At 72.1% G+C, this 57,671-nt stretch carries 52 protein-coding genes (2 of these 52 only partly in view); 14 read left to right on the top strand and 38 right to left on the bottom strand.

The window, feature by feature from the left end:
• The 6 genes from BMY89_RS16060 to BMY89_RS30395 form a co-directional block, all read right to left on the bottom strand.
• Positions 1-551: the 5' portion of a cation diffusion facilitator family transporter gene (locus BMY89_RS16060; protein WP_092380773.1), read on the bottom strand. Its footprint begins 403 nt before the window's first position; only the first 551 of its 954 coding nucleotides appear in the window; it begins with the start codon at positions 549-551; the stop codon falls past the left edge of the window.
• A gap of 13 nt (positions 552-564) precedes the next feature.
• Positions 565-1,761, bottom strand: coding sequence for an SIS domain-containing protein (locus BMY89_RS16055; RefSeq protein ID WP_092380772.1), 1,197 nt, complete (start codon positions 1,759-1,761; stop codon positions 565-567).
• Positions 1,758-1,940, bottom strand: a complete 183-nt coding sequence (locus BMY89_RS16050; protein ID WP_092380771.1) for a Trm112 family protein — start codon at positions 1,938-1,940, stop codon at positions 1,758-1,760. The genes BMY89_RS16055 and BMY89_RS16050 overlap by 4 nt, the downstream gene beginning before the upstream one ends.
• Positions 1,941-2,002: 62 nt before the next feature.
• Entirely contained in the window at positions 2,003-3,382 is a 1,380-nt protein-coding gene (locus BMY89_RS16045; RefSeq protein WP_092380851.1) for a phosphomannomutase/phosphoglucomutase, read from the bottom strand.
• Positions 3,383-3,452: 70 nt separating this feature from the next.
• Entirely contained in the window at positions 3,453-4,526 is a 1,074-nt protein-coding gene (locus BMY89_RS16040) for a hypothetical protein (RefSeq protein ID WP_092380770.1), read from the bottom strand.
• A gap of 184 nt (positions 4,527-4,710) precedes the next feature.
• Positions 4,711-4,938 carry a hypothetical protein gene (locus tag BMY89_RS30395; RefSeq protein ID WP_092380769.1) on the bottom strand — a complete coding sequence of 76 codons (228 nt, stop codon included), beginning with the start codon at positions 4,936-4,938 and terminating at the stop codon, positions 4,711-4,713.
• Between the two features lie 85 nt (positions 4,939-5,023).
• Between BMY89_RS30395 and BMY89_RS16030 the strand changes: the two genes are divergently transcribed.
• Positions 5,024-6,256 carry an SUKH-3 domain-containing protein gene (locus BMY89_RS16030; RefSeq protein WP_092380768.1) on the top strand — a complete coding sequence of 411 codons (1,233 nt, stop codon included), beginning with the start codon at positions 5,024-5,026 and terminating at the stop codon, positions 6,254-6,256.
• A gap of 63 nt (positions 6,257-6,319) precedes the next feature.
• On the opposite strand, the gene BMY89_RS16025 is transcribed toward BMY89_RS16030, so the two are convergent.
• Complete coding sequence (locus BMY89_RS16025) at positions 6,320-7,759, bottom strand: aldehyde dehydrogenase family protein (protein ID WP_092380767.1); 1,440 nt, start codon at positions 7,757-7,759, stop codon at positions 6,320-6,322.
• 142 nt (positions 7,760-7,901) lie between these two features.
• On the opposite strand from BMY89_RS16025, the gene BMY89_RS16020 reads away from it, so the two are divergent.
• On the top strand, positions 7,902-9,338 hold the full coding sequence (locus BMY89_RS16020; protein ID WP_092380766.1) for a gamma-aminobutyraldehyde dehydrogenase: 1,437 nt from the start codon (positions 7,902-7,904) through the stop codon (positions 9,336-9,338).
• Positions 9,339-9,366: 28 nt separating this feature from the next.
• Positions 9,367-10,671, top strand: a complete 1,305-nt coding sequence (gene gabT, locus BMY89_RS16015; protein WP_092380850.1) for a 4-aminobutyrate--2-oxoglutarate transaminase — start codon at positions 9,367-9,369, stop codon at positions 10,669-10,671.
• A gap of 80 nt (positions 10,672-10,751) precedes the next feature.
• Here gabT and BMY89_RS16010 read toward each other — a convergent pair whose 3' ends face one another.
• The 15 genes from BMY89_RS16010 to BMY89_RS15945 all read right to left on the bottom strand — a co-directional run bounded on the left by BMY89_RS16010 (position 10,752) and on the right by BMY89_RS15945 (position 26,642).
• Positions 10,752-11,447 (bottom strand): RlpA-like double-psi beta-barrel domain-containing protein, encoded by a 696-nt coding sequence (locus tag BMY89_RS16010; protein ID WP_092380765.1) that lies wholly within the window; start codon positions 11,445-11,447, stop codon positions 10,752-10,754.
• Positions 11,448-11,566: 119 nt separating this feature from the next.
• Positions 11,567-12,202, bottom strand: a complete 636-nt coding sequence (locus BMY89_RS16005) for a M15 family metallopeptidase (RefSeq protein ID WP_092380764.1) — start codon at positions 12,200-12,202, stop codon at positions 11,567-11,569.
• Positions 12,199-13,350: a D-alanine--D-alanine ligase family protein gene (locus BMY89_RS16000; protein ID WP_092380763.1), complete on the bottom strand. Its 1,152-nt coding sequence runs from the start codon at positions 13,348-13,350 to the stop codon at positions 12,199-12,201. The genes BMY89_RS16005 and BMY89_RS16000 overlap by 4 nt, the downstream gene beginning before the upstream one ends.
• 76 nt (positions 13,351-13,426) lie before the next feature.
• On the bottom strand, positions 13,427-14,491 hold the full coding sequence (locus BMY89_RS30945; protein ID WP_232521369.1) for a threonine ammonia-lyase: 1,065 nt from the start codon (positions 14,489-14,491) through the stop codon (positions 13,427-13,429).
• Complete coding sequence (locus BMY89_RS30940) at positions 14,443-15,633, bottom strand: acyltransferase family protein (RefSeq protein ID WP_232521367.1); 1,191 nt, start codon at positions 15,631-15,633, stop codon at positions 14,443-14,445. The genes BMY89_RS30945 and BMY89_RS30940 overlap by 49 nt, the downstream gene beginning before the upstream one ends.
• A 141-nt stretch (positions 15,634-15,774) precedes the next feature.
• Positions 15,775-16,836 carry a sensor histidine kinase gene (locus BMY89_RS15990; protein ID WP_092380762.1) on the bottom strand — a complete coding sequence of 354 codons (1,062 nt, stop codon included), beginning with the start codon at positions 16,834-16,836 and terminating at the stop codon, positions 15,775-15,777.
• Entirely contained in the window at positions 16,833-17,498 is a 666-nt protein-coding gene (locus tag BMY89_RS15985) for a response regulator transcription factor (protein ID WP_092380761.1), read from the bottom strand. The genes BMY89_RS15990 and BMY89_RS15985 overlap by 4 nt, the downstream gene beginning before the upstream one ends.
• 306 nt (positions 17,499-17,804) lie before the next feature.
• Positions 17,805-18,512: an endonuclease domain-containing protein gene (locus BMY89_RS15980; RefSeq protein ID WP_232521361.1), complete on the bottom strand. Its 708-nt coding sequence runs from the start codon at positions 18,510-18,512 to the stop codon at positions 17,805-17,807.
• A gap of 411 nt (positions 18,513-18,923) precedes the next feature.
• On the bottom strand, positions 18,924-19,937 hold the full coding sequence (speB, locus tag BMY89_RS15975; RefSeq protein ID WP_092380759.1) for an agmatinase: 1,014 nt from the start codon (positions 19,935-19,937) through the stop codon (positions 18,924-18,926).
• A 14-nt stretch (positions 19,938-19,951) separates the two neighbouring features.
• Positions 19,952-21,154: a saccharopine dehydrogenase family protein gene (locus BMY89_RS15970; protein WP_092380758.1), complete on the bottom strand. Its 1,203-nt coding sequence runs from the start codon at positions 21,152-21,154 to the stop codon at positions 19,952-19,954.
• Positions 21,154-22,566 (bottom strand): NAD(P)/FAD-dependent oxidoreductase, encoded by a 1,413-nt coding sequence (locus BMY89_RS15965; RefSeq protein WP_092380757.1) that lies wholly within the window; start codon positions 22,564-22,566, stop codon positions 21,154-21,156. Before BMY89_RS15965 ends, BMY89_RS15970 begins: the two co-directional genes overlap by 1 nt.
• Positions 22,563-23,396 (bottom strand): ABC transporter permease, encoded by an 834-nt coding sequence (locus BMY89_RS15960; protein ID WP_092380756.1) that lies wholly within the window; start codon positions 23,394-23,396, stop codon positions 22,563-22,565. The genes BMY89_RS15965 and BMY89_RS15960 overlap by 4 nt, the downstream gene beginning before the upstream one ends.
• A complete protein-coding gene (locus tag BMY89_RS15955; protein WP_092380755.1) occupies positions 23,393-24,307 on the bottom strand; it encodes an ABC transporter permease in 915 nt (304 codons plus the stop codon). Before BMY89_RS15955 ends, BMY89_RS15960 begins: the two co-directional genes overlap by 4 nt.
• Positions 24,304-25,455, bottom strand: coding sequence for an ABC transporter ATP-binding protein (locus tag BMY89_RS15950; RefSeq protein ID WP_092380754.1), 1,152 nt, complete (start codon positions 25,453-25,455; stop codon positions 24,304-24,306). Before BMY89_RS15950 ends, BMY89_RS15955 begins: the two co-directional genes overlap by 4 nt.
• Before the next feature lie 2 nt (positions 25,456-25,457).
• Positions 25,458-26,642, bottom strand: a complete 1,185-nt coding sequence (locus BMY89_RS15945; RefSeq protein ID WP_092380753.1) for a polyamine ABC transporter substrate-binding protein — start codon at positions 26,640-26,642, stop codon at positions 25,458-25,460.
• Between the two features lie 203 nt (positions 26,643-26,845).
• Between BMY89_RS15945 and BMY89_RS15940 the strand changes: the two genes are divergently transcribed.
• Positions 26,846-27,358 (top strand): Lrp/AsnC family transcriptional regulator, encoded by a 513-nt coding sequence (locus BMY89_RS15940; protein WP_092380752.1) that lies wholly within the window; start codon positions 26,846-26,848, stop codon positions 27,356-27,358.
• Between the two features lie 204 nt (positions 27,359-27,562).
• On the opposite strand, the gene BMY89_RS15935 is transcribed toward BMY89_RS15940, so the two are convergent.
• Genes BMY89_RS15935 through BMY89_RS15925 form a run of 3 tightly spaced genes read right to left on the bottom strand, consistent with a single transcriptional unit; the run spans position 27,563 to position 28,735 of the window.
• Positions 27,563-27,760, bottom strand: coding sequence for a DUF397 domain-containing protein (locus tag BMY89_RS15935; protein WP_092380751.1), 198 nt, complete (start codon positions 27,758-27,760; stop codon positions 27,563-27,565).
• 19 nt (positions 27,761-27,779) lie between these two features.
• The gene (locus BMY89_RS15930) at positions 27,780-27,971 is read right to left on the bottom strand and encodes a DUF397 domain-containing protein (protein ID WP_092380750.1); all 192 of its coding nucleotides are present in this window, start codon (positions 27,969-27,971) and stop codon (positions 27,780-27,782) included.
• On the bottom strand, positions 27,962-28,735 hold the full coding sequence (locus BMY89_RS15925; RefSeq protein WP_092380749.1) for a helix-turn-helix domain-containing protein: 774 nt from the start codon (positions 28,733-28,735) through the stop codon (positions 27,962-27,964). Before BMY89_RS15925 ends, BMY89_RS15930 begins: the two co-directional genes overlap by 10 nt.
• A gap of 447 nt (positions 28,736-29,182) precedes the next feature.
• Here BMY89_RS15925 and BMY89_RS15915 point away from each other — a divergent pair, with 447 nt between their 5' ends.
• Together BMY89_RS15915 and BMY89_RS15910 are read left to right on the top strand one after the other, a co-directional pair.
• Positions 29,183-30,529, top strand: coding sequence for an aspartate aminotransferase family protein (locus tag BMY89_RS15915; RefSeq protein WP_092380747.1), 1,347 nt, complete (start codon positions 29,183-29,185; stop codon positions 30,527-30,529).
• Between the two features lie 67 nt (positions 30,530-30,596).
• Positions 30,597-31,973 (top strand): NAD(P)/FAD-dependent oxidoreductase, encoded by a 1,377-nt coding sequence (locus tag BMY89_RS15910; protein WP_092380746.1) that lies wholly within the window; start codon positions 30,597-30,599, stop codon positions 31,971-31,973.
• A 121-nt stretch (positions 31,974-32,094) separates the two neighbouring features.
• Here BMY89_RS15910 and BMY89_RS15905 read toward each other — a convergent pair whose 3' ends face one another.
• Positions 32,095-32,460, bottom strand: coding sequence for a DUF3499 domain-containing protein (locus BMY89_RS15905; RefSeq protein ID WP_092380745.1), 366 nt, complete (start codon positions 32,458-32,460; stop codon positions 32,095-32,097).
• Positions 32,461-32,611: 151 nt separating this feature from the next.
• Here BMY89_RS15905 and BMY89_RS15900 point away from each other — a divergent pair, with 151 nt between their 5' ends.
• Positions 32,612-33,061 carry a metallopeptidase family protein gene (locus BMY89_RS15900; RefSeq protein ID WP_092380744.1) on the top strand — a complete coding sequence of 150 codons (450 nt, stop codon included), beginning with the start codon at positions 32,612-32,614 and terminating at the stop codon, positions 33,059-33,061.
• A gap of 53 nt (positions 33,062-33,114) precedes the next feature.
• On the opposite strand, the gene BMY89_RS15895 is transcribed toward BMY89_RS15900, so the two are convergent.
• The 6 genes from BMY89_RS15895 to BMY89_RS15870 all read right to left on the bottom strand — a co-directional run bounded on the left by BMY89_RS15895 (position 33,115) and on the right by BMY89_RS15870 (position 40,005).
• Entirely contained in the window at positions 33,115-33,372 is a 258-nt protein-coding gene (locus BMY89_RS15895) for a WhiB family transcriptional regulator (RefSeq protein ID WP_092380743.1), read from the bottom strand.
• Between the two features lie 470 nt (positions 33,373-33,842).
• Positions 33,843-34,193 (bottom strand): phospholipase, encoded by a 351-nt coding sequence (locus BMY89_RS15890; protein ID WP_092380742.1) that lies wholly within the window; start codon positions 34,191-34,193, stop codon positions 33,843-33,845.
• Between the two features lie 15 nt (positions 34,194-34,208).
• Positions 34,209-35,603 (bottom strand): DUF4331 domain-containing protein, encoded by a 1,395-nt coding sequence (locus tag BMY89_RS15885; RefSeq protein ID WP_092380741.1) that lies wholly within the window; start codon positions 35,601-35,603, stop codon positions 34,209-34,211.
• A gap of 198 nt (positions 35,604-35,801) precedes the next feature.
• Positions 35,802-36,086 carry a hypothetical protein gene (locus BMY89_RS15880; RefSeq protein WP_092380740.1) on the bottom strand — a complete coding sequence of 95 codons (285 nt, stop codon included), beginning with the start codon at positions 36,084-36,086 and terminating at the stop codon, positions 35,802-35,804.
• A gap of 155 nt (positions 36,087-36,241) precedes the next feature.
• Positions 36,242-38,752, bottom strand: coding sequence for a bifunctional FO biosynthesis protein CofGH (locus BMY89_RS15875; protein WP_092380739.1), 2,511 nt, complete (start codon positions 38,750-38,752; stop codon positions 36,242-36,244).
• Between the two features lie 140 nt (positions 38,753-38,892).
• On the bottom strand, positions 38,893-40,005 hold the full coding sequence (locus tag BMY89_RS15870; protein ID WP_092380738.1) for a hypothetical protein: 1,113 nt from the start codon (positions 40,003-40,005) through the stop codon (positions 38,893-38,895).
• Positions 40,006-40,102: 97 nt separating this feature from the next.
• On the opposite strand from BMY89_RS15870, the gene cofD reads away from it, so the two are divergent.
• Complete coding sequence (gene cofD, locus BMY89_RS15865) at positions 40,103-41,047, top strand: 2-phospho-L-lactate transferase (RefSeq protein WP_092380737.1); 945 nt, start codon at positions 40,103-40,105, stop codon at positions 41,045-41,047.
• Positions 41,044-42,132 (top strand): coenzyme F420-0:L-glutamate ligase, encoded by a 1,089-nt coding sequence (locus tag BMY89_RS15860; RefSeq protein ID WP_092380736.1) that lies wholly within the window; start codon positions 41,044-41,046, stop codon positions 42,130-42,132. Before cofD ends, BMY89_RS15860 begins: the two co-directional genes overlap by 4 nt.
• Positions 42,133-42,140: 8 nt before the next feature.
• On the opposite strand, the gene BMY89_RS15855 is transcribed toward BMY89_RS15860, so the two are convergent.
• A complete protein-coding gene (locus tag BMY89_RS15855) occupies positions 42,141-43,133 on the bottom strand; it encodes an ArsR/SmtB family transcription factor (protein ID WP_092380735.1) in 993 nt (330 codons plus the stop codon).
• Between the two features lie 369 nt (positions 43,134-43,502).
• On the opposite strand from BMY89_RS15855, the gene BMY89_RS15850 reads away from it, so the two are divergent.
• Entirely contained in the window at positions 43,503-44,117 is a 615-nt protein-coding gene (locus BMY89_RS15850; protein ID WP_092380734.1) for an NUDIX hydrolase, read from the top strand.
• Here BMY89_RS15850 and BMY89_RS15845 read toward each other — a convergent pair.
• Both BMY89_RS15845 and BMY89_RS15840 read right to left on the bottom strand, forming a co-directional pair.
• Entirely contained in the window at positions 44,086-45,177 is a 1,092-nt protein-coding gene (locus tag BMY89_RS15845; protein ID WP_092380733.1) for a mannose-1-phosphate guanylyltransferase, read from the bottom strand. The genes BMY89_RS15850 and BMY89_RS15845 overlap by 32 nt on opposite strands.
• Positions 45,178-45,226: 49 nt before the next feature.
• Entirely contained in the window at positions 45,227-46,372 is a 1,146-nt protein-coding gene (locus BMY89_RS15840; protein WP_092380732.1) for a glycosyltransferase family 4 protein, read from the bottom strand.
• Between the two features lie 151 nt (positions 46,373-46,523).
• On the opposite strand from BMY89_RS15840, the gene BMY89_RS15835 reads away from it, so the two are divergent.
• Positions 46,524-47,213: a TIGR03089 family protein gene (locus BMY89_RS15835; RefSeq protein ID WP_092380731.1), complete on the top strand. Its 690-nt coding sequence runs from the start codon at positions 46,524-46,526 to the stop codon at positions 47,211-47,213.
• A gap of 73 nt (positions 47,214-47,286) precedes the next feature.
• On the opposite strand, the gene BMY89_RS15830 is transcribed toward BMY89_RS15835, so the two are convergent.
• Positions 47,287-49,272 (bottom strand): acetoacetate--CoA ligase, encoded by a 1,986-nt coding sequence (locus BMY89_RS15830; protein WP_092380730.1) that lies wholly within the window; start codon positions 49,270-49,272, stop codon positions 47,287-47,289.
• A gap of 171 nt (positions 49,273-49,443) precedes the next feature.
• On the bottom strand, positions 49,444-49,968 hold the full coding sequence (locus tag BMY89_RS15825; protein WP_092380729.1) for an acyl-CoA thioesterase: 525 nt from the start codon (positions 49,966-49,968) through the stop codon (positions 49,444-49,446).
• Positions 49,969-49,991: 23 nt separating this feature from the next.
• On the opposite strand from BMY89_RS15825, the gene BMY89_RS15820 reads away from it, so the two are divergent.
• Positions 49,992-50,642 (top strand): hypothetical protein, encoded by a 651-nt coding sequence (locus BMY89_RS15820; RefSeq protein WP_092380728.1) that lies wholly within the window; start codon positions 49,992-49,994, stop codon positions 50,640-50,642.
• A gap of 83 nt (positions 50,643-50,725) precedes the next feature.
• Here the strand turns inward: BMY89_RS15820 and BMY89_RS15815 are convergent, their stop codons facing one another.
• Positions 50,726-51,889 carry an acyl-CoA dehydrogenase family protein gene (locus BMY89_RS15815; RefSeq protein ID WP_092380727.1) on the bottom strand — a complete coding sequence of 388 codons (1,164 nt, stop codon included), beginning with the start codon at positions 51,887-51,889 and terminating at the stop codon, positions 50,726-50,728.
• A 251-nt stretch (positions 51,890-52,140) separates the two neighbouring features.
• Here BMY89_RS15815 and BMY89_RS15810 point away from each other — a divergent pair, with 251 nt between their 5' ends.
• Positions 52,141-53,568, top strand: coding sequence for a UDP-glucose dehydrogenase family protein (locus BMY89_RS15810; RefSeq protein ID WP_092380726.1), 1,428 nt, complete (start codon positions 52,141-52,143; stop codon positions 53,566-53,568).
• Positions 53,569-53,663: 95 nt separating this feature from the next.
• A protein-coding gene (locus BMY89_RS15805) for an SCO7613 C-terminal domain-containing membrane protein (RefSeq protein WP_092380725.1) crosses the window boundary here: on the top strand, positions 53,664-57,671 show its 5' portion. The gene runs 927 nt beyond the window's last position; only the first 4,008 of its 4,935 coding nucleotides appear in the window; its start codon is at positions 53,664-53,666; the stop codon falls past the right edge of the window.

Here is a 57,671-nt window from a genome sequence, read left to right as displayed (position 1 = left end):
AGGGTCATTCCCACCCCGAACAGGGCGAATACCAGACCGACCAGCGCACCGAAGTCCTCAAGCAGCACCACCGGCAACTCCGGCGCCTTGGACCGGCGGATGAACCTGGTCCAGGACTCGCGGCCGCGCACCAGGTTCGACTCCCGGATGGCGGTGCGGAGGGAGAACGACTCCATCACGATCGCGGCCAACAGCACGGTCACCGGCACCCACTGCCAACTGGTGATGCCGTGCGGGTCGGACCACTTGTGCCACGCCTCGTAGAGAGCGAAGAGCCCACCGAGGCTGAACAGCACGATGGAGACGATGAAGGCGTAGACGTAGCGCTCCCGGCCGTAGCCGAAGGGATGCTGCGGGGTGGCCGCCCGCCGGGCCCGCTTGCCGCCGAGCAGCAGCAGCGCCTGATTGCCCGAATCGGCGACCGAGTGGACCGACTCGGCCAGCATCGACGACGAACTCGTCAACAGGTACGCGACGAACTTCGTCACCGCGATGCCCACGTTGGCGAGCAACGCGGCGATGATCGCCTTCGTGCCGCCCTGGGCACTCACGCCGCCGCTCCGCTCACTGGTTGGACAGCTCCTTCATCTCCGTGATCGCCGGCACCGCCATCGGGTCCAGGCCGTGCGCCAGCGCCAGGTAGATCGACGCAAAGTCCGGCACCGCCACCAGGGAGGCGAGCCGTTCCAACGCCGAACCACCCTCGGCGGTGACCACGTCGCACCGTACGCCCCGACGTTCGGCGAGGGTCTGCACCGCCTCCGCCCGCCGCTCCTCGACGGCGAGGGGCTCGTCGGCATCGTCCTCGGCGTTGAGGCCGCCGTCACGCAGCAGCACCAACCGCAGTCGGGTGCTCTCCCCGACCGGCTCCTCCGGATCGGCGAAGATGTCCCGCTCGCCCTCGACCAGGCCGCCGAAGACGCCGTCGAGCAGGCCGACCCGGCCCCGACCGGCCTCACCGAGCGCTCCGGTGACCACCGGGTACCGGGCGTTCGCCGAGAGGGTGTCGCCGAAACGGCGGGCGGCCACCGACGCCAGCGGCGACGACCCCCACACGATCGGGATCGATCCGGCCAGGCCGAGCGCGAGGGACTTCGCCGGGTTGACGAAGGACTCGGCGGTGGGGCGGCAGCGATCGGCCTCGGCGTCCAGCCGGGCCGCCGTCTCCGCCAGGTCCGCCTCGTTGACCTTCACCAGGCCGAGCGCCCGGGCGGCCAGCAGCACCGGCACGGTCAGCCCCCAGAGGCTGGCCCGGGCCGGGGCCCGCCGGGGCACCGGGATGAACGGGGCTCGGGCCCGCTCGGCCACCGACTGCAACTGCGAGTCCGGTGGGCCGACCGCGACCAGCCGCGCACCACGGCGGTGGGCGGCCTCCGCGGCACCCAACGCCTCGGGACTGCGACCGGAGGCGCTGATGGCGATCACCACGTCGGCGGCACCGACCCAGCCGGGCACCCCGGCGCTGCGGTGCGCGATGACCGGCACCGGGCATCGCGGCCCGGCGACCGTCGCCAGCACGTCACCGGTACGCCCGGCCGTGCCGATGCCGGCGATCACGACCGCCCGGGGACGCCCGTCGTCGGCGAGTACGGCGAGGTTCGCCTCGGCGGCCAGCGCTGCCGACTCGCGTACCTGCGCTCCCGCCGAGGCGGTGTGCCGCAACATGCCGCCCGGATCACGCTCGGCCAACGCCTGCGGGTCGTCGAGCAGCCGCTCGTCGGCGTGACGATGGCCGCTGACGCCGGCCGTCCCGTCGATCACGACCGCTCCACGGGGCCACGGGCCTCGTCGAGCAGCAGCACCGGTACGTCGTCGCGGACCTCGAAGATCCGGCCGCACTCGGTGCAGGTCAACGTCTGCGCCTGGGCGTCGTAGTCCAGCGGGGCATGGTGTGTGTCCGGGCAGGCGAGGATTTCCAGCAACTGCGGGTCGAGGGCCACTGCGCGGCTCCTTCCACGTATGCGGCTTCACCGATCGGCGGTGCCGGCCGGCGCGAGCGATCTTATCGGCGAACCCGGTCGAGCACCTCGTCGCGCAGCCCGATCATCCGCTCGGCGGTGGGTGCCTCGACGTTGAGCCGCAGCAGCGGCTCGGTGTTCGAGGCGCGCAGGTTGAACCACGCCCCGTCGGGGAAACGCAGGGTGAGCCCGTCCATCTCGTCGGCCTCGGCGTCCGGGTACGCGGCCCGAACCTCGGCCACCTTGGCCGCCTGGTCCGCGACCGTGGAGTTGATCTCGCCGGAGGCGACGTACCGTTCGTACTCCGCCGCCAGCGTGGACAGCGGCAGCGGCTGCTCGCCGAGCGCCGCCAGGGTGTGCATGGCCGCCAGCATGCCGGTGTCGGCGAACCAGAAGTCCCGGAAGTAGTAGTGCGCGGAGTGCTCGCCGCCGAAGACGGCGTTGGTGCGGGCCATCTCTGCCTTGATGAACGAGTGCCCCACCCGGGCCACCACCGGTTCACCACCGTGCTCCCGGATGATCTCCGGCACGGCGCTGGAGGTGATCAGGTTGTGGATCACCGTCGAGCCGGGGTGCTTGGCCAGTTCCCGGGCCGCGACCAACGCGGTGATCGCCGACGGCGAGACCGGTTCGCCCCGCTCGTCGATGACGAAACAGCGGTCGGCGTCGCCGTCGAACGCCAGCCCGATGTCCGCGCCCTGCGCCACCACGGCGCGTTGCAGGTCGACCAGGTTGGCCGGGTCCAGCGGGTTGGCCTCGTGATTGGGGAACGTGCCGTCCAGCTCGAAGTACAGCGGGACGATGCGCAGCGGCAGGGCCGGCCACGCGGCATCGCCGAGCACACTGGGCACCGTGTGCCCACCCATGCCGTTGCCCGCGTCCACCACGACGGTCAACGGCCGGATGCCGGACAGGTCCACCAGCGTGCGCAGGTGTGCCGCATAGTCGGCCAGCAGGTCACGCCGCTCGATCGGCGCGGTCGGCGTACCGAGCGCTTCGTCCTTGTCGAGCAGGGCCTGCGCCCGGTCGCGTACCTCGGTCAGCCCGCTGTCCTGCCCGACGGGGCGCGCTCCGGCGTGACACATCTTGATGCCGTTGTACTGCGCCGGGTTGTGGCTGGCGGTGAACATCGCCCCGGGCAGCCCGAGCGCACCGGAGGCGTAGTAGACCATGTCCGTCGAGGCGAGCCCGATCTCGATGACCGGGCGTCCCTCGGCGCGTACGCCGGTGGCGAAGGCAGCGGCCAGTCCTGGCCCGGACGCGCGCATGTCGTGCCCGATCAGCACGGCCTGGCCCGGGTCACCAGCGGCGTCGAGCACCTGGGCGAAGGCAGCTCCCAGGGCACCAGCGACACGCTCGTCCCACTGGTCCGGCACCGTCCCACGGACGTCGTACGCCTTCACGATCTGGGACAGATCAGACACCGATTCCACTCCTCGGACAGCAGGTCGTCAACGAACCTGAGCGTATCGGAGCGGCGGGCCCCACCCCGGCTCAGCCGGGGAGCCCGCGCCCGTACCCCGATTCCTCGGCCTCTCCGGTGGCCGGCGGCGCGTCCGGATGGGTGGCGGCGCGGGCCGGATCGTCGGAGTCGGCTGGCCGCACGCCGTACAGACCGCCGGACGGGCGGGCCGCCGGTGGGCCGCCGTAGACCCGGGGCGTCCCGGTCCGGTTCGTCCCGTAGACCTGACCGGGCGGCACCGCAGTCGCAACACCCGGCCCCGGTGGGACGGGCGCGCCTCCCTGACCACCACCGGCGCGGTAGGTGGTACCGCCCGGACTGCGCGGCGGCGGAACCTCGAATGTGTCGCCGTGCCGTTTCCGCTCCCTCCGCTCCTTGCCGGAGCGGTGGATCAGCAGCCCGATGAGCAGGATCCCGGCGGCGACCATGGCGATGCCGAAGTACATCACCGGCGACCGGCCGGAGGACTCGCCGGCGGTCTGGGCAAGATCGCCCGAACCGTCCGCGGCCAACGCCAAGGTCGGCGTGGCGTCGACGACGGGCTCCTCGACCGCCTCCTCACTCGCGGTCGGGGACGGAGATGCCGACGGCGACGGCGTGGCCGGGGCCCGTCCGCCGACCACCCGGGACGACACCGCGGCCCGGCCCAGCACCGCGCCCCGCGCCGTGGTTGCCTCGCCCGTCACCACCAGCCGGCCGCCGGGCGCCTCGGCGGTGAAGGCGACGCGGTACCGCATCGCCACTCCCTTGCCCTTGCAGAGCTCGTCCCTGGCCGGGGCGACCGCTGCGGTGGTCACCAGTCCGGCGTCGCCGGAGGTCGCCACCGGCACCCAGCGGCCACCCACGTTGGCCTGCACCACCACCTGGTCGGCCCGCGCACCGGGCAGGCTCAGACCCAGCGCGCCGCGTACCCGCACGCAGCCGTCGGTGCGCTTGCGTATCTCCACGGTCACCCCGGCGGCGGAACGGCCCGCGGTGAAGCTGCTCGCCGAGCGAACCCGTACCCGGTCCTCGTCTGCGTGCGCGGGGGCGCCACCGAGCACCACCAGGCCGCCGAGGAGCACGCAGACCGTCGCGAGACGCGCCAGCTGGCGACGTAACGACATCACTACCCACCGTTCCTCCCCCGGCGGGGGACCGCCGGTCAGGCTACTACCGGTGCCGGACATCGGCTGGTCATCGAACCCCGTAGGTGCTCCTCGCCACCCCCGCAGCGGCCTCGTCGCGAGGGATCACCCACCGGTGGCCGCCCCGCCGCGCCCGCGAAGTGCTCCGATCGCGGATCGCCGGTCAGGACGTGTGGTCGGGGCCCTTTCCCGGGCCGGGATCGGTGTCGTCCGCGTCATCCTCGCGATCCGCCATGTTGAGCGCCAACCCGAGCGCGACGCCGATGGCGATACCGACCCCGATGCCGGCGGCCCCGCCCACCGCCACCACACCGATCACGACGCCCAGCAGGATCGCCGAAGGCCAGTACCAGACCCGGTGGTCGCCGTCCCTCTTCCGCGGATCCGTCACTGCGCCAGCCTATTGCGACACCGCGAACTCTCGCCCGCAGCGACACTTCCTGCCAACGCTGAACGTGATCCGGTAGTTTCGCGTTGTGATCGACCGCGTACAGGCCGAGCAGATCGCCGCGGCGTGGGCCCGCCGCGACTCGCTGCGCCTGGGGCACGAGTGCCGGCCCGCCGTCACGGAGTTCGATCTGGGGTATGTCATCACCTCCACGGTGTCCACACTGGGCAGAGCGCTCCCAGGCGACCTGCCCACGACCGTGGTGGACAAGCAGACCGGGGAGGTGACCACCTGGCCACACGTTGCGCCCGACGTGGTCGCACGGCTCTATCGCCGCAGCCGACCCAGCGGGCCACCGGTCCCCCGCGCCGTCGATCCGGCCGGCCAGTTGCTGCGGGACATCCGCCGGCTGCCCAACCCGACCACGGCCGCCCGTCTCACCATCAACGGACGCATCTTCACGGCCCGTGGCGCCAAGGGTGACGTACAGGTCAACCACCACCCACTGGTCCGGGCGTACCTCGACGGGCTGCCCGCCGGCCACCTGGTACGCGGCGGTGACCGGCATGCCGAACTCGTCGTCGTCTCCGACGTCCTGTACCGGCACGACCACCGGCGCGCCGCCGAAGGCATCGCCCCGATGAGCCTGGGCGACGCGAAGGACCTGCTGGTCTCGGCTCGCGTCGAGGTGTCCCGGGTACGCGAGCCGGGCGACCCGCACGGCGGCCCGGCCGACCTTCCCTGCGATTCCTGCCTTGACATGTTGGTGTACTTCCACGCCCTGCCGCCGTCCGAGCGGAACCACACCGTGCCGTGGTTCCCCGAGCCCGCGGCCGACCCGGAACCCGACCGTTTTCGGCCGGAGGTCGCCCAGGCCCTGGTCGCCGCTGGTTGGCGGCCACGCTTCGACGACGAGGCGGTGGCGAGGTCGGCCATCCGCGACGTCAGCGCGGTGCACGGCAGGACCCACCAGCACCCGAGCTTTCCCGCCGCGACGTCGACCCTCACCGCCTTTCCGAGACTCGCCGCCAAGCGTCGCGGCCCGGGGAAGGAGGTGTGGATCTCCCGTTTCGACATCCAACCGCGCCAGGTGGCCAACACGGCGGACACGCTCGCCGACTTCGCGGCGGTGATCGGGGCTCGCCTGTTCCCGATCGGCACGGAGCACCAGCACAGCATCATCGCCGTGGACGAGCACGGGCGGATCTTCGCGCTGGATCAGGCCGGCGAGTGGTTTCTCGGTGCCGACATCGACGCCGCCCTCAGCACTCTCCTGCTCGGCCGCGCCCCGGCCCGGGTACGCGACGACGGCACCTGGTGAACGCCACCTGGGAGTTAACAGGGGGCCCTTCACCTACCGGAGGCGTTAACCGGGGGCCCCTCCTTACAGATCGATGCCGGTGAGGACCGTGACGCGGGGGACGGTGTAGTCGTCCATCGCGCTCCGCAGCCCCTCCCGGCCGACGCCGCTGCCCTTCATTCCGCCGTAGGGCATCTGGTCGGCCCGGTAGGACGGCACGTCACCGACGATCACGCCGCCCACCTCCAGGGCCCGCGCCGCCGCGAAGGCGACGTCGAGGCGCCGGGTGAAGACACCGGCCTGGAGCCCGTACGCCGAGTCGTTGACGGCGGCGAAGCCGGCGGCGTCGTCCGCCACCCGGTCCACCACGAGCACCGGGCCGAAGACCTCCTCGACGCAGACCTTGGCGTCCCGTGGCACTTCACTGAGCACGGTCGGTGGATAGGTCGCGCCGTCGCGCCGACCGCCGGTCTCGACGGTGGCACCGGCCGTCACCGCCTCGTCCACCCACGCCGCGACCCGGTCGGCGGCGGCCTCGGAGACCAGCGGGCCGACGTCGGTCAGCGGGTCGGCCGGGTCGCCGGTACGCAGTTCGCGTACGGCCGCGACCAGCCGGGACAGGAAGCCCTCGTAGAGCATCTCGTGCACGTAGACCCGCTGCACGGCGATGCAGGACTGCCCGGCCTGGTAGTTGGCGAAGGTGGCGATCCGGTGCGCCGCGAAGCTCAGGTCCTCGTCGTCGGCCCAGTCCTGGCAGATCAGCGCCGCCGCGTTGCCACCCAACTCCAGGGTCACGTGTTTCTCCGGCGCCGATCGGCGGATGGCCGCGCCGACCGGCCCGGAGCCGGTGAACGAGACGACCGGTAGCCGGGGGTCGGTGACCAGCTCGGCGGCGCGCTCGTTGGGCAGCGGCAGCACCGAGAACATCCCGGCCGGCAGGTCGGTCTCGGCCAGGATCTCGCCGAGCAGCAGCGCCGACAGCGGGGTGGCGGGCGCCGGCTTCACCACGATGGGCGCGCCGACCGCGATCGCCGGGGCGACCTTGTGCGCCACCAGGTTGAGCGGAAAGTTGAACGGGGTGATGCCGAGCACCGGGCCCTTCGGCACCCGGCGCACCAGGGCGATGCGCCCGGTGGCGGCGGGATCGGTGTCGAGCCGTTGCAGCTCCCCGGAGAAGCGCCGGGCCTCCTCGGCCGCCCACCGGAAGGTGGAGACCGCCCGACCCACCTCGGCGCGGGCCCACTTGATCGGCTTGCCGTTCTCGGCGGTGATGACGGTGGCGACCTCCTCGGCCCGCTCGGCGAGCCGACGCGAGACGTGGTCCAGTGCTGCCGCCCGCGCGTACGCGGGCAGCGCGGCGGCCGTCGCGGCCACTCCGGCCGCCGCCGCCACGGCCGCCTCGACCTGCTCGGCGGTGGCGAGGGTGGTACGCCCGGCCGGGCGGCCGTCGTACGGGTGGTGGACGGTCACCTCGCCGGCGCCGTGGCTGGGACGACCGGCGACGAAGAACGGGGTGGGCTCCACGTGCCGAAGCCTAGACCACCGAGCAGTCGACGGAAACAGTCGCCCTAGCCCTTGTCTGCCGCGAATTCAGTAGCCAAGATGGCATGCAGATTGCGATAACCGCCGCAGCGCGCCCCCGGACCCCCTTCGGAGTGATCCAGCCATGAGTGACCAGCAGAAGCTGCGCAACTTCGTCAACGGCGAGTACGTCGAGCCGGTCGACGGCGGCTACGCCGACCTGATCGACCCCTGCACCGGTGCGGTCTTCGCCCAGGCTCCGGTCTCCGGCGCGGCCGACGTCGACGTGGCGATGAGGGCCGCCGCCGCAGCGTTCGACAGCTGGCGGGACAGCACGCCGGCGCAACGGCAGCGGGCGCTGCTCAAGTTCGCCGACACGGTCGAGGCCCGGGCCGCCGAGCTGGTCGACGCCGAGGTACGCAACACGGGCAAACCCCGTCAGCTCACCACCGAGGAGGAGCTGCCGCCCGCCGTCGACGAGCTCCGGTTCTTCGCCGGCGCCGCCCGTCTGCTGGAGGGCCGCTCGGCCGGCGAGTACCTGGCCGGGCACACCTCGTACGTGCGGCGCGAGCCGATCGGCGTCTGCGCCCAGGTCACCCCCTGGAACTACCCGCTGATGATGGCGATCTGGAAGATCGCTCCCGCGCTCGCCGCCGGCAACACCGTCGTGCTCAAGCCCTCGGACACCACGCCGGTGTCGACCTTGCTGTTGGCCGAGATCGCCGCCGAACACCTGCCACCTGGCGTGTTCAACGTGGTCTGCGGCGACCGGGACACCGGGCGGGCTCTGGTCGCCCACCCAACCCCGCAGCTGGTGTCGATCACCGGCTCGACCCGGGCCGGCATGGAGGTCGCCGCGGCTGCCGCGCCCGATCTCAAGCGCACCCACCTGGAGCTGGGCGGCAAGGCACCGGTGGTGATCTTCGACGACGCGGACATCGCGGCGGCGGCCGAGGCCATCGCGGTCGGCGGCTACTTCAACGCCGGCCAGGACTGCACGGCGGCGACCCGGGTGCTCACCGCGCCCGGCGTTCACGAGGACTTCGTCGCCGCCCTCACCGAGCAGGCCCGCAACACGAGGACCGGCGCACCGGACGACACCGACGTGCTCTACGGCCCGCTCAACAACGCCAACCAGCTGGCCCGGGTACGCGGCTTCCTGGACCGGCTGCCCGACCACGCCTCGGTGCAGACCGGCGGCGCGCAGGTGGGCGAGCGCGGCTACTTCTACGCTCCCACCGTCGTCTCGGGCGTCCGGCAGGACGACGAGATCGTCCAGGACGAGGTGTTCGGGCCGGTCATCACCGTGCAGCGGTTCTCCGCCGAGGACGAGGCGGTGCGCTGGGCCAACGGCGTCGACTACGGCCTGTCCGCCTCGGTCTGGACGCGGGACCACGGTCGGGCGATGCGGATGACCCGCCGGCTCGACTTCGGCTGCGTCTGGGTGAACACCCACATCCCGTTCATCTCCGAGATGCCGCACGGCGGCTTCAAGCACTCCGGGCACGGCAAGGACCTCTCCGTCTACAGCCTGGAGGACTACACCCGGATCAAGCACGTCATGCACAACATCGAGGGCTGAGCCGGTGAACGCGAGGAGTGAGCCGGGTCTGCGAGCCCCGCAGCAGCGAGCGGAGGGGCCCACGGCATCCTCCGCGGAGCTGCACAGGCGGCGCGGTACCGCCGTCGCCCGCGGCGTCGGCAGTGTCGTGGCGTCCTACGTGGACCACGCGTCGGGCGGGACGCTCACCGACGTCGACGGCCGCCAGTGGATCGACTTCGCCGCCGGGATCGCGGTCACCAGCGTCGGCAACTCCGCCCCGAGGGTGGTCGAGGCGGTTCGGGCGCAGGTCGAACGCTTCACCCACACCTGCTTCATGGTCGCGCCGTACGAGTCGTACGTAGCGGTCTGTGAGCAGCTCAACGCGCTCACGCCGGGTGGCTTCGAGAAGCGCTCGGCGTTGTTCAACTCCGGCGCCGAGGCGGTGGAGAACGCGGTGAAGATCGCCCGGCACGCCACCGGACGGCCGGCCGTGGTGGTCTTCGACCACGCGTACCACGGCCGGACCAACCTCACCATGGCGCTGACCGCGAAGAACATGCCGTACAAACACCGGTTCGGGCCGTTCGCCGGAGAGATCTACCGCGTGCCGATGTCGTACCCGCTGCGCGACGGTGGCCTCGACGGCGCCACCGCCGCGGACCGGGCCATCGAGCTGGTGGAGAAGCAGGTCGGCGCGGAGAACGTGGCCGCGCTGCTGATCGAGCCGATCCAGGGCGAGGGCGGTTTCGTCGTACCGGCGCAGGGGTTCCTGCCGGCCTTGCGCAGGTGGGCGACGGCGGCCGGGGTGGTCTTCATCGCCGACGAGATCCAGACCGGGTTCTGCCGCACCGGTGACTGGTTTGCCTGTCAGCACGAGGGCATCGAACCGGATCTGATCACCCTGGCCAAGGGCATCGCCGGCGGGCTGCCCCTGGCGGCGGTGACCGGCCGGGCGGAGCTGATGGACGCGGTGCACGTCGGCGGGCTCGGCGGCACCTACGGCGGCAACCCGATCGCCTGCGCCGCCGCCCTGGCCACCATCGAGACCATGCACGAGCTGGACCTGGTCGCCGCCGCCCGGCGGATCGAGGCGGTGCTGGGAGCGCGACTGCGGGCCATCGCCGAACGCGATCCCCGCATCGCCGAGGTACGCGGGCGTGGCGCGATGCTCGCCGTGGAGATCGTTGCGCCGGGCACCCTGAGCCCCGACCCGAGGGCCACGGCGGCGGTGTCGGCGGCCTGCCACGCTGCCGGCCTGCTCACCCTCACCTGCGGCACCTACGGCAACGTGCTGCGTTTCCTGCCCCCGCTGGTGATCTCCGACGACGAGCTGACCCGCGGCCTGGACATCCTCGACACGGCCTTCGGCTGAGACACGGCCTTCGGCTGACCGAACCGGCCGGGTGGTTGCCGCGTCCGCACCGCGCGGCAGCCACCCGACCTCAACTCACCTCAGCGCAGCACCTCGACGGTGTTGTTGCGCACCAGGTTCTTGCCCGGCTCGCGGATCTGCTCCATCGCGGCGGAGTTGAGCAGCACACAGCTTCCCGAGGGGCCGGTGATCGTCACCGTGGTCGCCTTGTCGTTGTCGAGGTTGGTCACCCGCAGCCGGGTACCCACCGGGAACTCGCTGCTGGTCGCGGCCGGTCCGGCGGCCTCCTCGAAGAAGGTGATCGCGCCCTGGCAGGCCGAGCCCCCGGCGGGGCGACCCGCCGGCGGCGAGGCCGATCCCGGCCGGTCACCGACCTTGCCCGGCTGCCCGGCGGCCGGCTGCCCGGCACCCGGCTGCGCCACGGCGTCGCCCACCCGCTCGACCACGTTGCGTCGGATCACGTTCCGGCCCGGCTCGCGGACCAGCTCCATCGCGGCGGCGTTGAGCAGCACACAGCTACCCGACGGGCCGACCACGGTCACCTCCGCCGACTTGTCGTTGTCCAGGTTGGTCACCCGCAGCCGGGTACCCACCGGGAACTGGTTGCTGGTGGCGGCCGGCGCGCCGCCCTCGGCCGAGAACGTGATCGAGCCCGAGCAGACGCTCTGCGGCGTCGGCGCGCTGTCGGCGAATCCGAGTCCGGTGCCCACCGCCACGGTCGCTGCGGCGACCACCGCCACCCCCGCCGCCAGCACATGCTTCCGCTGCAGCCTCACCTGGTGCCTCCCGTCCTCACAGCCTGTCGTCAGGTGCTGGTACGGCCTGGGAGCGCTTTCCAGTTCACCGGTGTGACACGGTTCGAAAACAAACCTTGATGAACGGTTCCGCCGGCCCGTCAAACGGGTCCGTAACGGGTGTGCGGCGCACCGGTCAGCAACGCCCAGTAGCGATCCCCGTACGACCAGTGCCACCACTCGGTCGGATAGTTCACCAGACCCGCGCCGGTCAGCGCGGCCACCAGGATCTGCCGGTGCTCTCGGGCGGCGACGCCGATCGACGACGCGGCGGTGAAGCAGGCATTGCCACTGGCCTCCGGGGTGGCGTCCACGGCGGTGCCCATGTCCAGCTCGGCACCGTCGGCGGTGCAGAGGGTCAGGTCCACCGCGCCTCCGGTGCTGTGCGGCGCCACCTCGACCGGTGAGACGAACTTGGTGGTCTCCTGGTACACCCGCTCCGGCGACCAGTCCGGGTGTCCGCGCCGCAGTTCGTCCCGGTAGCCGGTGAAGATGTCCAGCTGCGCCTGGTACGGCCGGTATCCCTCGATGACCAGCAGGCCCAGCCCGTCGGGAAGCGCACGCTGCGCCGCCAGCAACCGGTCCACCACACCCCGGCGCAGCCGGGCGTACGCCCCGGTCGGATCGGCCGCCCGGTCGTCCAACCGCAGCTCCGGCACCCCACGCAGATCGACGAGCGGCTCCCCGTCGTCGACACCGCGCACCGCCGCGACGCGCGGATCGCAGAGGAGGATCATCGCCGCTCCGCCTCGCCGGCAGGGCGGGGACGGTCCGCGTGCCGCGCGAACGCCAACGCGACCAACCGGTCCAGGATCTCCCGGTACCCGACACCGGCCGCCGCCCACACCTTCGGATACATCGAGTGCGCGGTGAAGCCCGGCATCGTGTTCAACTCGTTGACGTACAGCTCACCGGCCGTCTCGTCGTAGAGGAAATCCACCCGGGCCAGCCCCCAGCCACCGATCGCCGCGAACGCGCGCACCGACAGCTCCCGGATCCGCTCGGCCACGTCGTCCGTCAACTGGGCCGGGACGACCATCGGATCGGCGTCACCGAGGTACTTCTGCCGGTAGTCGAACCAGCCCCCGGTGACCCGCACCTCACCGACCGCCGACGCCTCCGGCCGGGTACCGCCGAGCACCCCGCACTCCAACTCCCGGCCGGTCACGCCCTGCTCCACCACGACCACGGTGTCGTGTCGCAGCGCCTCCTCGACCGCCGCCGCCAGGTCGTCGCCGTCGGCCACCCGCGAGATGCCGATCGAGGAGCCCATCCGGGCCGGCTTGACGAACAGGGGCCGGCGCAGCCCGACCACCAGCTTCTCCGGATCCTCGCCGGCCCGGTAGGTCGCCGCGTCGAACGAGACCTGTGGCGTGATCGGCACCCCCTCGGCCCGCAGCGCCCGCTTCATCGCCACCTTGTCCATCCCGACGGCGGAGGCGAGGATGCCGCAACCCACGTACGGCACGCCCAGGGATTCGAGCAGCCCCTGCACCACGCCGTCCTCCCCGAACGGCCCGTGCAGCGCCGGGAAGACCACGTCCAGCTCGGCGTGCACCGCGCCGGGCGCGTCCACCGCGGTGACCACCGCCGTTCCCGGTCGCGGCCCCGACCGCAGCTCCACGGCCGGGCCGGTCACCGTCAACCGGTCGTCGATGGCTCGGGCGGCCCCGGTGCCTTCGATGAACCCGGACAGGGTCGCCTCCGGTACCAGCCGCAGTCCACCGCCACGGGTGACCCCGATGGCCACCGTGCGGTACCCACCGCCGGCCAGCGCCCGAGCCACACCGAGCGCGGAGGCGCAGGAGACGTCATGCTCCGCCGACGGGCCACCGAACAGAATTCCGATCCGAACCGGAGCGTTCGCTCGCTGACGCTCACTCATGCCGCCACCTCGCTTCGCTCGGAGCCGGCCTGAAGCCCCACCACACTGAGCCGATGATTCGCTCGCTGACGCTCACTCATGCCGCCACCTCTTCCCTGCCTCGGACGGGGGTCGCCAGTCGGGCAACCAACTCCGCTTCCACGTTTCCGCCGGTCAGCACCACGCCGGCCGTGCGCTGTCGCCGCGCGCCCGCACCGAGCACCGGCAATGAGCCGTCCTCGGCAGAGCGCAACGCGCCGTCCTCGGCCAGCCGGAGCACGCCGGCCAGACCGGCCGCCCCGGACGGCTCGGCCAACACCTTCAGCTCCATCAGGAGCAGCCGGAACGCCTCGGCGATCTCGTCGTCATCCACCCGGATCACTCCGCGCAGGCGGGTACGCAGGATGGCGAACGGCAACTCGCCCACACAGGACGGGCGTAGCCCGTCGGCGATCGTCGGCGCCGACGTGACCGGGGTGGGCCGGCCGGCGGCCAGGCTGCGGCCCAACGAATCGCAGCCGACCGGCTCCACGCCGTACACCTCGATCGGTCGGCCGGCCGCGGCCAGGCAGGCACCGGCCGCGCCGCCGCCCCCACCGACCGGCAGCACCAGCGCGTCCAACGGGGTGCCGGCCCGCTCGGCCTGCTCGATCAGTTCGAGGCTGGCACTGCCCTGCCCTGCGATCACGTCCGGATGGTCGTACGCGTCGACGATCGGATACCCGGTCTCGTCGCTGATCCGGCGGGCCACGGCCAGCCGCTCATCCACGCTGGTGCCGACCAGGACGACCCGGGCCCCCGCCGCACGGGCCCGGGCGATCTTCGTCGGCGCGGCGTCGACCGGCAGCACCACGGTGGCCGCCAGGTCGTGCCGCTGAGCCGCGAGCGCCACCGCCACGGCATGGTTGCCGGTGCTCTGCGCGACCACCCCGGCGTGCCCGGCCGCCGCCAGCCGGCTCACCGCGAACAGCCCGCCACGCATCTTGTAGGAGCCCCCGAGCTGCAGGTTCTCCGCCTTCAACAGCACCCGGGCGCCGACCAGCCGGTCGATCGCCGGTGAGTGCAGCATCGGGGTACGCAGCACCCGGCCGTCGAGCCACCGGGCGGCTTCGGTCACGTCGACGAGTGCTGGATCTGGCCCGGGTAAGTCGGTGCGGGACATGTCGTCTCCTTTGTCGAGTCGTTCGGCGGTGCGGCGCTCGGGCGGCTGGCGGTACGCCCCTCGGGCAGGTCGAACAGCCACGTCGCGCGGGCCGCCAGCAGCACCCGGTGCACGCCCAGGCTGAGCGCCAGCACCAGGACGGTGAGCGAGAGCGGAAGGCCGAGGGAGAGCGCCAACCGGGCGGAGTCGCCCAGGCCGGCGATCGGGTCGGCGATCAGCAGGTGCAGCAGGGCCAACACCGGCATGTGGATCACGTAGATCGGCAGCGTCTGGCGGCCGAGGGCAGCGAGCGGCTCGGCGAGCGTCGGCCAGCGAGCGAGCCGGACCGCGACGGCGATCCCGAACAGCACCGCGACGACGGAGACCAGCGGCGCCACGCCGGGCAGCCGCGCGGCGCCGGTCACCCTCACCACGCCGAGCACCACGACGTACGCCGCCGCCGTCAGCAGCAGGCGCTGCCCGGTCATCTCCTGCGCCCAGCGTTGGACGTGCTGGCGCAGGTGCAGGCCGGCGAGGAAGAACACCAGGTTCTGGTAGAGCCCACCCCGGTTGCCGGGGGTGTCGAGCAGCCCCACCGCCGCGACGGCGCTCAGCGCACCCGCAGCTACCAGCAGCACCGCCGGGTGGACCCGGCGCAGCGCCTTGGCCAGGACGAAGTAGAGCGCCAGCGCGTAGAGGTACCAGAGGTTGGAGGGGCTGACCGTCAGCTGGGCCAGCAGGCCACCGAGGCTGGTCGCCCGGTCGGTCGGAAAGTCCGGGGCGAGGGCCAGCACGGCGGTGTGGATCAGCAACCAGACGCCGTACAGGTAGAGGAAGCGGGCGATCCGCGGCCGGCCGGCCGCCCGCCAGGGACGCTGCACGGCGCTCGCCGCGAACATCCCGGAGATGGCGAAGAACAGCGGCATCCGCATCGGCAACAGCAGCTCACCGAACGCCCCCCAGACGCCCGGCACCGGTACGTCGAGCCGCCAGTCGATCTGCAGGTAGTCCTTCATGATCACGTGCCAGAACAGCACCAGGACGATGCAGCCGCCCTTGGCGACGTCGGCCCAGGCCAACCTGGCGCCGGTCGAGGCCGGCCCGTCTCCGGTGGCCGGACCACCAACGGCAACCTCGACGGCCCGCCGATCACCGATCGTCACGACTTCTCCTCTCTCCGTAGCCGTACGGGCCGGCCAGGTCGAACCTGGGCACGCCAAAGGCGGGCAGGGGCTGCTGCTATGTCGGATGCGGTGTCCCGTTGGTTCAACCGCGGGGCAAGAAGATCGGCCGGTCCCGGCGGATCAGTGTGCGGTGGGAAGCCGCACGTCCACCCGAAGCCCGCCGCCGGAGTCGGCGGGCCGGGCGGCGATGAGACCGTCGTGCGCCTGGGTGATCGAGCGGGCAATGGCCAGCCCCAGACCTGCGCCACCGCTGTGGTTCGTACGGTCCCGGGCCAACCGACGGAACGGCTCGAAGAGCCCGGCCACCGCCTCGGCCGGCACCACCTGCCCGGTGTTGACCACGGTCAGCGTCGGGTCCCGACCGACCGTGACGGTGACCGTGCCGCCGGGCCGGTTGTACTTGATCGCGTTCTCCACCAGGTTCGTCACCAGTCGTTCCAGCAACACCCGCTCGCCCATCACCAGCCGCGGTTCAAGCTGGCCCTGCATCGTCACCCCGGCCGCCGAGGCCCGGTCCTGGTAGGCGGCGAGCACGTTCGTGACGATCTCGTCGAGGCGCTGCGGGACGCGGGAGCGCAGGCCCTGGTCACTTTCGCTGAGCGCGAGCAGCCCCTCGATGAGCCGCTCGTTGCGCTCGTTGGTCTCCAGCAGCTGACCGGTCAGCAGCTCCAGCTGCTCGCCGGTGAGCGACCGGGCCATGCCGACCTCGATCAACGTCCGCTGTACCGCCAACGGCGTACGCAACTCGTGCGAGGCATTCGCCGCGAACCGCCGCTGCCCCTCGTAGCCTGCGGCGATGCGCTCCATCATCTCGTCGATCGACCGGGCGAGCCGCGCCAACTCGTCCTTGCCGCGCGGCCGGATCCGGTAGCCGAGGTTCTGCGGGCCGACCTGCGAGATCGGCCCGCCAAGGTCGCGTACCGGCCGCAGGCACCACCGCGCGGCGGCCCAGATCCCGACCACCGCGAGCAGGAGAACGGCGAACCCGGTCAGCGCGTAGAGCTGTTCGGCGAGCGTGAGCGCCGACTTGCACACCAGGTCGACCCCCGGCACCGCCAGGCCACACACCCCTCGGCCGTGGAACCACAGCGTGCTGAGCACCGACCTGGTCAGGGTGGGCAGGATGAACCCGACCAGGAGGGCGATCGCGCCGACCAGGACGATCCGCCGACGTGGTGTCACGCTGCATCGCCGATCCGGTAGCCGGCCCGCGGCACGGTGTGAATGATCTGCGGCATGTCGAGCTTCTTGCGCAGCGTCATCACGGTCACCCGGACAGCGTTGGTGAACGGGTCGGCGAACTCGTCCCACGCCTGTTCCAGCAGCTCCTCCGCGCTGACCACCCGCCCACCGGCGCGCATCAGCACGTGCAGCACGGCGAACTCCTTCGGGCTCAGAGCGATCGACCGGCCGTCCCGGCTGACCGTGTGCCGGGCCACGTCCAGCACCACGCCGTGCTGCTCCAGCACCGGCGGCACCGCCGGGGCGGACCGCCGGCCCAGCGCCTGCACCCGGGCGACCAGTTCGGCGAAGGCGAACGGCTTGGTCAGGTAGTCGTCGGCACCCAGCCCGAGGCCCTCCACCCGGTCCCGGATGCCGGCGGCGGCGGTCAGCAGCAGCACCCGGGTACCGGAGCCGGAGCGGGCGAGACTGCGGCACACCTCGTCGCCGGTATGTCCGGGCATGTCCCGGTCCAGCACCGCCACGTCGTACCGGTTCACTCCGACCCGCTCCAGCGCGCCGTCGCCGTCGTAGCAGACGTCGACCGCCATCGAGAGGCGACGCAACCCCTCGGCGACCGTATCGGCCAACAGCCGCTCGTCGTCCGCCACCAGCACCCGCACGCTTCCACTCCCCCGTGATCCGTCGTTGCCGGGCATACGCTCTCAGGCGCTAGATAAGGGTTTCGTAAGCGCCCGCCGCAGCAATACTCCACGCCATCACCCGGAGGACAACTGCGGGCAAGAAACCGAGTTCGACGGCCCCCATCCATCCCCCTCCCCCACACCCCGCCCGGGGCATTCACACACGATCATGCAGTTATGGCACACGAAAGGTTGCTTATGCCGCTTTTGGTCACTGCCATAACTGCATGATCGGCGGGCGAGAAGGGTCGGCGTTGGTAAGGGGTACGGCGGGCGGGTTGCGTGTCAGGTGGAGAGGAGGGACCGGATGGTGGTGGTGACGTGGGTGGGGCGGCGGTAGAGGTCGTGGGCGGTGAAGTGACGCATCCGCCAGCCCTGGGCGGCGAGCCAGTTCATTCGTGCCCGATCATGACGTAGCCGGTCGGGGTCCAGGTGAGAAGCTCCGTCGTACTCGACGCCGACCCGGTGCTCGCGGTAGACGAGGTCGAGACGATAGAGCGCGACACCCTCCTGGTCGTAAACCCAGAACTGGGGCTCTGGAACCGGTAAGCCGGCATCCACGAGAAGCAGCCTCAGTTGGCTCTCCTGGCGGCACTCGGACCGGGGGTCGGCCAGGTCGACCAGGCGCCGAGCCTGGCGGATGCCGCGCAATGCTCGATGGTCCCTGACCTCGGCCCGCAGCTCGTCGGCTCGGCATGCGCCGACCCTGAGGCACAGGTCCAGCACAGGTAGGGCGTCCATCCGCCGTAGGGTCCTCGCGAGATCGACCGCGCAGCGCGCGGCCGGCGCACAGGGTACGCCGCGAACCCAGACGGGGTTCCGTACCGGCACCACGGATTCGTGCGCCACGACTCCCCGGATCCGCGGCACTACAGTTCCGGCGGGCACGATCACGTGCAGGTTCTCAGAACGGACGTCCCCGAACCCGTGCATCAGCGCGCCGCTGTGAAAGCCCAGCACCGCCTCGTCCGGCAATCGATCGAAGAGCCCCACCAGCCGCCCGTCCGACTCCGGGTCGGTGGTTGAACCGTAGACACCTCGGCTCAACCGAACAAGCGATCCCGCCTCGGCACGACACCTGACTCGCCCACGACTCCAGCCCGAGGCCAACAGTTCGGAGTACCGAAGAACTTCTCCCACACCACCGAACTGTCCACCCTCCCCCCACCCCCCATCCGCCCCCTGTGGACAGCCATTCCCCCTGTGGACAACCCCCGCCGCACCCCCAAATCTGCTAAGCCCCCCTCCCCCTCCCCCTCCCCCCACGACCCCGCCCCGTCGATCATGCAGTTGTGGCACCTAACAAAAGCCCCATAAGGTGCATAAGGGCAACCACAACTGCATGATCGACGAGAAGGTCGGTCGACAGCCGTGCTCCGGCGGAAAGGACGAGCCGGCCCGCGCTCAGCGGGCGTCGAGGAGGGGTTGGGTGGGGTCCCAGGGTGGGCCGCCGGCGGCGTCGCGGCGGCGGCGGGCGATGGCGGACAGCGCCTCCAGGACCACCCGGTTGCCGAGGTAGGCGGTGATGTCGGCGTGGTCGTAGGGCGGGGCGACCTCGACCACGTCGACACCGACCACGGGGAGTTCGTAGCAGACCCGGCGTACCGCGTCGAGCAGTTGCCGTGAGGTGAAGCCGCCCGGTTCGGGGGTGCCGGTGCCGGGCGCCATACCCGGGTCGACCACGTCCACGTCGACGGAGAGGAAGACGCCCTCGCACTCGTCGGTCGCGATGGTGAACGCCTCGGTGAGGCAGGGGTCCAGGCCGCGCGCCACGATCTCGGTCATCTCGTACGAGCGCATCCGCTGCTGCGCCATCCACGTCAGCGTCGAGGGCCCCGGCCAGTAGCCGCGCAGGCCGATCTGGAGGAAGCGGTCGCCGCGTACCGCGCCGGACTCGATGAGTCGGCGCATCGGCTGGCCGTGCCCGTGCAGTGAACCGAACTCGATGTCCCCGGTGTCGGCGTGCGCGTCGAAGTGCACCAGCGAGACCCGGCCGAGCCCGTGGTGACGGGCCACCCCGGTGGCGTCGGGCAGTGCGATCGAGTGGTCGCCGCCGAGCACGACGGGGATCGCCCCGGCCGAGGCGACCGCGTACACCGCCGTTTCCAGGGCGGCCAGCGACCGCTCGATGTCACCGGAGAACATCTCCACGTCTCCGGCGTCGTAGACGCAGAGGTCGCGCAGCGCGTCGACGCGCAACGCGAGGGATGGCCGGGAGCCGTCGTGCGGCAGGTAGCAGGCCTGCCGGATGGCCGACGGGCCGAACCGGGTGCCGGGCCGGTGCGAGGTGCCGCCGTCGAAGGGTGCGCCGACGATGATCACGTCGGCGTCGGCGTACGTCACCGGCTCCTCGATGGTGCAGGGCGGCACGCCGAGGAAGGTCACGTCGGGGCCGAACATCGGGCCGTAACGGGTCACCGCTCCTCCAACCGTCAACGTTCTTCCATCCCCCACGGTGCGCCATAGCCGGTCAGCAGGTCGAGGAACGGCTTCGGCGGCAGCGCCTCGGGACCGAGCACGCCGGCACCCGACCACGCGCCGGTGGCGAGCAGTTCCAGGGCGACGACCGGGTTCACGGCGGTCTGCCAGACCACCGCCTGGTGGCCGTACTCGCTCATCGACCACTCGTTGTCGACCACGTGGTACAGGTAGACCTCACGCGGCCGGCCGTCGCGGCCGGTTCCGCGAACCCACGTACCGGCGCAGGTCTTGCCGCGCATCCGGTCGCCGAGGGTGGCCGGGTCGGGCAGGCAGGCGGCCACCACGTCGCGGGGCGACACGGACACCTCACCTACCCGCACCGGTGACGCCGAGTCCAGGCCGAGCTTGTGCAGCGTCCTGAGCACCTCGATGAACTCACCGCCGAGGCCGTACTTGAAGGTGACCCGCTTCGCCGGCACCCAGCGCGGGATGAGCAGGACCTCCTCGTGCTCCACGTTGACGCACTCGACCGGCCCGATGCCCGCGGGGAAGTGGAACACCTCTGGTTCGCTGAACGGCTCGGTGGTGTACCAGCCCCGGCCGGCCTCCCAGACCACGGGCGGGTTGAGACACTCCTCGATGGTGGTCCAGATGGAGAACGACGGCGCGAAGTCGTAGCCGTCCACGGTCAGGTTCGCGCCGTCCCGAACCCCGATCTCGTCGATCTCGTCGAACAGTTCGTCGGCCGCGTACCGGGCGAAGACGTCGGAGAGTCCCGGTTCGACGCCGATGCCACACAGGGCCAGCCGGCCGGCGGTCTGCCACCGATCGGCCACCGCGAACTGCTCGTCGCCGAGCTTGACGCCGGTCTCCACGTACGGACGATCAGGGTGCGGGCGGGACAGCGACATCGCCATGTCGAGGTAGTCCGCGCCGCCCGCGTACGCCCCGTTGAAGATCGGCATGACGAAGCGTGGGTCGACCGCGTTCAGCACGTGGGTGATCCGGTGCTCGGCGCAGAGCGCGGCGACCGCCTCCGCCGAGGCCGCGTCGACCGTGACGGCGACGAAGCGGGAATCCTGGCCGGCGACCGCCCGCTCCGCCCGGCCGGCGTCGTGGTCGGCGACCACCATGGTCTCGAAGAACGCGCGCCGGGCCGCGATGGCGACGACGGCGGAGCCGACGCCACCGGCGCCGATGAGCAGGATGCGCATCAGGAATCGAACCCCAAACCAAGCCGATCGAGCGTACGGAGCCAGAGGTTGCGCCGCCCCTGTCGGGCGTCGGCGCGGGCCAGGGACCAACGGGTTAGCCCGATACCGGCCGCGCGAACCGGCTCGGGCGGGAACGGCAGCGGCTTGTCGCGGACCAGACCGAGCCGGGTCAGCGGGGTGTCCGCGCCGTCGAGCAGGTCGAGCATCACCCGGGCACCGAACCGGGTCGCGCCGACACCCAGCCCGGTGTACCCGGCCGCGTAGGCCAGCCGGCCGTCGTAGGCGGTGCCGAAGAACGGGCAGAACCGGGTGCAGGTGTCGATCACCCCGCCCCACCGGTGGCTGAACCGGAGGCCGTCAAGCTGCGGGAAGGTGGCGAAGAAGTGCTCGGCGAGGGCGGCGAAGGTCGCCTCCCGCTGTTCCAGTGCCGGTGCCACCCGGTTGCCGTAGTGGTAGACGGCGTCGTAGCCGCCGAAGAGGATCCGGTTGTCACCGGTGATCCGGTAGTAGTGGAACTGGTTGCCGGTGTCCGTCAGCCCCTGCCGGTTGCGCCAGCCGACGGCGGCCCGCTGCTCGGGGCGCAGCGGCTCGGTCATCAGCGCGTAGTCGTACACCGGCACGGTCCAGGCCCGCAGCCGGCGCAGCAGCGGCGGGAAGGCGTTGGTGGCCAGCACCACCCGACCGGCCCGCACCGACCCGGGCAGGTCGTCGGCGCCGACGGTACGCGCGTGCAGCGCGCCGCCGTCGCGGCGCAGACCGGTGACCCGGGTGTGTTCGTGGATCCGCACCCCCGCGTCGAGGCAGGCCCGGCGCAACCCCCAGGCCAGCCGCGCCGGGTCGAGCATCGCCACCCGGTCGCGGTCGGACAACCCGCCGAGGTACGTCGGCGAGTTCACCTCGGCGCGTACCTGCTCGCGGTCGAGCAGGGTCACGTCGTGGCCGTACCGGCGGGCCAGGGCCGCGTCCTGCGCCAGCCCGGCGAGCTGGTACGGCTCGACCGCCACGGCCAGTTCGCCGGTGCGCTCGAAGTCGCAGTCGATCCGGTGCTCTGCCACGGTGGCCTCGATCGCGGCGAGGTTCTCCCGGCCGAGCCGTTCCAGCTCGTCGATCTCGCCGGGGAACCGCTGCGCCCCGTTGGCCAGCCCGTGGGTCAGCGAGGCGGCACAGAACCCGCCGTTGCGCCCGGATGCCGCCCAGCCGCAGGTGCCCGCCTCGACCAGCAGCACCTCCCGCCCAGGGTCGGCCTGCCGGGCCAGCAGCGCGGCCCACAGGCCGCTGTAGCCGCCACCGACGACCAGCAGGTCGGCGCTGGTCGGGCCGGCCAGCGGCGGCAGCGGGTCGGGACGCTCGGGCCGGTCCAGCCAGTACGGCACGCGCGCCGCGTCGGCCAGGGCGGGATGCGCGGCGGTCATGACCGGCTTGTCGCACCGGGCACGGCAGTCGCGATCGCCGCCCGCCGGGCCTTCCGGCCGCGCATCGAACTGGCCAGCACCAGCAGCAGCGCGATGCCGAACATGGCCGTGCCGATGACGTTGACCTGTGGTGGGATGCCCCGCTGGGCGGCGCCCCAGACGTACATCGGGAACGTGACGGTGGTACCCGAGTTGAAGTTCGTGATGATGAAGTCGTCGAAGCTGAGCGAGAACGCCAGCAGAGCGGCGGCCACGATGCCGGGCAACACCAGCGGCAGGGTGACCCGCCGGAACGTCTGCCATTCGCTGGCGTACAGGTCCATCGCGGCCTCTTCCAGCCGCCGGTCCATGCCGCTCAGCCGCGCCTTCACGGTGACCACCACGAACGACACGCAGAACATCACGTGGGCGATGACGATGGTCCAGAAGCCGAGCGGCACCCCACCGGAGACGAAGAGGGCGAGCAGCGAGGTGCCCATCACCAGCTCCGGCGTGGCCATCGGCAGGAAGATCAGCACGTTGAGCCCGGACCGGCCCCGGAACCGGTGTCGGACCAGGGCGAACGCCATCAGCGTGCCGAGCACGGTGGCCGCCACGGTGGCGAGGAAGCCGATCTGCACGCTGCGCAGCACCGCGTCGCACATGTCGGAGGTGGCGCACGGGTTGCGCCAGTTGTCGAGGGTGAACTCGTTGAAGTCGTAGGACAGCCGGCTGGACGGCCGGTTGAACGACAGCCCGGCGACCACGGCGATCGGCAGGAACAGGTAGCCGAGCACCAGCAGCGCCACGCCCATCACCCAGTGCTGGGCGAACCACCGCGACACCCTCATAGGACTTCCTCCGTACCGGCGCGGCGGAGGTAGACGAAGACGACCACGAGGATCGCCGACATCAGCAGGAACGACAGCGCCGCGCCCTGCGGGTAGTCCAGCCGGACCAGGAACGCCGAGTCGATGACGTTTCCGATCATGTATTCCTTCGGCGTGCCCAGCAGTTCGGCGTTGATGTAGTCGCCGGTCGCCGGGATGAAGAAGAGCAGCGTGCCGGCGATCAGGCCGGGCATCGACAGCGGCAGGGTGACCCGACGGAACGTCTTGAGTGGGCTGGCGTACAGGTCGCTGGCGGCCTCCAGCAGCCGGTAGTCGAGCCGCTCCAGGCTGGCGTACAGCGGCAGCACCAGGAACGGCAGGAAGTTGTACGTCAGGCCGAGCACCACCGCGATCGGGGTGGCCAGCAGCCGCCCGTCGGGGCCGAGCAGGTGCACGTCGCGCAGCAGCCCGACCAGCCAGCCGTTGTCCGACAGGATCGTCTTCCAGGCCAGCGTGCGCACCAGGAAGCTGGTGAACATCGGGGCTATCACGCAGACCAGCAGCAGGTTCTTCCACCGGCCGGCCTTCTGCGCGATCGCGTACGCCAACGGGTAGCCCATCAGCAGCGCCAGCACCAGCGCGATGCCGGCGTAGAGGAACGACCGGCCGAACTGCGGCCAGTACGCCTGCAACGCGGTCGGGTAGTTACCGAAGGCCCAGGTCAGCGCGTACCCGGTGGAGAGCGAGCCGGTGGGGTCGTAGAGGCTGGCGGCGGCTAGCTGCACCAGCGGCACGGCGAAGAAGAGGAACAGCCAGGCCGCGCCGGGCAGCAGCAGCAGGTACGGCAGGAGCCGGTGTCGACCTCGGCGGGCAGCCGGCGGCGGCGACACCGGCTGCCCCGAGGCGGTGGGTACGTGAGCCAACGCGCTCATGAGGACGTGCCCACCGGCTCGTCGAGGATTCCGGTGGTGCGGTCGTCCTCGTCGGCGTGCCGGCCGAGCAGGAAGGCGTGCCCCGGATCCCAGTACGCCACGGCCCGGTCGCCCGGGGCGAACCGCTGCTGGCTGCCGCTGTTGGCGGCGAAGACGCTCAACTCGGTGCCCCAGCCGGTGCGCAGCAGGTACTGCGTGCTGACCCCGACGTAGGAGGCGTCGGTGATGGTCCCGTCGAGGTGCTGGCTGCCGGCGGGCACCTCGTCGGCGGAGCGGACCAGGTGCAGCTTCTCGGGGCGTACCCCGAGGTGGACCGGACCCTGGTCGGCGCGGGACCGGCGGGCGGGCACCGAGAACCGCGAGCCGTGCACGGTGACCAGCAGGTCGCCACCGTTGCCGCCGGTGGTCTCACCGGCGATGAGGTTGGACTGGCCGAGGAAGTTGGCCACGAACGCGGTCGCCGGGAACTCGTAGATCTCGGCCGGCGCGCCGAGCTGCTCGATCCGCCCGGCGTTCATCACCGCGACCGTGTCGGCCATCGTCATGGCCTCCTCCTGGTCGTGGGTGACGTGCACGAAGGTGATGCCGACCTCGGTCTGGATGCGCTTGAGTTCGATCTGCATCTGGCGGCGCAGTTTGAGATCGAGCGCGCCGAGCGGCTCGTCGAGCAGCAGCACCTGAGGCTGGTTGATCAGTGCCCGGGCCAGCGCGACCCGCTGCTGCTGGCCGCCGGAGAGCTGGGCGGGACGCCGCCGCTCGTACCCGTCGAGCTGCACCAGCGACAGCATCTCGCGGACCTGCCCGTCGACCGAACGGATGCCGCGCCGGCGTAGCCCGAAGGCCACGTTCTCGAAGATGTCCAGGTGCGGGAAGAGCGCGTAGCTCTGGAACACCGTGTTGACGGGCCGCTTGTACGGGCGTAGTCGGGCGATGTCCCGGTCGGCGAGCAGCACCTGCCCGCTGGTCGGCTCCTCCAGGCCGGCGATCATCCGCAGGGTGGTGGTCTTGCCGCAGCCGGACGCGCCGAGCAGGGCGAAGAAGGAGCCTTGTGGCACGGTCAGACTCAGGTCGTCGACTGCGGTGAAGGCGCCGAAGGTCTTGGTGAGGTTGGCCAGCCTCAGGTCGCCGGCCGGAGTCTCCGGTGCCATCGTCACGCTCCGATAACCTGCTGGAACTTGCCCTCGTACTCACGCTCCTGCTGCTCGTCCAGCGCCATGAAGACCCGCGACGTGGTGAGCATGGCCTCGTCCGGGAAGATCAGCGGGTTGGCGGCCAGCTCCGGGTCGATCTTCTCCATCTCCGCCTGCGCGCCCTGGACGGGGCAGATGTAGTTGACGTACGCGGCGAGTTGGGCGGCGACCGCCGGGTCGTAGTAGTAGTTGATCACCTCTTCGGCGTTGGCCTTGTGGGTGGCCCGGTTCGGCACGAGCATGTTGTCCGACCAGAGCATCACGCCCGAGTCGGGCACCACGAACTTGATCTGGTCGTCGTCGAAGCCGAGCTGGACGACGTCGCCGGACCAGCCGATACACGCGGCGATGTCCCCCTTGGCCAGGTCCGGGGCGTAGTCGTTGCCGGTGAACCGGCGGATCTGCCCGGAGTCGACGGCCCGCTTGAGCTTGTTGAGGGCGTCGTCGAACTGGCTGGCGGTGAAGTCCGCCGGGTTGTGGCCGTTCGACATCATCAGCAGGCCCATGGTGTCGCGCATCTCGCTGAGCGCGGTCACCTTGCCCTTGAGGTCGGCCCGGGTGAGCAGTTCGTCGACGGTACGGATCTCCTTGGCCACCCGGCCGTTGTAGGCGAGCCCGGCAAGGCCGGACTGCCACGGAATGGCCAGCTGGCTCTCCGCGTCGAAGGAGCGGTTGCGCAGCGACGGCAGCAGGTTGGCCTCGACGTTGGGCAGCTTCGCCTTGTCGAGCTTCTGGATCCAGCCGAGCCGGATCATCCGGGCGGCCATCCAGTCGGTGAGCACCATGACGTCCCGCCCGGTGCTCTGACAGGCGGCGAGCTGGTTCTGCACCTTCCCGAAGAACTCGTTGTTGTCGTTGACGTCCTCGGTGTAGTTCACCTGGATGCCCGTCTTGCTGACGAACCCGTCCAGGGTGGGGCGCTTCGACTCGTCGTCGTCGTCCACGTCCATGTACTGCGGCCAGTTGGAGAAGGCCAGCGTCTTCTCCGTACCGGACAGGTCCTCGCTGACACAGCCAGCCTCGGTCTGCTGCGCCCCGGGGGTGCCGCAGCCGGCCAGGGTGCCACCGGCGGCGAGCAGCGCGGCCGAGCCGAGGGTGCCGGTGAGCAGACCCCGCCGGGTCAGCGGCCGGAAGGCACTACGCATGTGACGACTCCTATGGGTGATCGTCGGCGGCGGGACGGGGGTGGCGCGCCGGCTGGAGGTCAATGGCGATGGACGACTGATCCTGACATGAGCAAACCTCACTCACAAGGGATTCCGTTGCAGGATTAGCTCTGGACGACGAATTACGCCAGACCGCCCGCTGGCATTAGGCTCAGCCCGGTGACGGACATGGGGAGCGGTCGATGACGAACCGGCAACAGGACAACGGCAACGGCGGGCGCCGGGTGAACGTGCGGGAGGGCGCGAGCCACGCCCTGCTCGACGACGTGGCGAAGCAGATCATCGAGCAGTTGCAGGAGGACGGTCGCCGCCCGTACGCCACCATCGGCAAGGCGGTGGGGCTCTCCGAGGCGGCGGTACGCCAGCGCGTACAGCGTCTGCTCGACGCCGGGGTGATGCAGATCGTCGCGGTGACCGATCCGCTCCAGCTCGGGTTCCCCCGGCAGGCCATGATCGGTCTGCGCACCGACGGTGACCTGGAGAGCGTGGCCGACCGCATCGCCGAACTCGACGAGATCGACTACGTGGTGATCACCGCCGGCTCGTTCGACCTGCTGGCGGAGGTGGTCTGCCGCAACGACGAGCACCTGCTGGAGATCCTGCAACGGCTGCGCGCGGTCCCCGGCGTGCTGTCGACCGAGGCGTTCGTCTACCTCAAGCTACGCAAGCAGACCTACACCTGGGGCACCGCCTGACGCTGACCGGCTGGCTTGCTGACCGACTGGCTGGCTTGCTGACCGACTGGCTGGCTTGATCAACGCCAGTTCGGCGGGATGGGGGTATCCCGTCGCCAACGACCCCGCCATTTCGGCGGAACGGAGTCGATCAACCGGGCGGGCGACCGACCGGGGTGGGCGATCAGTCGGGGTGGGCGATCAGTCGGGGTGGGCGATGGGCGATCAGTCGGTGGACCGGTGCGCGGTGGCGGCGACAAAGGCGCGCCAGGCGGTCGGGGTGACGGCCAGGGTGCCGCCGTCGCGGGCTTTGCTGTCGCGCACCAGGACCCGGCCGGGCAGGTTGTCGGCCACCTCGACACAGTCGCCGCCGTTGTTGCTGCTGCGGGTGGCGGTGCGCCAGCGGGCGCCGGTCATCTCCATGTCGTCGCCGCCCTCCGCCTCAGAGGCGCTGCCTGGCTCGGGCGACGAACGCCTGCCAAGCGGTCGGGGTGAAGGCCAGGGTGCCGCCGTCGCGGGCCTTGCTGTCGCGCACCAGGACCCGGCCGGGCAGGTTGTCGGCCACCTCGACACAGTTGCCGCCGTTGTTGCTGCTGCGGGTGGCGGTGCGCCAGCGGGCGTCGGTCATCTCCATGTCGTCGCCACTTCCCTGATCAGCTCGATGGACCGCCGACGGGGCAGCGCCTCACCGGTGACGCTCTCCCATCTCCCGCCCAGGCTAGCAAGGTCGGCACGCTCGGTCACCACCTGACCGCGAAGCTGATTGTCCAGATAGGCCACCTCGGCACCGTCCGGCATCCGGGCCAGCACGAACGGCCCGGCCAGGCCGGTGTGCCACGGATTCTCCGCCGGGATCACCCGGACCTGCAGGTGCTCCCGCTCGCCGAGGGCGGCGAGGTGAGCCAACTGCCCGGCCATCACGCCCGGATCGTGGCCCACCCGCCGACGCAGCACCACCTCGTCGAGGACCGCCACGAACTGGAGTGGCACCTCGCGCTCCAGCACCCGCTGCCGGGCCAACCGCGCCGCCACGATCTCCTCGACCTCCGTCGGCGGCAGCAGGCCGCCGGTGGCCAGCACCGCTCGGGCGTACGCCTCGGTCTGCAGCAGGCCCGGCACGAGCAGCGGCTCATACGACCGGAGGGACCGGGCGTCCTGCTCCAGCTCCGCCCAGGCCCGGAACCAGGGCAGGTCTCGGCGGCGGAACGGCTCCGGCCAGAGCTCCTTGGCCCTGCGCCCGAGGATGTTGGCGACGGCGATCCGGGTCCGGGGATGCGGTATCCGCCCGTCTGCCAACCAGCGGGCCGCCGTCTTCGGGTCGACGCCCACCTTCCCGGCCAACGACTCGGCCGTCTCGCCCCGGTCCGCCATCGCCACCCGCAACGCCTCGTTGCCCATCGCACCCTCCCGACTCGCGTCACCCTGCGGCGCAGGCTAGTCACCGCCGGTTGCCGTGTCCGCCCACCGCCGGCGTGTTGCGGCCCGGACTGTTTCAGCGCACCCGAGGTGCGACCCGGATGCCCCCGAAGTGCCCTGGACCCGCCCCGCCCCGCCCCGCCGCCGGCCGCACGGCGGGCAAGGGCCGGGCGGCGGGCAGGGCAGGGGCCAGGCGGCGGGCAGGGCGGCGGGCAGGTGCGGCAGGGCGGCCGGCAGGCCGGCAGGCAGGTGCGGCAGGCCGGACCGGTGATGCGGATTCAGTTGCCGAAGACACCTGGCTTCGCTAAATCCGTTGCATCACGCCTTCCGGGCAACCGATAGCACTTGCTTTGTGGCCTCGCGCTGTGGGATAACCGTGGGCAGAGCGGCCGGTGACCCCTGACCGGCCCGAGAACCGATGGGGCTGACATGGCCAACGCCACCGACCACCTCTGGATGCACTTCACCCGGATGGCGAGCTACTCCGCCGGTGAGGTGCCGACCATCGTCCGCGGCGAGGGCACCTACGTCTGGGACGCGCAGGGCCGCCGCTATCTGGACGGGCTCGCCGGCCTCTTCGTCGTCAACGCCGGCCACGGCCGCACCGAGCTGGCCGAGGCCGCCGCGAAGCAGGCCGGCGAGCTGGCCTACTTCCCACTCTGGTCGTACGCGCACCCGAAGGCGGTGGAGCTGGCCGAGAAGATCGCCACGCTGACCCCCGGCGACCTGAACCGGGTCTTCTTCACCACCGGCGGTTCCGAGGCGGTCGAGGCGGCCTGGAAGCTGGCCCGGGCCTACTTCAAGCGGACCGGCAAGCCGACCAAGCACAAGGTGGTCAGCCGGTACATCGCCTACCACGGCACCTCGATGGGCGCTTTGTCGATCACCGGGCTGCCCGGCATCAAGACCGACTTCGAGCCGTTGGTGCCGGGCGGCATCAAGGTGCCGAACACGAACTTCTACCGGGCCCCGGAGCACGGCGACGACCCGGTGGCGTTCGGCCGGTGGGCCGCCGAGGAGATCGGCCGCGCCATCGAGCGGGAGGGGCCGGAGACCGTCGCCGCGGTCTTCCTGGAGCCGGTGCAGAACTCGGGCGGGTGTTTCCCGCCGCCGCCCGGCTACTTCGAGCGGGTCCGCGAGATCTGCGACGCGTACGACGTGCTGCTGGTCAGCGACGAGGTGATCTGCTCGTGGGGCCGGCTCGGCGAGTACTTCGGCGCCGTCCGCTACGGCTACCAGCCCGACATCATCACCACCGCCAAGGGCATCACCTCGGGCTACGCCCCGCTCGGCGCGATGATCGCCAGCGACCGGCTGATGGAGCCGTTCCTCACCGAGACCGGCATGTTCGCCCACGGGGTGACCTTCGGCGGCCACCCGGTCTCCTGCGCGGTGGCCCTGGCCAACCTGGAGGTCTTCGCCCGCGAGGACCTGATCGGGCACGTACGCGCCAACGAGGCGGCGTTCCGCGCCACCCTGGAGAAGCTGCACGATCTGCCGATCGTCGGTGACGTCCGGGGCGACGGCTACTTCTACGGCATCGAGCTGGTCAAGGACAAGACGACGCGGGAGACCTTCGACGAGGCCGAGTCGGAGCGGCTGCTGCGTGGCTTCCTCTCCGGCGCCCTGTTCTCCGCCGGGTTGTACTGCCGCGCCGACGACCGGGGTGACCCGGTGGTGCAGCTCGCCCCGCCGCTGATCGCCGGGCAGGAGCAGTTCGACGAGATCGAGCAGATCCTGCGGGCCGTACTCACCGAGGCGTGGTCCCGGCTCTAGCATCCACCTCCGGTCGGGTCCGGTCGCCGGTGCGGCCGGTTCCGGCCGGCACCCTCAGGAGTGGACCGTGCGCTACCAGGACCTGTCGTACTGGCTGTCCACCGTGGACGAGCCGATCACCGCGCGCCCCGCGCTGACCGGGGATGCCGACGCCGACGTGGTGATCGTGGGGGCCGGCTACACCGGGCTGTGGACGGCCTACTACCTGACCCAGGCCGACCCCACGCTGCGGATCGTGGTGCTGGAGCGGCAGGTGGCCGGCTTCGGAGCCTCCGGCCGCAACGGTGGCTGGTGCTCGGCGCTGTTGCCCACCTCGTTGACCGCGCTGGCCCGCCGGCACGGTCGGGACGCCGCGATCGCCATGCAGCGGACCATGCACGGCACGGTGCGCGAGATCGGCCGGGTGGTCGCGGCGGAGGGCATCGACTGCCACTGGGCGTACGGCGGAACGGTGGTGCTCGCCCGCAGCGAACCGCAACTGGACCGGGCCCGAGCGGCGGTGGCGGAGGCACGGGAGTTCGGTTTCGGTCCGGCCGACCTCGACCTGCTCGGCCCCGACGAGGCCGCGACCCGGTGCTCCGCCGAGGGGGTACGCGCGGCCACCTACACGCCGCACTGCGCGGCGGTGCATCCGGCGCGGCTGGTACGCGGCCTGGCGCGGGCGGTCGAGCGCCGGGGAGTGACCATCCACGAGCGGACCCCGGTCACCCGGATCGACTCCGGTGGGGCGGTCACCCCGGCCGGCACGGTGCGGGCCCCGGTGGTGGTTCGGGCCACCGAGGGGTACACCCCGGGTCTGTCCGGGTACCGGCGCGCCATCGCACCGGTCTACTCACTGATGATCGCGACCGAGCCGTTGCCGGCGGCGGCGTGGGAGCGGATCGGGCTCGCCGAGCGGGAGACCTTCTCGGACCACCGGCACGTCATCGTCTACGGCCAACGCACCGCCGACGGGCGGCTGGCCTTCGGTGGCAGGGGTGCGCCGTACCATTTCGGATCCCGGGTCCGGCCGGACTTCGACCGGGAGCCACGGGTCTTCGCCGCACTGCGGCGTACGCTCGGCGAACTCTTCCCGATGCTCGGCCCGGACGTGCCGGTGAGCCACAGCTGGGGTGGGCCGCTCGGGGTGGCGCGGGACTGGTCCGCCTCGGTCGGCTACGACCGGGCCAGCGGGTTGGCCTGGGCCGGCGGGTATGTCGGCGACGGTGTCGGCACCAGCAACCTGGCCGGGCGTACGCTGGCCGACCTGATCCGGGGCGAGCACACCGAGCTGACCGGCCTGCCCTGGGTCAACCACCGCTCTCCGAGGTGGGAGCCGGAGCCGCTGCGCTGGCTCGCGGTCAATGCCGGCCTACGGGTGATGCTCTCCGCCGACGAGGTCGAGTCCCGCACCGGCCGCCCGTCCCGCCGCGCCGCCACCCTCGCCCACCTCCTCGGCCACTAACCCACCCCACCCCACCCCACCCCTACGACCTACGGTGTTGATCAAGAGGTTTTGGTCAGCATTTTTGCCCGAGCCCGACCAAAACTTCTTGATCAACACTGAGGGGCCGGGGTGGGGTGGGTTAGTGGGTGGGGGGGATTACGCGGAGGTGGCCGCGGCGGGAGGTGGGGGGTGTGCGGTGCTGGTCCTGGTCGTCCTGCGGGGGGCGGGGGGCCGGGCGTGCGGCTTCGCGGACCGCCTCGGCGAGCGCCACCAGGTCATCCGTGGTGGGCGGTGGCGGCTCGAACTCGCCCTCGTGCCGGACCACCTCCCAGCCGCGCGGGGCGGTCAGGCTGCGGGCATGCGGCTCGCAGAGGTCGTACGTGTGTGGCTCGGCGAAGGCGGCCAGCGGCCCCACCACGGCGGTCGACTCGTTGTAGACATAGGTCAGCGTGGCGACCGCTTGCCGGGGGCAGCCGTTACGGGAGCAGCGCCGTGGTGACCTCACGGGCGCAGGGTATCTCCATTACCGGCTCCGGCGCACTGGTTCGCGTTACGACACGCCCGTCTTGGTGATCACATTTCCACCCGGTGCCGCGGCGCGCCACGCTGCCGGCGCTGATGCGGCCCGGGGCCGCCCGGACGCTACTCTTTGGCTCATGACGAGCCCGGAGAACCGCCGCCCCGGCCCCGGCCGGCGCGCTCACCGCGACCGGCACGGGCGCGGTCTGCGCGGGCGGTTGGTGCCGGCCACCGTGCCGCTGGCGCGTACCAAGGCGGAGATCTTCGACGACCTGGTGCTGGACACCGTCGAGGCGCTCGAACGCCGATTCGCCAAGGAGCTGGCCGGCGTCGAGTTCGCCGTCGAGGACGTGCCGCCCGACCTGAACGTCTACGACTCCGACGTGCTGGAGGACGGCGAGGTGCCGCTCGCCCGGCTGCTGCCGGGCCGACCGGGTCGCCAGGAGGTGCCGCCGCGGATCGTGTTGTACCGGCGACCGCTGGAGTTCCGGGCGATGGATCGGGAAGATCTCGCCGACCTGGTCCACGACGTGATCATCGAGCAGGTGGCGAACCTGCTCGGTGTCGACCCGGACGAACTGGCCTGAGCGTCGGTCGACCCCGGGCGGGACGGCCCCCAACCGTCCCCACCCGAGACGCGTCAGGCCACCCGACGCTTGAGCTTGCGCCGCTCCCGCTCGGAGAGCCCACCCCAGATCCCGAACCGCTCGTCGTGCCCGAGAGCGTATTCGAGGCATTCCGTCTTGACCTCGCACCGCGAGCAGATCCGCTTCGCCTCGCGGGTCGAACCGCCCTTCTCGGGAAAGAACGCCTCCGGGTCGGTCTGCGAGCACAACGCCCGCTCCTGCCACTCCGGCGCGTTTCCGAGCAGGTCGGCCGCCTCAAGCTGGCCGTCCATCTGTTGCCTCCTTGTCGCGCACCGGCGTCATCGCCGCTGCAACCCCCCACGCGAAAGGCGTGCTTTGTCCGTCCGGTCCGTTTTGATGCGCTCCGTGCGAACAACCCCATTCAAATTACACGCGTGTAATACGTGCGCCGTCAAGCCAAACTTGATAATGGAGTCGCCCTCCCGACACGCACCCGGCTGACCGCCCGGACCACCCTGTCTCGCCCTGCCCTATCGATTCAGACCCCGGCCGAGTAACGCCCTCCCCGGCGAGTTGCCCGACTTTTCTCCCGTGGCGCGCGGCGCGCGACAGGGGTGATCGAGGCCCACACCGGCCCCAGGAGGAGCCCCGCCAAGATCGATTGATCTTGAACCGCAAGGTTAGCCCGACTTCGCCAACCCCGCCCGTCGGGCCCGCGCACAACGACCGCGTCCCGCCCACATTGTGGACGGGACGCGGTCGTAGAAGGGCGCCGGCGAGGTCAGTCCGCCGCCGCGGGTGCCCTGGTGGGCAAGGCGAACTCGGCTACGACGCCACCGGTCACGGTGACCGATCCGACAGGCGTGTCATTGTCCCACCAGACGGTATAGGTGCCCGCCGGCAGATCCGGGTAGACGGCACTGTGGAACGTGCCGTCCCGGACCTGCCGCTCCCGTACGGCGGAGTGCGTACGCGGGTCGCCGTCCCGGTCGGTCCGGCTCACCTCGATCTCCCGGCCGAGCAACTGACGTCCGGTGTAGATGATCAGGGCGCCGGTGTCGCCACCCAGATCGAGCACGACGGTCGCGGTCCCCGAGGGACCGTACGTGTGCGAGTGCTCGTGTTCGGCCATCTCCCCACCTCCTGCTCAGGAATCCACCGACGGGTTGTTGAACCCGTCGTACGGCGTACCGAGGAACGGAAAGTTGCGCAGGAAGGGCGCGGTCACGTCCGCAGCGCTCAGCCCCGGCGTCACCGCCGCCGCCGCGGCGTCGGGCTGGAACTTCCGGTCCACCAGCGGCACGGTCAGCCCGGCGATGGCCCGCAGCGCGATCGTCACCACGTCGTCGGTGACCCGCCGGCCGTTCGGGAAGCCCGCCAGGTCACCACCGAGCAGACCGAACCGGTTCGGCCGGCTCGCCGGCGGGATCGCCGTGTTCAACCGCAGCAGGTCGGCCTGGACGTCCCCGGTCACGTTGGTGAACCCGTCGATCAGCCCCTCCGGGATGCCGGTGAGCAGGATGGCGACCAGGTCCGCCCGCGCCTTCTTCGACTTGTTCAGCTCGTCCAGATTGGGGAAGACGTCCGGGTAGAGCACCGGGAGCAGGGCGGCCAGCTCCGGCCGCTCGACGAACTGCGCGAACCGCTTGTCCTCCGAGGGAGGCAGGGTGTTCCACAGGTCCTTCTGCGCCATCGGCACGATGACCTCGTTGAACAGTGGATTGCCCAACCTGGACACCTGGGTGAACGGTCCGGCGTTGGTGTCCGCCGCCGCCCGGTCACCGAGCACCCGCACCTGCCGGCGGGACGCCGAGGTCCAGACACCTATCACCGAGGCGGGCTCCTGCCAGTGGTACCGCTCGGCGCGACGGCGGACCCGACCCAGCGGCACCTGGAGCGCCAGGCTGTGCACGTTCATCCGGTCGGTGGCGTTGACCGGCTCACCGGCATCCTTGAAGATCTTCTTCCCGGCCACGTGCAGCTGCTGGAACGGCCGCAGCGTACCCAGATCGAAGATCGCGCCCAGGTCGACGAAGAAGCCGTCCGCGCGCTGCCCGGCGAACACCCGCTCCCCGGTGGAGAGCTTGAAGGTGGCCTGGCGCACCAGCTCGCCGTACTTCGGAGTGGACAGTGGGCCGACGTTGCACGGCGGGCAGGGCAGCTTGCGCGCCAACCGCTCCTGCTTGCCCCCGATGATCCGGGTCAGGCTGTAGAACTGCCGCCGGTTCCAGTTCTCGCTGTCCAGGGCGTCGATCGGCCCGGTGTTGTAGAGAAAACTGTTCGGATTCGTGATTTCGGTGGTGAATTCGAATCGGTAGGTGACGTCCGGTCGACCGTCACCGTTGTTGTCGATATGGATCTCGTATCGCACGTCGTCGCCGAACTCGAAGAAGTTCGGCCCACCGGAGGGCAGTTGCAGCGGTACGTAGTTGGCAATCAACGTCACCGTGTCCGGGCGGTCCGGGGTGACGAACGCGTACAGGTCGGATGAATCGGCGACCGGATCCTTGGCGATCTCCGGTGCCTCGCGGTGTGAAGACATGAAGGACCCACCTCACTGGGCGAAAAAGTGAATTCGATGGCCGGCCGGGCGCCGAGAGCCTGCGCCGGGCTGGAGGACGCCGGCCGCGGTGTGGCGGGCGGGCGGAGGAGGCTCAGCGCCGGTGGCGGGGCCGATCGGGCCGGGCGGCAGCGCGTACCGCGGCCGGTGCGGCGTGGCGGGGACGGACGGGCATCGGGCTCAGCGCCGGGCGGCGGCGCGGCGCAGCCGGTCCGCCAGACCCCGATCGCGTACCTCGATGCGGGACTCGCCGACGAACACGTCCATGGTGCCCGACCGGGCGTCCCGCAGGTGCACGACGATCGTCTCGTCGACGCCGGCCGCCGCCTTGTCGTCACCGTCTCCGGCGAGCGACAGCCCCGGTACGGCGAGGGCAGCAGCCCCGAGTGTGGCGCTGGCGGCCGCCGTCAGCGTCTGCCGGCGGGTCAGTTTCGGCCAGCGCCGCTTCCGCTTCTCAGTAATCATGGCTACCTTTCCGGCGGCGGCGCGCACGCGCCCGCGTCAGCGAACGGGGCCCGCGACAGCGCTCGCCGGCCCCCTGCAGGGGTGCCGGCGGCGGTCCTCGCCGCTACCGTCGCCGGCATCGACAGGTACGGCCGGCGCCGGAAGATGGTTCGACGCTACGTGGCGAGGTGACCGTACGCAGTCGTGCGCCTACGCGCGGGCCGCCCGGCCGCCGTCGCGATCGCGCGCAGCTGCTCCTCGGTACGCGCCGATCCGTTGCCGGAGCCCGCCATCCGGGAGATGGTCTCCTCCATCAGGGTGCCGCCCAGGTCGTTGCAGCCACTGCGGAGCAGCTCCGCCGTACCGGCGTCGCCGAGCTTCACCCACGAGCACTGGATGTTGTCGATCCGGCCGTGCAGCAGCACCCGCGCCATCGCGTGCACCACCCGGTTCTCCCGCCAGGTGGGCCCCGGCCGGGCGATGCCGGCGAGGTAGATCGGGGCGTTGGTGTGCACGAACGGCAGCGCCACGAACTCGGTGAAGCCGCGGGTGCGGTCCTGCACCCCGGCCAGCACCCGGAAGTGGGCCAGCCACTGGCCAGGGTGGTCGACGTGGCCGTACATCATCGTGGAGCTGGACCGGATGCCCAGCTCGTGGGCCGTGCTGACCACCTCGACCCAGGCGGCCGTCGGCAGCTTGCCCTTGGTCAGCACCCAGCGCACCTCGTCGTCGAGGATCTCCGCCGCGGTACCCGGAATGGTGTCCAGCCCCGCATCCCGCAACCCGGTCAGCCACTCCCGCACCGACCCGCCGGCCTTGGCGGCGGCGGTCACGATCTCCATCGGCGAGAAGGCGTGCACGTGCATCTGCGGCACCCGCGCCTTGATCGCCCGGACCAGGTCGGCGTAGATGGTCACCGGCAGCTTCGGGTCGATGCCGCCCTGTAGGCAGACCTCGCTGGCGCCGGCCTCCCACGCCTCCTGCGCCCGGTCGGCGACCTGCTCCACCGACAGCCGGTACGCGTCTGCGTCGCGTTCCCGCTGGGCGAAGGCGCAGAACCGGCAACCCACGTAGCAGACGTTACTGAAGTTGATGTTGCGGTTGACCACGTAGGTGACGTCGTCGCCGACCGCCACCCGACGCAGCTCGTCGGCGGTGCGACACAGCTCGTCCAGCGCCGGCCCGTCCGCGGCGAACAGGGCGAGCGCGGCGTCGGAGTGCCGGGGCTCCAGCAACGCCGCCGGGTCCTCCGTGGCCAGCCGCAGCCCGGCCCGCAGGTCGGCGTCGCCAAAGCCTGCGGTGGCCTGCCGGCCGACCTTCGCGGCCACCTCCGACCAGTCGCCGTAGACGTGGTCGAAGTCGCCCCGCCGATCCGCCGTACGGCCGACGGTGTCGATGGTGGCGTGCAGGTCGCTGCGACCGCCGTACGTCTCGTCGGGCTCCTGCCACGGCCGACCCACCGGTCGGGCCGACTCGACGGCCAGCCCGGTCTCCGGGTCCGCCAGCGCCGCGACGTGCGGCAGCAGGCGCGGATCCAACCACGGCTCGCCGGCAGCGACGTACTCCGGGTAGACCGTCAGCCGCTCACGCAGGGTGAAGCCGGCGGCGGCGGTACGCTCCGCCAACTCGTCCAGCTCCGGCCAGGGGCGCTCCGGGTTGACGTGATCCGGGGTCACCGGGGACACCCCGCCCCAGTCGTCGATGCCGGCCCGCAGCAGCAGGTCGTACTCGCCGGCGATCAGGTTCGGGGGCGCCTGGATCCGGGCCTTCGGCCCGAGCAGCACCCGCGCCACCGCCACGGTGGCGGCAAGATCGTGCAGCTCGGCGTCGGGCATCCCGCGCATCGCCGTGTCGGGCTTGGCGCGGAAGTTCTGCACGATCACCTCCTGGAGGTGGCCGTACTCCCGGTGCGCCCGCCGCATCGCGAAGATGGCATCGACCCGCTCGGCGAGGGTCTCGCCGATGCCGATCAGGATGCCCGTGGTGAACGGCACGCCGACCCGCCCGGCATCGTCCAACACCCGCAACCGGACGGCCGGTTCCTTGTCCGGCGACCCGTGGTGCGGGCCGCCCGGTGAGGACCAGAGCCTCGTCGCCGTGGTCTCCAGCATCATTCCCATGCTGGGCGCGACCGGCTTGAGTCGTTGCAGCTCCGACCAGGAGAGCACGCCCGGATTGAGGTGCGGCAACAGGCCGGTCTCCTCCAGCACCGCGACCGCACAGGCACGCAGGTAGTCCAGGGTGGACTCGTAGCCCCGTTCGTCAAGCCACTGCCGGGCCGCCGGCCAGCGCGCCTCCGGCCGATCGCCGAGGGTGAACAGGGCCTCCTTGCAGCCCTGCGCCGCGCCGGCCCGGGCGATGGCGAGCACCTCGTCGCGGTCGAGGAAGGCCGCCGGCAGCCGGTGCGGCACGGTGGCGAAGGTGCAGTAGTGGCAGCGGTCCCGGCACAGCCGGGTCAGCGGGATGAAGACCTTCTTCGAGTACGTCACCACGCCGGGCCGACCGGCGTCGCGCAGACCCGCGTCACGGACCGCCCCGGCGATGCCGAGCAACTCGTCCAGGGCCGAGCCCCGGGCCGCCAGCAGTGCCGACGCCTCATCGACGTCGAGCGCCCGCCCGGCAGCGGCCCGGCGCAGCGCCCGCCGAACGCCCGCGTCGCCCGACCCGGACTCGCTCCGATCAACCATCCGCCCAGCCTATGCGCTACCACCGGGTGCAGTCTCCGCCCCGTGGTCAACCGCACGCGGTCCGGCCCTGCCCGTGCTCCACAAGGCTCGCCCGAGCGAGCCGGGGCCCAGGCGGTCTTATGAAACACGGGCCGGCGTCGTCAGCGGGGGCTGTCGCCCGGGTCGATCCGCTGGGTGCGGTCGGCGTCGCCGTCGGCCGGTCGCTCGGCACCCTGACGCGGGATGCTCTGGGTCGGATCCGCCGCGGCCGGCTGTCCGAACGGCGGCGCGGCCGGCTGCCCGAACGGCGGCCCGGCCGGCTGCCCGAACGGCGGCCCGGCCGGCGGCGAGGAGGGTGCGGCGGCCGGCTGACCGGGCGGCGGCCCGGCCGGTGCGGACGGCGCTGCCGGTGGCACCGCCGGCTGACCGTGCGGCGGCCAGGTGTGCGGTGACTCGGGCGGCCCTCCGGCCGAGGGCACCTGGCCGGCCGTCGGCCGACCCGGCTGACCACCGGACTCGCTGCCGGGCTGGCCCACCGTCGGGTAGCCGCCGGTGGCGTAGTCGCCGGGCCGGCTGCCGGTGGGGTAGTAGCCGGCGGGCTGGCCGCCACCGGGGTGACCCGGGTGCCCGGCTCCGGGGTAGCCGGCGGACTGATCGCCACCCGGCCAACCGCCCGGCTGGGCCGGCGGCGACCACCCACCGCTCTGGTAACCGGACTGACCCGGGCCGCCCGGCTGCGGCCAACCCGGCTGCGGCGTGCCGTACACGCCGGGCTCCGGCTTCGGCCGGGGCACGTGGTACAGCCGCTGCCAGACGCTCCACACCACGTACCCGGCCGCCGCGAAGAGCGCCACCCAGGCCGCTCGGGTGAGCATGCCGGTCATCGCGTCGAAGACCTGGCCCTCGGCCAACCGGCCGACCACCCAGATCAGCAGCGTCAGGCCGCCGAGCACGGCGCTGGCGACGTACTCGCCCAGCGCCACCTGCGTGATCAGTTTCGCCCGTGGGACGACCGGGGCCAGGTGGGTGGCCAGCAACACGGCCAGCACCGGCAGGACGACCGCCTCCACCCCGATGAAGGCGAAGAAGGAGCTCGCGGCACGCCCGGTCACCGTGCTGTAGGCGCCCTGCGGCGTGAGCAGCCGGATCAACCCGACGAAGAGGAAGACGGCGTTCGCGCCCAGGAGCACGATGGCGACGAGTTCACGCAGCGGCCCGGTCACCTGGCGGGCCGGGGTCGGGTCGGTGGGCGGGGGCTCGGCGGGGCTGGTCACGAACTCTCCCTGGGGCGAAAGCGGACAGATGCCGACGTGAGCCTAGTCTCCCCGGGCACCCCGATGCCGGAGGCGTCACGTAGGCGAGGATGGTCGGATGCGGATCGTGGTTCTGACCGGGGGAATCGGCGGTGCTCGGTTCCTGCTCGGGGTGCGGGCGTACGCCCGCGAGGTGGGTGCCGAGGTGACCGCCGTCGTCAACGTCGGCGACGACCTGCGCCTGCACGGGCTCCGGATCTGCCCGGACCTGGACAGCGTGCTCTACACCCTCGGCGGTGGTGCCGATCCGGAGCGAGGTTGGGGCCGGGCCGGAGAGACCTGGACGATCAAGACCGAACTGGCCGCGTACGGGGTCGAGCCGAGCTGGTTCGGTCTCGGCGACAAGGACATCGCCACCCATCTGGTACGCACCACCATGCTGGACGCCGGATATCCGCTGCACCAGGTCGTCGACGCGCTGGCGACGCGCTGGCAGCCGGGCGTACGCCTGCTGCCGGCGACCGACGACCGCCTGGAGACCCACGCTGTGGTCAGCGACGGCGGGCAGCGGGCGATCCACTTCCAGGAGTGGTGGGTCCGGCACCGGGCGCAGCTCCCCACCCACCGGTTCGTCTTCGTCGGCGCGGAGGCGGCGAAGCCCGCGCCCGGTGTGACGGAGGCGATCGCCGGCGCCGACGTGGTGCTGCTGGCGCCGAGCAACCCGGTGGTCAGCATCGCGCCGATCCTGGCCGTGCCGGGCATTCGGGAGGCGGTGACGGACGGTCCCGCCCCGGTGGTGGGCGTGTCACCGATCATCGGTGGCGCACCGGTGCGCGGCATGGCCGACCGCTGCCTGGCGGTGGTCGGCGTCGAGTGCAGCGCCGCCGGGGTCGGCGGGTTGTACGGGGGCCGGGCCAGCGGTGGCCTGCTCGACGGCTGGCTGGTGGCGGAGGAGGACGCGGGCGCGATGGTGCCGGACGTGACCGTCCGCGCGGTGCCGCTGAGGATGACCGACGAGGCGACGACGGCGGCGATGGTCCGCGCGGCGGTGGAGTTGACGTGAGACTGGAGATACTTCCGGTGCCCGGCATCGGGCACGTGACCGAGGGCGACGACCTGGCGGCGCTGATCGGTGGCGCGGCACCCTGGCTGCGCGACGGTGACGTGCTGGTGGTCACCAGCAAGATCGTTTCGAAGGCCGAGGGGCGGTTGGTGGACGTCCCGGCGGACGGTCCGGACCGGCAGGCGGCCCGGGACGAGGTGCTGGCGGCGGAGAGCGTCCGGGTGGTGGCGGCCCGGGGCACCACCCAGATCGTGCAGACCCGCCACGGCTTCGTGATGGCCGCGGCGGGGATCGACGCCTCCAACGTCGACAAGACCCGGTTGGTGCTGCTTCCGGAGGACCCGGACGCCTCGGCCCGGGCGCTGCGGGCCGGCCTGCGCGAGCGCAACGGCGTGGACGTGGCGGTGGTGATCAGCGACACGATGGGCCGCCCCTGGCGCAACGGGCTGACCGACGTGGCCCTCGGTGTCGCCGGAATGGACGCCATCCGCGACCACCGGGGCGAGGTCGACCCGTACGGCAACGAGCTGGTGCTGACCCAGATGGCCGTGGTCGACGAGTTGGCCGCGGCGGGCGAACTGATCAAGGGCAAGTGCGACCAGCTGCCGGTGGCGGTGGTCCGCGGCTACCTGTCCGCGCCGCTGACGGAGAACACCGACGGGGCCAGGGCGTTGATCCGGGACGCCTCGATGGACCTCTTCTCGCTCGGCACCGCGGAGGCAAAGGCCGCTGGCCTCCTCGCCGCCGCCACCCTGCCGGATCAGCCGGGCGGCGTAGCGGCCGACCGGGCGGCGGTGGACCGGGCGATCGCCATCGTCGCCGACGTGGTCGCCCCCGGCACGGTCTTCACCCAGGTCACCGACGCCGACGTACGCAGCGGGCTGGTCGCCACGGTGCCGGGCTGGCCGACACACGCCACCGGTCTGGTGCTCTGTTCACCACCGACCCCGGTGGGGCCGGTCCAACTGGTCCGCTTCGGCACGGACGTACAGCGCCTGCGTACCGCCCTCGCGGCAGAGGGCGTCCCCACCCAGCTCCTGCCCCCGCCCGGCGGCACCACCGCCGCCGCCACCCTTGCCCTCTGACGGTCACATCAGTGGTTGAGCACGTCGCGGCCCAGCGGGGTGAGGGTGTGCAGCACGGTGTTGCGGTCACGGTGGCTGACCAGCAGGCCCGCGTTGCGTAGCACGGTGGTGTGCTGGCTGGCGGCGGCCGGCGAGATGCTCAGCCGGCGCGCCAACTCGCCGGTGGTGCAGCCGTCGTCGCTGGCGGCCAGGACCGCCGCCCGGTTACGCCCGAGCAAGGCGGCCAGCGCCGTCCGGCCGGCGCCGCCCGGCCCGGCCCCGTCGTCGGCGGTCAGCCCGCCCAACCGGTCCACCGGGTAGACCAGTACCGGGGGCAGTTTCGGGTCGACCAGCGCGACCGGCGTGTTCGCACAGAAGAACGACGGCACCAGCAGCAGCCCCCGACCCTGCAGGTGCAGCTCTCGGGTGCTCGGATAGCCGGGGATTTCCAACACGCCCGGCTCCCAGCGCACCCCCGGAAGAAGGGTGCTCAGCAGCCCCTCGATGCCACCGTCGAGCATGGCCCGCGCCCGCCGGGCCCGGTCGGCCTCCACCGCACTCTGGACCCGCGACCAGTACGGCCCGAGGGCCAGTTCGCGGTAGCGGCCAATGGTCGTGGCCAGGTGCGCCAGGGCGTCCGGTTCGCCCCGGGCCAGAGCGGCGGCACCGGCCGGCATGCCCCGACTCTTGGCGAGCAACGTCAGGTCGCGTTGCAGCAGCGCGACCGGCGTACGCCGCAACGCCTCCATCGCCGCCTCGAAGCCGTGCACGCTCTCGTACGGGGTGAGGAAGTCCGGGAAGTAGCCACGCGGCGGGCTCAGCGCGGACAACAGCCGCAGGGCATCGACGTCCTCCTGCCGGCGCAACCCGCGCGACACCTCACGCCGCCAGCCGGCCAGCAACGGGTCACGGCTGCGTCCGGGTAGCAGGTGCAGACTCAGCACCACTTCCCAGACCGGATCAGCCGCCGGAGCCACCCGGGTCCGGAGGATGTCCTCGCCGGAGAAATGGATCTTCAGCATGGAACGGCTCCCCGTCACCTGGCTGGGGGGCGCCCGGCGACCTCAGAACTCTACCCGGCCACGACGACCTCGGATTTTTAAGCCTCAGCTGAAATACCTCGACGCCCACCCGCCGATTCCGCCATGCTTCCCCTGCCGGAGGGGGCGACCTGCGTTTGAGGGTGTCTGCTCCCCCAGGTGCCCGAGGACGGGACGATCGACCGGGCGGCACTATACGAGGGTCTGCGGCTCATGAATTCCGCAGGGGTGCCGCCCGCTCATCGTCCCGGCCCGTACCCGCCCGGCCCCCGTCAGCGCAACCCTGCCTCCCGTTCGCCGGCTCACCGGCCCCGCGCCCGTACCCTGTGCGGAGTCGGAAGGAGGGGCCGCTTGTCAACGCCTCGGGTATCGGAGGAGTCCCCGCTGCACAGCGAGGGGCACTGGGTCGGCCTGCACACCGACGCGACGGCGGTGCTCAGCAGTTGGGCACCGACGAGCCCCGACGCCGCCGGCGCCCGGGATCGGACTCTCGGCCTGCTGACCGACGGTCCGGTCGCGATGAGACGTGAGCACCGGGTCGGCCACGTCACCGCCAGCGCGCTGGTGTTCGACGCGACCGGTTCCCGGGTGCTGCTCTGCCTGCACGGCAAGTTCCACAGGTGGGTACAGCTCGGCGGGCACTGCGAGCCGGGCGACCGGACACTGGCCGGGGCGGCGCTGCGCGAGGCCACCGAGGAGTCCGGCATCGCCGACCTGCGCATCGATCCGGTGCCGATCGACGTGGACGTGCACGCGGTGGGCTGCCAGGGCGGGTCGCTGCACTACGACGTCCGCTTCGCCGTTTTCGCTCCGGCTGGAGCGGTGGAACAGGTCAGCGCGGAGTCCGAGGCGCTGGGCTGGTTCCCGCCGGACCAACTGCCGCACCCACTTGCCGGCGGAACGGCCCAGCTCGTCGCGCCCGGCCTGGCGGCCCTCAGACGAGCTTCTCCTCACCCCGCGCCTTGAGCTCGTCCACGATCGACTTGACGTCCTGGGCACGGTCGCGCGGGCAGACCAGCACCGCGTCCGGGGTGTCGACCACGATCAGATCCCGTAGGCCGATGCCGGCCACCAGCCGGCCGGACTGCGACACCACCACGGTGCCGCTGGTGTCGCGCAACAGCACCTCGGCCTTGACGTCGCCGCCGAGCACCACGTTGCCGTCGGCGTCCGCCGGCAGGACCTCGCCGAGGGTGTGGAAGTCGCCCACGTCGTTCCACCGGAAGTCACCCGGCACGGTCGCCACCCGCCCGGCGCTGGCCGCGCCCTCCATCACCGCGTAGTCGACCGAGATCTTCGTCAGCGTCGGCCAGATCGCCCCGAGCGCCTCGTCCTGCTCGTCGGTGCCCCAGGCCGCCGCGATCGTGGTGACACCGGCGTGCAGGGCGGGCTGCTGGCGGGCCAGTTCAGCGAGGAACGCCGACACCCGCCAGACGAACATGCCGGCATTCCAGAGGTACCGGCCGGACCGCAGGTACGCCTCGGCCACCTCCGCGCTCGGCTTCTCCTTGAACTCGACGACCGGGCGCAACGAGCCGTCGCCGACCGGCTCGCCCGTCTGGAGGTATCCGTAGCCGGTCTCCGGCCGGGTCGGGGTGATCCCGACGGTCATCAGCAGCCCCTGCTCCGCACCCCGGACCGCCTCCTGGACGGTGGCCACCCAGCGCTGCGGATCGCCGATCAGGTGGTCGGCGGCGAACGAGCCCATGACCGCGTCCGGGTCGCGCACGGCGATCACCGCCGCGGCCAACGCGATGGCGGCGCAGGAGTCCCGGGGCGAGGGCTCGACGAGGATGTTCTCCTCCGGCAGACCGGTCAGCTGGCGGGCCACGGCTGCGGCGTGGGCGGCGCCGGTGACCACCATGGTGCGCGCCGGAGTGGTCAGCGGCCCCAGCCGCTCCACCGTCGCCTGAAGCAGCGACGCGGTGGTACCGGTGAGCGGGTGGAGGAACTTGGGATGACCGGCGCGGGACAGCGGCCACAACCTTGTGCCGCTGCCACCCGCCGGAATGACGACATAGATCACCAGGACATCATGCCCGAACCGTCCAGACCGGGCGTCACGGTTGGCGGCCTCAGGCCCGCGCCCTGGCCCACGCCGCGATGTGCACCTCGGCGCTGGACTCCCAGGTGAACTCCTTGGCCCGGTCGAAGCCGGCCTTGGCCAGCGACAGCCGGCGCGGCTCGTCGTCGAGCAGCGCGGCCAGGTCGGTGGCGATCTGGTCCGGGTCCTCGCTGGTGTAGGCGACCGCGTCGCCGCCCACCTCCGGCAGCGACAGGCGGGGCGTGGTGAGCACCGGGGCGGCGCACGCCATCGCCTCCAGGATCGGCAGGCCGAACCCCTCCCCGTACGACGGGTAGGCGGCCACCAGGGCACCGCCGAGAAACCCGGGCAGGTCGCCGTAGCGCAGGTAACCCGGGCGCAGCAACCGCAGGTGCGACGGCACCTCGGCGACCGCGCGGTCGATGTCGTCGTCGTGCCCCTGCCCGCCGGCCACCACCAACGCGGGCGGGTCCTGTCGGTCGGCGACCGCCCGCGCCCAGCCCCGGATCAGGTTCGGCACGTTCTTGCGCGGCTCCTTGGCACCGAGGAACGCGACGTAGCTGCTGTTGCCGAGTCCCAGCCGGGCGCGTACCCGGGCCTTCTCCTCGTCACCGGGGGCGTGGAAGGCGGCCTGGTCCACGCCGTGGTACGCCACGTCGATCCGGGTCGGGTCGGCGTCCAGCAGCCGGATCAGCTCGTCGCGGGTCGCCTTGCTGGGCACGATCACCCGGTCCGCGCGGCGCAGCGAGGTCTTGATGGCGCTGCGGAAGAAGGTGCGGCGGGACTTGTCGTAGTGCTCCGGCTCGGTGAAGAAGGTGGCGTCGTGCACGGTCACCGTGACCGGGCAGCCAGCCCGCAGCGGGCAGGTGTAGAAGGGCGAGTGCAGCACCTCGGCACCGACCTGCTGGGCGAGCAGGGGCAGGCCGGTCTGTTCCCAGGCGAGCCGGGCGGGCCGGTGCGCGACCGCGGCGGGGGCCGGGACGATCTCCGCGCCGGGCAGTGTCCTGCGGTAGCGCTCCAGGTCCGTGCGGAGGCTGACCACGACCAGGTCCACCGCCGATCCGCACACCTTGTCGAGGGCACCGAGCAGGCCATCGACGTATCTACCGACGCCGCCGCGATCGACGGGGACACTCGTGGCGTCGATGAGCACGCGGGGCGGGCGACCGGCGGTCACTGGGCGACTCCTTGCAGTGGCGAGACTGTGGGGAACAACACTCCGGCCAAGCCTACGCCGGAGCCGGGTACGGGCGCTGACTGCGACCCGACGGTACGCCGACTTGTCCCTGTCATCGAGTACGGCCCTCGGGCGCGTATCGTTCGCGTCGATGGCCGACAACATTGCCCGGGTATTCGCCGACGCGATCGCGACCGACCCCACCCGACCGCTGCTGACCTGGTACGACGACGCGACCGGCGAGCGCACCGAGCTCTCCGGCGCGACGCTGGCGAACTGGGTGGCCAAGACGGCCAACCTGCTCGTCGACGACCTGGCCCTCGGGCCCGGCGACACCGCGGCGGTGCTGCTGCCGCCCCACTGGCAGACCGCGGCGGTGCTGCTCGGCTGCTGGTCGGCCGGGTTGACGGTGCCCGGAGGGCCGGGCGACGTGGGCGTGCTCTTCGCCGCCGCGGACCGGGCCGCCGAGGCGGACGCCTGGTCGACCGCCGACCGGTACGCGCTCGCCCTGCACCCGTTCGCGCTACCGCTGCGCGAGGCCCCGGCCGGCTTCGCCGACTACGTCACCGAGGTACGCGTCCACGGCGACCACTTCGGGGCGTACCCGGACGGTGGGCCGGCCCATGCCGCCCTGCGGGCCCGGGCGGTCGGCCGCGCCGCCGAGCTGAACATCGTCCCGGGCGACCGGGTCCTCGTGGACGTCGACCGGCACCCGGACCCGCTCGACTGGCTGCTGGCCCCGCTCAGCGCCGGTGCCAGCCTGGTGCTCTGCGCCCACCCGGACCCGGCCCGGCTGACCGACCGCCGTTCGACGGAGAAGGTCACCCGCGCTCTCAGCTGACTCGCCCTGGCGTCCGGTGGGGCCTACCGGTGACCGGGTGACAGCAGCGGGCTCGGGGGGACAGCGGGCGGCGTCAGGTGGCCGGCTCGGTGTCGGGGGCGCGGCGCTGGGCCAGGGCGGCGAAGGCGGTCAGGGACTCGGGGTTGGCCAGGGCACCCTTGGCGGCGGCCTGGTCGACCGGGGTGCCGGTGAGGATCTTCTTCACCGGGACCTCGAGCTTCTTCGCCGACAGGGTGCGCGGAACCGCGCGGACCTGGTGGATCTCGTCGGGGACGTGCCGGGGCGACAGCGCCGTACGCAGCTCGCGGCAGATCTTCCGCCGCAGCTCGTCGTCGAGCGGCACGCCCTCGGTGAGCACCACGAACAGCAACAGCTCGCCGGCACCGCCCTCGTCGTCCTCCAGGTGCACCACCACCGAGTCGACGACCTCGTCCATCCCCTCCACCACGGAGTAGAACTCGGCGGTGCCCAGCCGTACGCCGCCCCGATTGAGGGTGGCGTCGGATCGGCCGGTGATCACGCAGCCGCCACGGGAGTTGACGGTGATCCAGTCGCCGTGCCGCCACACCCCCGGATAGACGTCGAAGTACGCCTCCCGGTAGCGCACGCCGTCCGGGTCGTTCCAGAAGCCCACCGGCATGCTCGGCATCGGTTCGGTGATCACCAGTTCGCCCAGCTCGCCGACGACCGAGGTGCCGTCGCTCGCGCGGGCCTCGACCTTGGCGCCGAGCGCCCGGCAGGTGATCTCACCGGCGTGCACCGGCAGCAGCGGCACGCCGCCGACGAAGCCGGTGCACACGTCGGTGCCGCCGGACAGTGACTGGAGCTGGAGGTCGGCGCCGACCGTGTCGTACACCCAGGTGAAGCCCTCGGCGGGCAGTGGCGCGCCGGTGGAGCCGAGCCCACGCAGCGCGGAGAGGTCCGCGATGTCGCGCGGCACCAGCCCGGCCTTGCGGCAGGCCAGCAGGAACGGCGCCGAGGTGCCGAGGTACGTGGTGCCGGTCTCCTCGGCCAGCCGCCACAGCGCGCCCAGGTCGGGGTGGCCCGGGTTGCCGTCGAACAGCACGATCGCCGCGCCCACCGCCGGCCCGGAGACCAGGAAGTTCCACATCATCCAACCGGTGGTGGTGAACCAGAAGAACCGGTCTGCCGGGCCCAGATCGTGATGCAGGGCGAGCATCTTCAGGTGTTCCAGCAGGATGCCGCCGTGCCCGTGCACGATCGGCTTGGGTAGCCCGGTGGTGCCGGAGGAGTAGAGCACGTAGAGCGGATGGTCGAACGGCACCGGGGCGAAGGTCTGCGGCTCGTCGGTCGCCGCCGCCAGCTCGGCCCAGGAGATCGCGCCCTGCGGCGGCGTGCCCCCCGGATCGAGGTAGGGGACGGTCACGGTGTGCCGCAGGGACGGCAGCGCGGCGCGGATCGCGGCCACCTCGGCCCGCCGGTCCACCGGCTTGTCGCCGTAGCGGTAGCCGTCGACGGCGACCAGCACCTTCGGCTCGATCTGCTGCCAGCGGTCGGTGACGCTGCGGGTGCCGAACTCGGGGGCGCAGGAGGAGAAGACCGCGCCGAGACTCGCCGTGGCCAGCAGCAGCACGTACGTCTCGGGGATGTTGGGCGCGTACGCGGCCACCCGGTCCCCGGTGGTGACGCCGAGCCGGCGCAGCCCGGCGGCGACCCGGCGGACCTGCTCGCGCAGCTCGGCGGCGGTCAACGTGACGGTTGCCCGGGTCTGCCCGGTGGCGATGACCACCTCGTCGTCGTCGGCCCGGCCGGGCATCCGGAGCACGTTCTCGGCGTAGTTGAGGGTGGCGCCGGGGAACCATCGGGCACCCGGCATGTTCCGCCCGGCCAGGGTGGCGGTCGGTGGGGTGTGCGCGACGACGTCGAAGTGGTCCCAGATCGAGCGCCAGAATGCGTCCAGGTCGGTGACCGACCACCGCCACAGCGCGTCGTAGTCGGCGAACTCCAGGCCGCGGTGCTCGGCGAGCCAGCGCAGGTACGCCCCGATCCGTGACCGCTGGAGCACGTCCGCCGGCGGCGTCCACAGCACGTCAGTCACTGGTCCACTCCTCCCCTGGCCCGGCACGACGCTGTGCGGTGGGCCGTGGCGCCATCTTGCCCTACCTCGAAGCGCCATTCTCCGTAGCCAACCCCCACCAGCGCATGTGCCCGTCCCACACGCCCCACCCCCGACCAGTGTGGGCCGGCGCGCGGCGGCGGACCGGGACGGTCAGCGCGGCTGGCTGCGCGCCGCCTGGATGGCGCGGCGGCGGGCCAGCCGGTGGGCGCGGCGGATCTCCGCCTCCCGCCAGCGCCCCTCGTCCTCGGGGGTCTGCGGCAGCACCGGACGCACCGGACGCGGAGCGCCGCCCACCTCGACGCCGACGAAGACGAGGTACGCGGTGGCCACCCGCACCGGCTCCTCCTCGGCCGAGTCCCAGCGCTCGGCCATCACCCTGACACCCACCTCCATCGAGGTCTGCCCGGTCCAGTTGACCTGGGCGTACGCGTGCACCAGGTCACCCACCCGGACCGCCTCCGAGAAGACGATCTCGTCGATCGCCGCGGTCACCGCGGTGCCGCCACTGTGCCGGGCCGCCGCCGCTCCCGCGACGTCGTCGACGAACTTCATCAGCACCCCGCCGTGCACGGTCCCGTACAGGTTCACGTCGACGGCGGTCATGATCCGACTGAGGGTTACCCGGGAGTACGACGTCGGCTTGCCCGGCAGGGTGGTGGCGAGGTGCTCGGTCATGTCGAAAAAGGTACGGTGCGCGGATGCGACATCTGTGGAGCTTCCTCGCCGGGCTGGTGGTGGTGCCGGTCACCTGGGTGCTGGTCGCCCTGGGGCAGGACGGGTCGGCCAGCACCGTCGACCGGTGGGTCGAGATCGGCACATCCAACACGGCCAACCTCATCGAGCCGGCCGTATACCTCGCCGTCGGCGGCGTCGTGCTGGGGCTGCTCGGCACACTGCGCATCTCACCGCTCGGGCCGCTGGTGGCCGGGCTACTGCTGGTCACCCCGTACGTCGGGCTGTTCGTCACGCCGTTTCGGGTACGCGAACGCATTCCGGGCGGTTGGAAGTTCCTCGGTGACCCGCTGCCGCTGCGGTTGCCGGTGGAGAACGGCACGCTCTTCCTGATCGGCATGCTGCTGCTGATCGCGACGTTCAGCGGGCAGCGCTGGCGACGCTGGCCGGCACCGGTGGCGGGGCCGGTGCCCGTGGCCGCCGACGGGCCTGGGGTGGACTCGACCGCGGGCGATTGGCCGCCGGCCACCTCCCCGGCGGAACCGGACACCACCCCGCTGAGCCTGGGTTACCCGGATCCGACGCCGACCGAGCCGCTGCCCCGGCGTACCGGAGGTGGGTCACCCTGGTCGGCGCCGCCGGGCAACCTGCCACGCCGCGACGACGCCACCAACTGATCGACGCCAGCAACCGGATCCAGTCGTGGACGCCGGTCGTCCCCGCCGCCCGACGGCAGCCCGCCGGGCGGCGGGGGCCACCGTCAGCCCTTGAGCAACTGGCGGGCGATCACGATGCGCTGCACCTGGTTGGTACCTTCGTAGATCTGGGTGATCTTGGCGTCGCGCATCATCCGCTCGACCGGGTAGTCCCGGGTGTAGCCGTACCCGCCGAGCAGTTGCACCGCGTCGGTGGTGATCTCCATCGCAGCGTCCGAGGCGAAGCACTTCGCCGCCGCGCCGAAGTACGTCAGGTCGGCGTCGCCGCGCTCGGACCGGCCGGCCGCCGCGTACGTCAACTGTCGGGCCGCCTCCAGCTTCATCCCCATGTCGGCGAGCATGAACTGCACGCCCTGGAACTCGGCGACCGCCTTGCCGAACTGCTTGCGCTCGGCGACGTACCCCTTGGCGTAGTCGAGCGCGCCCTGGGCGATGCCGACGGCCTGCGCGGCGATGGTCACCCGGGTGTGGTCCAGGGTGGTCATCGCGGTGGCGAAGCCGGTGCCCTCGGCGCCGATCATCCGGTCCGCCGGGATCCGGACGTTGTCCAGGTAGACCTCGCGGGTCGGGGAGCCCTTGATGCCCAGTTTCTTCTCCGGTGCTCCGAAGCTCACCCCCGGATCGGACTTCTCGACCACGAAGGCGGAGATGCCCCGCGAGCGGGCGGCGGGGTCGGTCACCGCGAAGACGGTGTAGAACTCCGAGACGCCGGCGTTGGTGATCCAGCGCTTCACGCCGTTGAGCACCCAGTGATCGCCGTCACGTACCGCGCGGGTGGTCATCGACGCCGCGTCACTGCCGGCCTCCGGCTCGGACAGGCAGTACGAGAACATCGCCTCGCCGCTGGCGACAGGAGTCAGATAGCGGCGCTTGATCTCGTCGGAGCCGGCCAGCAGCAGCGGCATGGTGCCCAGCTTGTTCACCGCCGGAATGAGCGAGGACGAGGCGCAGGCCCGCGCCACCTCCTCGATCACGATCGCCGTCGCCAGGGCGTCCGCCCCGGCCCCGCCGTACTCGACGGGGATGTGCGGTGCGTGGAAGTCGGCGGCACGCAGCGCGTCGTACGACGCCTTCGGGAACTCGCCGGTCTCATCGGCCTCGGCGGCGTGCGGAGCCACCTTCGCCGTACAGACCTCACGGACCGCCTCCCGGATGGCCTCGTGCTCCTCGGGCAACCGGTACGCGTCGAACGACTCATCTGCGGCCATGTCGGCCCCTCCCCTTCACCGCTATCATGCGCAGTCTGTAGCGTCACCGGGACGCCCACCGCGCAGACTGAAGGATAACGACCACAGTTCAGGCGATGTTACCGGCGCGTAGGCTCGGCCATGACGGAGCTCCGACGCCGCTCGGCGATGATGGAACACAGATAGGGAACCACCCCTCCGGCGCCCCGTCCTGGCGCCGCAGCGGAACGCGACGCGACCATGCGGCGCCAGTGCGAGCGGAGAAGACAGGCGTGACCATCCCGTACCCGAACACCCAGCCGGTGCCCGCCATCGCGGCGGTGACACCTCCCTCGGGCGCCTCCCGGCCGCGGGTCACCTTCCTGGGCACCGGCTACCTCGGTGCGACCTACGCCATCTGCTACGCCGAACTCGGCTACGAGGTGCTCGGGTTCGACGTCGACGCGGACAAGATCGCCAAGCTCAACGCGGGCGAGGTGCCGATCCACGAGCCCGGCCTGGACGAGCTGCTGCGCCGCAACCTGGCCGCCGGACGGCTGCGGTTCAGCACCGACATCACCGAGACCGCCGAGTTCGGCGACGTGCACTTCATCTGCGTCGGCACCCCGCAGCGGGCCGACGGGATGGGCGCCGACCTCTCCTACGTCGAGGCGTCGGTCACCAGCCTCGCCCAGCACCTGACCCGCAAGGCACTGATCGTCGGCAAGTCCACCGTCCCGGTCGGCACCGCCGAATGGGTCGAACAGCTCGTCGGCAAGCACACCCCCACCGACCTCGGCGTCGAGGTCGCCTGGAGCCCCGAGTTCCTCCAGGAGGGCTTCGCCGTCGACGACGTGCTCCGCCCCAACCGCATCGTCGTCGGCGTCAAGAGCGAGTGGGCCAACGGCATGCTCTACGCCGCCCACAAGGGCGTCTTCGACCTCGCCGCCACCGAGGACCGCGAGGTGCCGCTGGTGGTCACCGACTTCGCCACCGCCGAACTGGTCAAGGTCGCCGCGAACGCCTTCCTCGCCACCAAGATCTCCTTCATCAACGCGATGGCCGAGGTCTGCGAGGCCTCCGGCGGCGACGTCACCCAACTCGCCAAAGCCATCGGCTACGACCCCCGCATCGGCAACCGCTTCCTCCAGGCCGGCCTCGGCTTCGGCGGCGCCTGCCTACCCAAGGACATCCGCGCCTTCCAGGCCCGCGCCCAGGAACTCGGCGCCGGGGAGGCACTGCGCTTCCTGCACGAGGTCGACCTGATCAACCTGCGCCGCCGTACCCGGGTCCTGCAACTCGCCGCCGACCTGCTCGGCCGCCGCTCCGGCCCCGCCGGCCCCGACCTGTCCGGCACCCGCATCGCCGTCCTCGGCGCCACCTTCAAACCCAACACCGACGACGTACGCGACGCACCCGCCCTCTCCGTCGCCGCACTGCTGCACAAGGCCGGTGCCGACGTTCACGTCTACGACCCACAGGGCATGGCCAACGCCCGCCGGGCAGTACCCGAACTCAGCTACGAGTCCAGCATCACCGAAGCAGTGACCGGTGCCGACCTCGTCTGCGTCCTCACCGAGTGGGCCGACTTCCGCAACGCGGACCCCACCGTCCTCGGCGAACTCGTCACCGGCCGACGCGTCGTCGACGCCCGCAACTGCCTCGACTCCACACTGTGGACGCAGGCGGGCTGGGAGTATCGGGGCATGGGGCGGCCTTGATCAGTTGCGGTTGACCCGCCGACAACGGTCGAATTCCCGGCCGGCATTGGGCATGCTGCGACAGTGGGAATCCACAGTGCGGGTGGAGGGGTGTCGTGGCGACTTTTCAGTGCTCCTCGTGCGGTCGGGAGATCAAGCCGGCGATCCGCTGCCCGCACTGCGGTGCGCACCAGGCACAGTGGGCCGATCACCTGGCGGAGATCGAACGGTCCATCGCGGAGATAAAGGCCCGAGAGGCCGCCATCGCCAGCGAACAGCGGCAGCTCGCCGCCAAGATGCAGGCCGCGATCTTCCAGCGGGACATCCTCTCGCACGCGGGCAACGCCGGTGACGAACGTCTCAAGCAGGCCACCCGGCCCCGCCGCGTGCTACGCCGCCGGCCGCCGCGCCGCCCCTCGTCCGAGGGTGCCGCCACAGCACCGCGTGAGCCCTCCGCCGACAACGCCGCACCCCCGCCACGGGTCCCCCGACAGGGCCCCGGCAGCGGCCCTCCGGACCCGCCACCACCGACCTCACCCGTCTGGCTGGACGCCGACAACCCGGAGCATCCGCCGGAGGCCTCCTCGCGGGAGGTGCAGAACATCCCGCTCGGCCTCGGTGCGCTGCTGCTCGGCGTCGCCGCGGTGGTCTTCGCCGTGGTCGCCACCAGCTCCATGGACGCGCTCGCCCGACTCGGCATCCTGCTGCTCGCGACCGTACTGATGCTGATCGCCCCGCCGGTGCTGGTCCGGCGCGGGCTGACCAGCACCGCCGAGACCATCGCCGCGGTGGGCCTGCTCCTGGTCCCACTCACGGGGTACGCGCTGTGGGCGGTGGACCGGATCGGCAACGGCGCGGTCTCCGGCGCATCCTTCGCCGGAGTGATCTTCGCGTTCACCGCGGCTGTCGCCGTCGGCTACGCGGGGTGGACCAGGCTACGGGCACCCCGGTTCGCCACCGTGCTGGCCGCCCAGCCGGTGGTGCCGCTGCTCGCGTACGACCGGGTCACCGGCGCGGCCGGCTGGGCGCTGGTACTGACCGTGGTCGCCCTGCTCGACCTGTGGTTGGCCCGTTCCCCGGTCACCGTGGAGCAGCCGCTGACCGAAACCCCGACCGCCCCCGGCCGGACGAGCACGCCCCGCCAACGGCAGGCCGACGGGCGCCCCGAGGGAGCCCCCGAGGAGTCCGGCGAACTGCTGGACCCGACCGCCGGGAGCACGGCGGCTGCGCCGAGCCGACCGGTACCGGGGCTGCGGGAACTGACCTGGGCGCTGCACGGCGTGGCGGTCGCGGTCGCCCTGGCGTACGCGGTCACCGCCCTGCTCCAGACCAGCACCGTGGCGGGCGCGACCGGCGCGGGAGTGGTGCTGCTCCTCGCCGCCACCGCGTGCCTGGCGGGGACGCTGGCACTGCGGCGCCCACCGCTGCCCGACATCGGCGCGGGAGTGCTCACTCTCGCGGTGATCGGCGCCCTGGGCCGGATCGCCTCGGTGGCGCTGCCCGGCCGCGCGCTGCTGCTCATCGCAGCGGTCATCACGGTCACCGGTCTCGCGGTACGCGCGGTACCCGAGTCCGCCCGCCGCGGCCCACAACTGGCCTCCGCGGTGGCGCTCACGGTCAGCGGGGTAGTGGTCGCCGGCAGTGCCCTGCGGGCCGGGATCGCCCCGGTCCAGGCCGCGCTGCCGGCCTGGGCGGCGGATCTCGACCGATACCCGGCCGAGCTGGCCGCCGCGGTGGGGCCGGCCGCCTGGCAGCTCGCCGTCAGCGCCTTCCTGCTGACCGTGGCGGCGGTGCTGGCCCTGCCGCCGGAGATCCGCCGCGAGTTCGCGGTGACCGGCGCCGCGCTGACCGCACTCGCCGTGCCGGCCTCCTTCGCCCTGTCCTGGACACTGGCGCCCTGGCCGATGGTGCTGGCCGCAATCGGCATCGGGGTGGTCGGTCTGTCCGCCCGAACCAGCCGGGCGGCGCTGGCACACGCGGTCGCCGCCGCTCTCGTCGGGCTGGCCGGTGCCGGCGCGGCCCTGGCCCGGCCCGCGCTCACCGCAGCGGTGCTGATCACCATCGTGGTGGCCGGTGCGCTGATCGCCGCCGCCCCCCGGATCCGGCTCGCCCCGGCCACCGCGGACATCGTCTCGGCCTGGGCCGCCGGGGGTGCCGCCTTCGCCCTGCCGGGGGCGGTGGCCGCCTTCGTCGCGGCCACCCTGCCCGCCGGAGCCACGCTGACCCCGGCGAGCCTGCGCGAGGCGACCGTGCCCATCCTGGCGGCCAGTTTCCTCGCCGTCTGCGTCACCCTCGGCTACGCCGCCGTCGTCCAGGTGTCGCAGCGGCAGATCCCGGCGCCGCTGTCGGTGGGCACCGGACTGGGCGCGCTGGTGGTCGCCGCTGCCGCGTTCGGTGCCCCGGGCGCCACCGTGGCCGACGCCTGGGTCGGCGCGCTGCTGCTGGTCTCGGCGGTGCTGCTCTTCCTGGCCCCGTCGATCGACGCCGGCCGCCGTTCCGACCTGACCCTGGACGGCTCCGACCTGGCGGCCGCCGCGGTGACCGCAGCGCTGGTCGCCACCCTGCTGCGGATCGGCGCGGTACTCGCGCCGGGTGGGCAGCTCGCCGTGGCCGCCGCGCTGGTCCTGGTGGTCGCCGTGGCGGCGCGGGCGATGCCCGAGCAGTGGCGGCGCGGACCGGTGCTCGGCCTCGCGGTCGGCGGGGTGCTGATCGGGCTGCTGGCCGGCTGGATGGCCCTACGCGGGGGTGTCGGGGTCCTGGCCACTCCGGGCCCGATCTGGAACGGCGACCTCACCGGCTGGCCGGCCGCGCCGACCGGCGGGGCGACCTGGCAGGGGCCGATCGCCCTGGCCCTGCTCGCGGTCGCCGCCGGCATCCTGTTGCCGCCGCCATGGCGCTACGACGTGGCCGGCGTGGCGGCAGTGCTCGCCACCATCGGCGCTCCCGCCGCGTTCAACCTCGCGTGGTGGTCACCGGTCCTGATCGGCGGCATGGTCGCCACCATCTTCGGGATGGCGGCGGTCGCCTCGATCGACCCCCGGGCGGCGCTGTCCCGGATCACGGTGGCCGGGGTGGTGGCGCTGCACGCCGCCGGCGCCGGCCTGGTGCGGCCGTGGACCACCGCACTCGCCCTGACCAGCATCGTGCTGATCGGCGCGGTGGTCGCGGCGCTGGCCCGGAGCATGGCCGAGCCACTCGTCGAGGACATCGAAGCCGAGGGGATGCCGCCGCACCTGGCGCAGATCGGCGGCGCGGGCATCGGCGCGGCACTGCTGGCGCTGCCGGGTGCCACGGCCGCCCTCGCCGCCGAGTTCGGCCACTCGCCCCAGGTGGTGCTGACCGCCGGCCTGGCGGCGTCCAGCCTCGGTCTGGCCGCCGTGGCGGCGGTCCGGCGGCAGGTTCCGCAGTACCTGCCGTGGGCAAACGCCGGAGTGGTCGGTGGCGCCAGCGTGACCGCGCTGGCCGCCGTACCCCTGCATCTGCCGGTCGGCGTCTACGCCGCGGCGGCGGCGCTGCTCGGCGTGCTCGCCGAGCTGGTCCGGGGGGCGACCGAGCCGCCGGTCGGCGCGGCCCAGCCGGTCCGCCGCTGGTCCGTGCTGCTGGACGGCGCGCTGCGCCGGTTGCCCGACGACGCGCGGCGCCGATGGCGGGTCAGCCCGGCCGCCGGTGCGCTCGCCGCCGCCGCGCTGCCCACCGTCCTGGCGCTGGTCTCCATCGCTCCGGCGCTGATGGCCGCCCTCGTCGACCCGCACCGCACCCTCAGCCGGATCTGGCAGGGGCCGCCGCCGGCCCTGCTCGACCCGCCGCCGGCCGCGGTCAACTCGACTCACGTGCTCGCCGCACTGTTGCTCACCGCGACGGCGGCCCTGGCGGCCACCGGGTTCAGTGGTGGCCGCCGGTCCCGGGCCGTACCGGTGGTGCTGCCCGGTGCCGCCGTCACCCTGCTGATCGCCCCGATCGCGCTGGGTGGCGGCTGGCCGGCCAGTACGCTCTCGGCGCTGGCCGTGTTCACCATCTCGATGCTGGGGCTGGCGCTGACCGCGCCCCCGGCCCTGGTGGAGCGGGCCCGGTCGCTGCGACTGGCCCGCGTACTGGTCTTCGTGATCGGGCTGGCCGCCGGCGGG

It is taken from the genome of Micromonospora phaseoli (assembly GCF_900109115.1).
GTDB classification, from domain to species: Bacteria; Actinomycetota; Actinomycetes; order Mycobacteriales; family Micromonosporaceae; genus Micromonospora; species Micromonospora phaseoli.
Note: the sequence above shows the minus strand (reverse complement) of the source record. Positions and strands in the feature narration are given on the sequence as shown.

Bases quoted from the DNA above. Each gene is read 5' to 3' on its own strand.
- BMY89_RS16040 (WP_092380770.1), bottom strand. From the start codon at position 4,526: ATGTCGTTACGTCGCCAGCTGGCGCGTCTCGCGACGGTCTGCGTGCTC.
- BMY89_RS16020 (WP_092380766.1), top strand. From the start codon at position 7,902: ATGAGTGACCAGCAGAAGCTGCGCAACTTCGTCAACGGCGAGTACGTC.
- BMY89_RS16005 (WP_092380764.1), bottom strand. From the start codon at position 12,202: ATGATCCTCCTCTGCGATCCGCGCGTCGCGGCGGTGCGCGGTGTCGAC.
- BMY89_RS16000 (WP_092380763.1), bottom strand. From the start codon at position 13,350: ATGAGTGAGCGTCAGCGAGCGAACGCTCCGGTTCGGATCGGAATTCTG.
- BMY89_RS30945 (WP_232521369.1), bottom strand. From the start codon at position 14,491: ATGTCCCGCACCGACTTACCCGGGCCAGATCCAGCACTCGTCGACGTG.
- BMY89_RS15970 (WP_092380758.1), bottom strand. From the start codon at position 21,154: ATGCGCATCCTGCTCATCGGCGCCGGTGGCGTCGGCTCCGCCGTCGTC.
- BMY89_RS15965 (WP_092380757.1), bottom strand. From the start codon at position 22,566: ATGACCGCCGCGCATCCCGCCCTGGCCGACGCGGCGCGCGTGCCGTAC.
- BMY89_RS15960 (WP_092380756.1), bottom strand. From the start codon at position 23,396: ATGAGGGTGTCGCGGTGGTTCGCCCAGCACTGGGTGATGGGCGTGGCG.
- BMY89_RS15955 (WP_092380755.1), bottom strand. From the start codon at position 24,307: ATGAGCGCGTTGGCTCACGTACCCACCGCCTCGGGGCAGCCGGTGTCG.
- BMY89_RS15950 (WP_092380754.1), bottom strand. From the start codon at position 25,455: ATGGCACCGGAGACTCCGGCCGGCGACCTGAGGCTGGCCAACCTCACC.
- BMY89_RS15945 (WP_092380753.1), bottom strand. From the start codon at position 26,642: ATGCGTAGTGCCTTCCGGCCGCTGACCCGGCGGGGTCTGCTCACCGGC.
- BMY89_RS15940 (WP_092380752.1), top strand. From the start codon at position 26,846: ATGACGAACCGGCAACAGGACAACGGCAACGGCGGGCGCCGGGTGAAC.
- BMY89_RS15935 (WP_092380751.1), bottom strand. From the start codon at position 27,760: ATGGAGATGACCGGCGCCCGCTGGCGCACCGCCACCCGCAGCAGCAAC.
- BMY89_RS15930 (WP_092380750.1), bottom strand. From the start codon at position 27,971: ATGGAGATGACCGACGCCCGCTGGCGCACCGCCACCCGCAGCAGCAAC.
- BMY89_RS15925 (WP_092380749.1), bottom strand. From the start codon at position 28,735: ATGGGCAACGAGGCGTTGCGGGTGGCGATGGCGGACCGGGGCGAGACG.
- BMY89_RS15915 (WP_092380747.1), top strand. From the start codon at position 29,183: ATGGCCAACGCCACCGACCACCTCTGGATGCACTTCACCCGGATGGCG.
- BMY89_RS15900 (WP_092380744.1), top strand. From the start codon at position 32,612: ATGACGAGCCCGGAGAACCGCCGCCCCGGCCCCGGCCGGCGCGCTCAC.
- BMY89_RS15895 (WP_092380743.1), bottom strand. From the start codon at position 33,372: ATGGACGGCCAGCTTGAGGCGGCCGACCTGCTCGGAAACGCGCCGGAG.
- BMY89_RS15890 (WP_092380742.1), bottom strand. From the start codon at position 34,193: ATGGCCGAACACGAGCACTCGCACACGTACGGTCCCTCGGGGACCGCG.
- BMY89_RS15885 (WP_092380741.1), bottom strand. From the start codon at position 35,603: ATGTCTTCACACCGCGAGGCACCGGAGATCGCCAAGGATCCGGTCGCC.
- BMY89_RS15880 (WP_092380740.1), bottom strand. From the start codon at position 36,086: ATGATTACTGAGAAGCGGAAGCGGCGCTGGCCGAAACTGACCCGCCGG.
- BMY89_RS15875 (WP_092380739.1), bottom strand. From the start codon at position 38,752: ATGGTTGATCGGAGCGAGTCCGGGTCGGGCGACGCGGGCGTTCGGCGG.
- cofD (WP_092380737.1), top strand. From the start codon at position 40,103: ATGCGGATCGTGGTTCTGACCGGGGGAATCGGCGGTGCTCGGTTCCTG.
- BMY89_RS15855 (WP_092380735.1), bottom strand. From the start codon at position 43,133: ATGCTGAAGATCCATTTCTCCGGCGAGGACATCCTCCGGACCCGGGTG.
- BMY89_RS15835 (WP_092380731.1), top strand. From the start codon at position 46,524: ATGGCCGACAACATTGCCCGGGTATTCGCCGACGCGATCGCGACCGAC.
- BMY89_RS15825 (WP_092380729.1), bottom strand. From the start codon at position 49,968: ATGACCGAGCACCTCGCCACCACCCTGCCGGGCAAGCCGACGTCGTAC.
- BMY89_RS15820 (WP_092380728.1), top strand. From the start codon at position 49,992: ATGCGACATCTGTGGAGCTTCCTCGCCGGGCTGGTGGTGGTGCCGGTC.
- BMY89_RS15815 (WP_092380727.1), bottom strand. From the start codon at position 51,889: ATGGCCGCAGATGAGTCGTTCGACGCGTACCGGTTGCCCGAGGAGCAC.